Origin of the sequence: Rhizobium aethiopicum (assembly GCF_014197535.1) — a bacterium.
Taxonomy (GTDB): domain Bacteria; phylum Pseudomonadota; class Alphaproteobacteria; order Rhizobiales; family Rhizobiaceae; genus Rhizobium; species Rhizobium aethiopicum_A.
Window position 1 is genome coordinate 114,190 of the sequence record NZ_JACIFV010000007.1, and the last position, 56,365, is coordinate 170,554.

General features: G+C 61.8%; 54 protein-coding genes (2 of these 54 running past the window's edge). 33 read left to right on the top strand and 21 right to left on the bottom strand.

Annotated features, from left to right (window positions below; translation table 11 throughout):
• Window positions 1–85: the start of a hypothetical protein gene (locus GGD53_RS12535; protein ID WP_184456357.1), read on the bottom strand. 368 nt of this gene lie to the left of the window's left edge; the window shows 85 of its 453 coding nt (coding positions 1–85); it begins with the start codon at window positions 83–85; its stop codon lies beyond the left edge, outside the window.
• Between the two features lie 168 nt (window positions 86–253).
• On the opposite strand from GGD53_RS12535, the gene GGD53_RS12540 reads away from it, so the two are divergent.
• Window positions 254–6,553, top strand: a complete 6,300-nt coding sequence (locus tag GGD53_RS12540; protein WP_184456359.1) for a HAMP domain-containing protein — start codon at window positions 254–256, stop codon at window positions 6,551–6,553.
• A gap of 10 nt (window positions 6,554–6,563) precedes the next feature.
• A complete protein-coding gene (locus GGD53_RS12545; RefSeq protein WP_184456361.1) occupies window positions 6,564–8,237 on the top strand; it encodes a response regulator in 1,674 nt (557 codons plus the stop codon).
• A 61-nt stretch (window positions 8,238–8,298) separates the two neighbouring features.
• On the opposite strand, the gene GGD53_RS12550 is transcribed toward GGD53_RS12545, so the two are convergent.
• Entirely contained in the window at window positions 8,299–8,781 is a 483-nt protein-coding gene (locus GGD53_RS12550; RefSeq protein ID WP_184456363.1) for a hypothetical protein, read from the bottom strand.
• A 301-nt stretch (window positions 8,782–9,082) separates the two neighbouring features.
• Between GGD53_RS12550 and treZ the strand changes: the two genes are divergently transcribed.
• The 6 genes from treZ (at window position 9,083) to GGD53_RS12580 (ending at window position 13,850) form a co-directional block, all read left to right on the top strand.
• Window positions 9,083–10,864: a malto-oligosyltrehalose trehalohydrolase gene (treZ, locus tag GGD53_RS12555; RefSeq protein WP_184456365.1), complete on the top strand. Its 1,782-nt coding sequence runs from the start codon at window positions 9,083–9,085 to the stop codon at window positions 10,862–10,864.
• Between the two features lie 13 nt (window positions 10,865–10,877).
• Window positions 10,878–12,806 (top strand): 4-alpha-glucanotransferase, encoded by a 1,929-nt coding sequence (malQ, locus tag GGD53_RS12560; protein ID WP_184456367.1) that lies wholly within the window; start codon window positions 10,878–10,880, stop codon window positions 12,804–12,806.
• Window positions 12,807–12,998: 192 nt separating this feature from the next.
• Complete coding sequence (locus GGD53_RS12565) at window positions 12,999–13,214, top strand: hypothetical protein (protein ID WP_184456369.1); 216 nt, start codon at window positions 12,999–13,001, stop codon at window positions 13,212–13,214.
• Between the two features lie 10 nt (window positions 13,215–13,224).
• Window positions 13,225–13,407 (top strand): hypothetical protein, encoded by a 183-nt coding sequence (locus tag GGD53_RS12570; RefSeq protein WP_184456371.1) that lies wholly within the window; start codon window positions 13,225–13,227, stop codon window positions 13,405–13,407.
• A gap of 9 nt (window positions 13,408–13,416) precedes the next feature.
• Complete coding sequence (locus GGD53_RS12575) at window positions 13,417–13,605, top strand: hypothetical protein (RefSeq protein ID WP_064812628.1); 189 nt, start codon at window positions 13,417–13,419, stop codon at window positions 13,603–13,605.
• Between the two features lie 83 nt (window positions 13,606–13,688).
• Window positions 13,689–13,850 (top strand): hypothetical protein, encoded by a 162-nt coding sequence (locus GGD53_RS12580; protein WP_164517833.1) that lies wholly within the window; start codon window positions 13,689–13,691, stop codon window positions 13,848–13,850.
• Window positions 13,851–13,939: 89 nt separating this feature from the next.
• Here GGD53_RS12580 and GGD53_RS12585 read toward each other — a convergent pair whose 3' ends face one another.
• From GGD53_RS12585 to GGD53_RS12600, 4 genes are all read right to left on the bottom strand, one after another.
• Window positions 13,940–14,173, bottom strand: coding sequence for a hypothetical protein (locus tag GGD53_RS12585; protein WP_184456373.1), 234 nt, complete (start codon window positions 14,171–14,173; stop codon window positions 13,940–13,942).
• A 182-nt stretch (window positions 14,174–14,355) separates the two neighbouring features.
• Window positions 14,356–14,604: a hypothetical protein gene (locus GGD53_RS12590; protein ID WP_184456375.1), complete on the bottom strand. Its 249-nt coding sequence runs from the start codon at window positions 14,602–14,604 to the stop codon at window positions 14,356–14,358.
• Between the two features lie 147 nt (window positions 14,605–14,751).
• Window positions 14,752–15,012, bottom strand: coding sequence for a DUF982 domain-containing protein (locus tag GGD53_RS12595; protein ID WP_184456377.1), 261 nt, complete (start codon window positions 15,010–15,012; stop codon window positions 14,752–14,754).
• 96 nt (window positions 15,013–15,108) lie between these two features.
• The gene (locus GGD53_RS12600) at window positions 15,109–15,258 is read right to left on the bottom strand and encodes a hypothetical protein (RefSeq protein ID WP_184456379.1); all 150 of its coding nucleotides are present in this window, start codon (window positions 15,256–15,258) and stop codon (window positions 15,109–15,111) included.
• 196 nt (window positions 15,259–15,454) lie between these two features.
• Between GGD53_RS12600 and GGD53_RS12605 the strand changes: the two genes are divergently transcribed.
• The 4 genes from GGD53_RS12605 to GGD53_RS12620 all read left to right on the top strand — a co-directional run bounded on the left by GGD53_RS12605 (window position 15,455) and on the right by GGD53_RS12620 (window position 16,982).
• Window positions 15,455–15,862 (top strand): hypothetical protein, encoded by a 408-nt coding sequence (locus GGD53_RS12605; RefSeq protein ID WP_184456381.1) that lies wholly within the window; start codon window positions 15,455–15,457, stop codon window positions 15,860–15,862.
• Between the two features lie 67 nt (window positions 15,863–15,929).
• Window positions 15,930–16,178, top strand: coding sequence for a hypothetical protein (locus tag GGD53_RS12610; protein ID WP_184456383.1), 249 nt, complete (start codon window positions 15,930–15,932; stop codon window positions 16,176–16,178).
• A 207-nt stretch (window positions 16,179–16,385) separates the two neighbouring features.
• Window positions 16,386–16,616: a hypothetical protein gene (locus GGD53_RS12615; protein WP_184456385.1), complete on the top strand. Its 231-nt coding sequence runs from the start codon at window positions 16,386–16,388 to the stop codon at window positions 16,614–16,616.
• Between the two features lie 102 nt (window positions 16,617–16,718).
• Window positions 16,719–16,982, top strand: coding sequence for a hypothetical protein (locus GGD53_RS12620; RefSeq protein ID WP_184456387.1), 264 nt, complete (start codon window positions 16,719–16,721; stop codon window positions 16,980–16,982).
• A gap of 3 nt (window positions 16,983–16,985) precedes the next feature.
• On the opposite strand, the gene GGD53_RS12625 is transcribed toward GGD53_RS12620, so the two are convergent.
• The gene (locus GGD53_RS12625) at window positions 16,986–18,077 is read right to left on the bottom strand and encodes a LacI family DNA-binding transcriptional regulator (protein ID WP_184456389.1); all 1,092 of its coding nucleotides are present in this window, start codon (window positions 18,075–18,077) and stop codon (window positions 16,986–16,988) included.
• Between the two features lie 179 nt (window positions 18,078–18,256).
• On the opposite strand from GGD53_RS12625, the gene GGD53_RS12630 reads away from it, so the two are divergent.
• The 5 genes from GGD53_RS12630 (at window position 18,257) to GGD53_RS12650 (ending at window position 22,865) form a co-directional block, all read left to right on the top strand.
• Window positions 18,257–19,084, top strand: a complete 828-nt coding sequence (locus GGD53_RS12630; RefSeq protein WP_184456391.1) for an ABC transporter substrate-binding protein — start codon at window positions 18,257–18,259, stop codon at window positions 19,082–19,084.
• Between the two features lie 76 nt (window positions 19,085–19,160).
• Window positions 19,161–20,696 (top strand): amino acid ABC transporter permease/ATP-binding protein, encoded by a 1,536-nt coding sequence (locus GGD53_RS32125; RefSeq protein ID WP_184456393.1) that lies wholly within the window; start codon window positions 19,161–19,163, stop codon window positions 20,694–20,696.
• A 63-nt stretch (window positions 20,697–20,759) separates the two neighbouring features.
• Window positions 20,760–21,896, top strand: a complete 1,137-nt coding sequence (locus tag GGD53_RS12640) for an NAD(P)/FAD-dependent oxidoreductase (RefSeq protein ID WP_184456395.1) — start codon at window positions 20,760–20,762, stop codon at window positions 21,894–21,896.
• A gap of 94 nt (window positions 21,897–21,990) precedes the next feature.
• The gene (locus tag GGD53_RS12645; protein ID WP_184456397.1) at window positions 21,991–22,503 is read left to right on the top strand and encodes a hypothetical protein; all 513 of its coding nucleotides are present in this window, start codon (window positions 21,991–21,993) and stop codon (window positions 22,501–22,503) included.
• Between the two features lie 110 nt (window positions 22,504–22,613).
• Window positions 22,614–22,865 carry a hypothetical protein gene (locus GGD53_RS12650; protein ID WP_184456398.1) on the top strand — a complete coding sequence of 84 codons (252 nt, stop codon included), beginning with the start codon at window positions 22,614–22,616 and terminating at the stop codon, window positions 22,863–22,865.
• Window positions 22,866–23,005: 140 nt separating this feature from the next.
• Here GGD53_RS12650 and GGD53_RS12655 read toward each other — a convergent pair whose 3' ends face one another.
• Entirely contained in the window at window positions 23,006–23,734 is a 729-nt protein-coding gene (locus GGD53_RS12655; protein WP_184456400.1) for an endonuclease/exonuclease/phosphatase family protein, read from the bottom strand.
• A gap of 121 nt (window positions 23,735–23,855) precedes the next feature.
• On the opposite strand from GGD53_RS12655, the gene GGD53_RS12660 reads away from it, so the two are divergent.
• Window positions 23,856–24,815 (top strand): lysylphosphatidylglycerol synthase domain-containing protein, encoded by a 960-nt coding sequence (locus tag GGD53_RS12660; RefSeq protein ID WP_184456402.1) that lies wholly within the window; start codon window positions 23,856–23,858, stop codon window positions 24,813–24,815.
• On the opposite strand, the gene GGD53_RS12665 is transcribed toward GGD53_RS12660, so the two are convergent.
• Entirely contained in the window at window positions 24,762–26,264 is a 1,503-nt protein-coding gene (locus GGD53_RS12665) for a phospholipase D-like domain-containing protein (protein WP_184456404.1), read from the bottom strand. The two genes, GGD53_RS12660 and GGD53_RS12665, sit on opposite strands and share 54 nt — an antisense overlap.
• 106 nt (window positions 26,265–26,370) lie before the next feature.
• On the opposite strand from GGD53_RS12665, the gene GGD53_RS12670 reads away from it, so the two are divergent.
• Window positions 26,371–27,621 (top strand): DUF763 domain-containing protein, encoded by a 1,251-nt coding sequence (locus tag GGD53_RS12670; RefSeq protein ID WP_184456406.1) that lies wholly within the window; start codon window positions 26,371–26,373, stop codon window positions 27,619–27,621.
• A gap of 3 nt (window positions 27,622–27,624) precedes the next feature.
• Here GGD53_RS12670 and GGD53_RS12675 read toward each other — a convergent pair whose 3' ends face one another.
• From GGD53_RS12675 to GGD53_RS12725, 11 genes are all read right to left on the bottom strand, one after another.
• Entirely contained in the window at window positions 27,625–28,542 is a 918-nt protein-coding gene (locus GGD53_RS12675) for a DMT family transporter (protein ID WP_184456408.1), read from the bottom strand.
• A 280-nt stretch (window positions 28,543–28,822) separates the two neighbouring features.
• Window positions 28,823–29,098: a hypothetical protein gene (locus GGD53_RS12680; protein ID WP_184456409.1), complete on the bottom strand. Its 276-nt coding sequence runs from the start codon at window positions 29,096–29,098 to the stop codon at window positions 28,823–28,825.
• Between the two features lie 255 nt (window positions 29,099–29,353).
• Window positions 29,354–30,100 carry an ABC transporter ATP-binding protein gene (locus tag GGD53_RS12685; RefSeq protein ID WP_184456411.1) on the bottom strand — a complete coding sequence of 249 codons (747 nt, stop codon included), beginning with the start codon at window positions 30,098–30,100 and terminating at the stop codon, window positions 29,354–29,356.
• The gene (locus GGD53_RS12690) at window positions 30,097–30,951 is read right to left on the bottom strand and encodes an ABC transporter ATP-binding protein (protein WP_184456413.1); all 855 of its coding nucleotides are present in this window, start codon (window positions 30,949–30,951) and stop codon (window positions 30,097–30,099) included. The genes GGD53_RS12685 and GGD53_RS12690 overlap by 4 nt, the downstream gene beginning before the upstream one ends.
• Window positions 30,948–31,883 carry an ABC transporter permease gene (locus tag GGD53_RS12695; protein ID WP_184456415.1) on the bottom strand — a complete coding sequence of 312 codons (936 nt, stop codon included), beginning with the start codon at window positions 31,881–31,883 and terminating at the stop codon, window positions 30,948–30,950. Before GGD53_RS12695 ends, GGD53_RS12690 begins: the two co-directional genes overlap by 4 nt.
• Before the next feature lie 4 nt (window positions 31,884–31,887).
• A complete protein-coding gene (locus tag GGD53_RS12700; RefSeq protein ID WP_184456417.1) occupies window positions 31,888–32,985 on the bottom strand; it encodes an ABC transporter permease subunit in 1,098 nt (365 codons plus the stop codon).
• A gap of 5 nt (window positions 32,986–32,990) precedes the next feature.
• Window positions 32,991–34,577 carry an ABC transporter substrate-binding protein gene (locus tag GGD53_RS12705; protein WP_184456419.1) on the bottom strand — a complete coding sequence of 529 codons (1,587 nt, stop codon included), beginning with the start codon at window positions 34,575–34,577 and terminating at the stop codon, window positions 32,991–32,993.
• Window positions 34,578–34,622: 45 nt separating this feature from the next.
• On the bottom strand, window positions 34,623–35,567 hold the full coding sequence (locus GGD53_RS12710; RefSeq protein WP_184456422.1) for a dihydrodipicolinate synthase family protein: 945 nt from the start codon (window positions 35,565–35,567) through the stop codon (window positions 34,623–34,625).
• A gap of 35 nt (window positions 35,568–35,602) precedes the next feature.
• On the bottom strand, window positions 35,603–36,478 hold the full coding sequence (locus GGD53_RS12715) for an SMP-30/gluconolactonase/LRE family protein (RefSeq protein ID WP_184456424.1): 876 nt from the start codon (window positions 36,476–36,478) through the stop codon (window positions 35,603–35,605).
• On the bottom strand, window positions 36,475–37,305 hold the full coding sequence (locus GGD53_RS12720) for an NAD-dependent epimerase/dehydratase family protein (protein WP_184456426.1): 831 nt from the start codon (window positions 37,303–37,305) through the stop codon (window positions 36,475–36,477). The genes GGD53_RS12715 and GGD53_RS12720 overlap by 4 nt, the downstream gene beginning before the upstream one ends.
• Before the next feature lie 21 nt (window positions 37,306–37,326).
• Window positions 37,327–38,040 (bottom strand): FadR/GntR family transcriptional regulator, encoded by a 714-nt coding sequence (locus GGD53_RS12725; protein WP_085861882.1) that lies wholly within the window; start codon window positions 38,038–38,040, stop codon window positions 37,327–37,329.
• Window positions 38,041–38,391: 351 nt separating this feature from the next.
• Between GGD53_RS12725 and GGD53_RS12730 the strand changes: the two genes are divergently transcribed.
• From GGD53_RS12730 to GGD53_RS12755, 6 genes are all read left to right on the top strand, one after another.
• Window positions 38,392–40,329, top strand: coding sequence for an ABC transporter substrate-binding protein (locus GGD53_RS12730; protein ID WP_184456428.1), 1,938 nt, complete (start codon window positions 38,392–38,394; stop codon window positions 40,327–40,329).
• A 116-nt stretch (window positions 40,330–40,445) separates the two neighbouring features.
• The gene (locus GGD53_RS12735; RefSeq protein WP_064807967.1) at window positions 40,446–41,432 is read left to right on the top strand and encodes an ABC transporter permease; all 987 of its coding nucleotides are present in this window, start codon (window positions 40,446–40,448) and stop codon (window positions 41,430–41,432) included.
• A gap of 9 nt (window positions 41,433–41,441) precedes the next feature.
• Window positions 41,442–42,563 (top strand): ABC transporter permease, encoded by a 1,122-nt coding sequence (locus GGD53_RS12740; protein WP_184456430.1) that lies wholly within the window; start codon window positions 41,442–41,444, stop codon window positions 42,561–42,563.
• A 7-nt stretch (window positions 42,564–42,570) separates the two neighbouring features.
• Entirely contained in the window at window positions 42,571–44,292 is a 1,722-nt protein-coding gene (locus GGD53_RS12745) for an ABC transporter ATP-binding protein (protein WP_184456432.1), read from the top strand.
• A complete protein-coding gene (locus GGD53_RS12750; RefSeq protein ID WP_184456434.1) occupies window positions 44,289–45,506 on the top strand; it encodes a mandelate racemase/muconate lactonizing enzyme family protein in 1,218 nt (405 codons plus the stop codon). The genes GGD53_RS12745 and GGD53_RS12750 overlap by 4 nt, the downstream gene beginning before the upstream one ends.
• Before the next feature lie 12 nt (window positions 45,507–45,518).
• Window positions 45,519–46,706 (top strand): galactarate dehydratase, encoded by a 1,188-nt coding sequence (locus GGD53_RS12755; protein ID WP_184456610.1) that lies wholly within the window; start codon window positions 45,519–45,521, stop codon window positions 46,704–46,706.
• Window positions 46,707–46,821: 115 nt separating this feature from the next.
• Here GGD53_RS12755 and GGD53_RS12760 read toward each other — a convergent pair whose 3' ends face one another.
• Complete coding sequence (locus GGD53_RS12760; RefSeq protein WP_184456436.1) at window positions 46,822–47,745, bottom strand: LysR family transcriptional regulator; 924 nt, start codon at window positions 47,743–47,745, stop codon at window positions 46,822–46,824.
• A 100-nt stretch (window positions 47,746–47,845) separates the two neighbouring features.
• Between GGD53_RS12760 and GGD53_RS12765 the strand changes: the two genes are divergently transcribed.
• The 8 genes from GGD53_RS12765 to GGD53_RS12800 form a co-directional block, all read left to right on the top strand.
• Window positions 47,846–48,871 carry a YeiH family protein gene (locus tag GGD53_RS12765; protein ID WP_184456438.1) on the top strand — a complete coding sequence of 342 codons (1,026 nt, stop codon included), beginning with the start codon at window positions 47,846–47,848 and terminating at the stop codon, window positions 48,869–48,871.
• 100 nt (window positions 48,872–48,971) lie between these two features.
• Complete coding sequence (locus GGD53_RS12770; RefSeq protein WP_184456441.1) at window positions 48,972–50,522, top strand: acyl CoA:acetate/3-ketoacid CoA transferase; 1,551 nt, start codon at window positions 48,972–48,974, stop codon at window positions 50,520–50,522.
• On the top strand, window positions 50,519–51,325 hold the full coding sequence (locus GGD53_RS12775; protein ID WP_184456443.1) for an SDR family NAD(P)-dependent oxidoreductase: 807 nt from the start codon (window positions 50,519–50,521) through the stop codon (window positions 51,323–51,325). Before GGD53_RS12770 ends, GGD53_RS12775 begins: the two co-directional genes overlap by 4 nt.
• Window positions 51,322–52,173: a MaoC/PaaZ C-terminal domain-containing protein gene (locus GGD53_RS12780; protein ID WP_184456445.1), complete on the top strand. Its 852-nt coding sequence runs from the start codon at window positions 51,322–51,324 to the stop codon at window positions 52,171–52,173. Before GGD53_RS12775 ends, GGD53_RS12780 begins: the two co-directional genes overlap by 4 nt.
• The gene (hutC, locus tag GGD53_RS12785) at window positions 52,170–52,937 is read left to right on the top strand and encodes a histidine utilization repressor (protein ID WP_085781647.1); all 768 of its coding nucleotides are present in this window, start codon (window positions 52,170–52,172) and stop codon (window positions 52,935–52,937) included. The genes GGD53_RS12780 and hutC overlap by 4 nt, the downstream gene beginning before the upstream one ends.
• Window positions 52,934–54,439, top strand: coding sequence for an aromatic amino acid lyase (locus GGD53_RS12790; protein WP_184456447.1), 1,506 nt, complete (start codon window positions 52,934–52,936; stop codon window positions 54,437–54,439). Before hutC ends, GGD53_RS12790 begins: the two co-directional genes overlap by 4 nt.
• 68 nt (window positions 54,440–54,507) lie before the next feature.
• Entirely contained in the window at window positions 54,508–55,440 is a 933-nt protein-coding gene (locus GGD53_RS12795; protein ID WP_184456448.1) for a glycine betaine ABC transporter substrate-binding protein, read from the top strand.
• Window positions 55,441–55,558: 118 nt separating this feature from the next.
• Window positions 55,559–56,365 carry the 5' portion of an ornithine cyclodeaminase family protein gene (locus GGD53_RS12800; protein ID WP_184456451.1) on the top strand. It continues 198 nt past the right edge of the window, so only the first 807 of its 1,005 coding nucleotides appear in the window; its start codon is at window positions 55,559–55,561; its stop codon lies off the right edge, out of view.

Below are 56,365 nucleotides of genomic sequence, written 5' to 3' on the forward strand. Positions count from 1 at the left end.
CCTGGCTCTCGACCGATCTTCCGAAGGTGGTCGGGCTGGTCGCATTGTTGACCTCTTCCTTGCCTGTCCTTGAGACGTTCGACATGTCGCTCTCCTTGTCAGGACGGAAACGACGGCCGGCGGGAAACTGTTCCCACGCAAGCAAAGTTTGGCCGTTGACATTGGGTTAGGCCTGTCTCTGCAACCCTGCGGCACAGCCATACCCTTTTTCCAGTCGAGCACTAATTACCCTCTGTCGAACAGGGGGGATTTCGTGAGCACGCAAACCGGTGAATTTTCGCGCGACGACGCTGCGGCCGAGAGCCTCAACGGGCACGACCACAAAAGCATGGCGTTCAACGATGCCAGCGCCCTTTTAGAGGTGCTGGTCGCGGTCAGACGCGGAGATTTTTCCGTGCGCATGCGCTCTGACCTGACCGGCGTTACCGGCAAGGTCGCCGATGCGCTGAACGACATAATCGCCGCCAACCAGCGCATGGCCCAGCAGCTCGAACATGTCGGCCAGGTTGTCGGCCGCGACGGGCGAACGAGCACGCGCGTGCGCTTCGGCCTGTCCGATGGTTCATGGTCGGAAATGGAGGGATCGATCAACGGCCTGATCGACGATCTCCTCTGGCCGACGACGGCGGTCACCCGCACGATTACCGCGATCGCCAAAGGCGATCTGCTGCAGACCGTACCGCTTGACGTCGACGGACGGGCGCTCAAAGGCGAATTCCTGCGCTCGGCCGATATCGTCAACACGATGATCAAGCAGCTCAGCGTCTTCACCTCGGAGGTGACGCGCGTCGCCCGCGAAGTCGGTACCGATGGCAAGCTTGGCGGGCAGGCGCAGGTGCCTGAAGTGACGGGCGTCTGGAAGGACTTGACGGAAAGCGTCAACTCGATGGCGTCGAACCTGACGGCGCAGGTGCGCAATATCGCGGAAGTGACGATCGCCGTTGCCAACGGCGACCTCTCCAAGAAGATCACCGTCGACGTGCGCGGCGAAATCCTGCAGCTGAAGGAGGCGATCAACACCATGGTTGATCAGCTGCGCTCTTTCGCCTCCGAAGTAACGCGCGTCGCCCGCGAAGTCGGCACCGAAGGAAAGCTCGGCGGCCAGGCGCTGGTGCCTGGCGTCGCCGGCACCTGGAAGGACCTGACCGACTCCGTCAATGCCATGTGCGGCAACCTGACCGCCCAGGTCCGCAACATCGCTCAGGTGACAACCGCAGTGGCGCGCGGCGACCTCTCGCGCAAGATCACCGTCGACGTTTCGGGCGAAATCCTCGAACTTAAGGAAACCATCAACACGATGGTGGATCAGCTCAACGGCTTTGCCGGCGAGGTGACGCGCGTGGCACGTGAAGTCGGCACAGAAGGCCGCCTCGGCGGCCAGGCGCAGGTACCGGGTGTGGCCGGCACCTGGAAGGATCTGACCGACAACGTCAATTCGATGGCCTCGAACCTGACGGCGCAGGTGCGCAACATCGCCGAAGTCTCCACAGCCATCGCCAATGGCGACCTGTCGAAGAAGATCACGGTGACGGTTTCGGGCGAAATCCTCGAGCTGAAGGAAACCATCAATACGATGGTCGACCAGCTGAACGCCTTTGCCTCGGAAGTGACGCGCGTTGCCCGCGAAGTGGGCACGGAAGGCCGGCTCGGCGGCCAGGCCAATGTGCGCGGCGTCGCCGGCACCTGGAAGGACCTGACCGAGAACGTCAACTCGATGGGCGGCAACCTGACGGCGCAGGTGCGCAATATCGCCGAAGTCTCCACAGCCATCGCCAATGGCGACCTGTCGAAGAAGATCACCGTCGACGTGAAGGGCGAAATCCTCGAACTCAAGGAAACCATCAACACGATGGTCGATCAGCTGAACGCCTTCGCATCTGAGGTGACGCGTGTGGCGCGCGAGGTCGGCACGGAAGGCCGACTCGGCGGCCAGGCCAATGTGCGCGGTGTTGCCGGCACCTGGAAGGATCTGACCGACAGCGTCAATTCCATGGCCTCCAACCTCACCGGGCAGGTGCGCAACATCGCCGAAGTCGCGACTGCGGTCGCTCAAGGCGACTTGTCCAAGAAGATCACCGTGCCGGTGTCGGGCGAAATCCTGGAGCTGAAGGAGACCATCAATACGATGGTCGATCAGTTGAACGGTTTTGCCGGCGAGGTGACGCGCGTAGCGCGCGAGGTCGGCACGGAAGGCCGGCTCGGCGGCCAGGCGAACGTGCTCGGCGTCGCCGGCACCTGGAAGGACTTGACCGACAGCGTCAACTCCATGGCCGGCAATCTGACGGCGCAGGTGCGCAACATCGCCGAAGTCTCCACCGCGATCGCCAATGGCGACTTGTCGAAGAAGATCACGGTGTCGGTCTCGGGCGAAATCCTCGAGCTGAAGGAAACGCTGAACACCATGGTGGACCAGCTGAACCGCTTCGCCTCGGAAGTGACGCGCGTCGCCCGCGAAGTCGGCACCGAGGGCAAGCTCGGCGGTCAGGCGCAGGTGCCGGGTGTCGCGGGCACCTGGAAGGACCTGACCGAAAACGTCAACTCCATGGCCTCGAACCTGACAGGCCAGGTGCGCAACATCGCCGAAGTCACCACCGCGGTGGCGCGGGGCGACCTCTCGCGCAAGATCACCGTCGACGTGAAGGGCGAAATCCTCGAACTGAAGAACACCATCAACACGATGGTGGACCAGCTCAACGCCTTTGCCGGCGAAGTCACGCGCGTCGCTCGCGAAGTCGGCACTGAAGGCAAGCTCGGCGGCCAGGCGCAGGTCTCGGGCGTTGCCGGCACCTGGAAGGACCTGACCGACAGCGTCAACTCGATGGCCGGCAACCTGACGGCGCAGGTGCGCAATATCGCCGAAGTAGCGACCGCGATCGCCAATGGCGACCTGTCGCGCAAGATCACCGTCGACGTGCGTGGCGAGATCCTGCTCTTGAAGGACACGCTGAATACCATGGTCGACCAGCTTCGCTCCTTCGCCGGCGAAGTGACGCGCGTGGCGCGCGAGGTCGGTACCGACGGCAGGCTCGGCGGCCAAGCCGTCGTTCCCGGTGTCGCCGGCACCTGGAAGGACCTGACCGACAACGTCAACCTGCTTGCCGCGAACCTCACGACCCAGGTCCGCAACATCGCCGAAGTCACGACCGCAGTGGCGCGCGGCGACCTGTCACGCAAGATCACCGTCGACGTGAAAGGCGAAATCCTTGAACTGAAGAACACCATCAACACCATGGTCGATCAGCTCAACGCTTTTGCCGGCGAGGTGACGCGTGTGGCGCGCGAAGTCGGCACCGAAGGCAAGCTCGGCGGACAGGCGCAGGTGCCGGGTGTCGCCGGCACCTGGAAGGATCTGACCGACACCGTCAACGTCATGGCCGCCAACTTGACCGAACAGGTGCGGGGCATCGTCAAGGTGGTGACGGCGGTGGCGAATGGCGACCTCAAGCAGAACCTCACCGTCGCCTCCAAGGGCGAGGTGGCAGCCCTTGCCGAAACCATCAACAACATGACCAATACGCTCGCGACCTTCGCCGACCAGGTGACGACGGTGGCGCGCGAAGTCGGCGTCGAGGGCCGCCTCGGCGGCCAGGCGAATGTTCCCGGTACCGCGGGAACGTGGAAGGATCTGACCGGCAACGTCAACCTGCTTGCCGCGAACCTGACGACGCAGGTGCGCGCCATCGCCGAGGTCGCGACCGCCGTCACCAAGGGCGACCTGACGCGCTCGATCAAGGTCGATGCGCGCGGCGAAGTGGCCGAGCTCAAGGACAACATCAACACGATGATCGACAACCTGCGCCTGACGACGGAGCGCAACACCGAGCAGGACTGGCTGAAGACGAACCTGGCGCGCTTCACCAATATGCTGCAGGGCCAGCGCGATCTGACGCTGGTCGGCAAGATGCTGCTCTCGGAGCTGGCACCGCTGGTCGGCGCCCATCAGGGCGTCATCTACCAGGTGGATGCCGACGAAGAGCAGCCGTTCCTGTCGCTGCTTTCGGTCTATGCGCAAGGCGTGGAAGCGGCGCATCCGCTGCGGCTCGATTTCGGTCAGGGTCTCGTCGGCCAATGCGCGAGCGACGCCCGCCGTATCCTCGTCACCGATCTTCCCGACAATGTCGTTCCGATCAGCTCCGGCGTGTTCACGACGCTGCCGCGAAGCGCGATTGTCCTGCCGGTCCATTTCGAAGGGCAGGTGAAGGCGGTGATCGAGCTTGCCTCCGCCGGCGAATTCACCGAGCTGCAGCTCTCCTTCCTCGACCAGCTGACGACCTCGATCGGCATCGTCCTCAACTCGATCGAAGCGACGATGCAGACCGAAGGACTGCTGAAGCAGTCTCAGCAGCTGGCTGCCGAGCTGCAGACGCAGCAGCGCGAGCTGCAGCAGACCAACGAACAGCTCGGCCAGAAGGCGCAGCAGCTGGAGGAACGCAACGTCGAAGTCGAGGCGAAGAATCAGGAAATCGAGCAGGCCCGCCGGGCGCTGGAGGAAAAGGCGACCGAGCTTGCGCTGACATCAAAATACAAATCCGAATTCCTCGCCAACATGTCGCACGAGTTGCGGACGCCATTGAATTCGATCCTCATCCTTGGTCAGCAGCTCGGCGAAAACCCGGACGGCAACCTGTCGGTCAAGCAGGTCGAGTTCGCAAAGACGATTCACGGCGCGGGAACCGATCTCCTCAACCTCATCAGCGATATTCTCGATCTCTCGAAGATCGAGTCCGGCACGGTCTCGGTCGATGCCGAGGAGATCTTCGTCAGCAATCTGCTGGAGGTGATGGCGCGGCCGTTCCGGCACGAAGCGGAAAACCGCAACCTCTCCTTCGCGATCGAAGTCGGCGACGATGTGACGAAGAGCATCATCACGGACTCGAAGCGGCTGCAGCAGATCCTCAAGAACCTGCTCTCGAACGCCTTCAAGTTCACCGCGCATGGCGGCGTCACGCTTCGCGTTGCATCGGTGACGAGCGGCTGGTCGCCTGACCATCCTTCCCTCCGGCATGCGCCTTCGGTCATCGCCTTCGAAGTCGTCGATACCGGCATCGGCATACCGCCCGAAAAGCAGCGCATCATCTTCGAGGCGTTCCAGCAGGCGGATGCTTCGACCAGCCGCAAATATGGTGGCACCGGCCTCGGGCTGGCGATCAGCCGCGAACTGGCGAATCTGCTCGGCGGCGAGATCCAGCTGCGTAGCACGCCGGGTGTCGGCAGCACCTTCGTGCTTTATCTGCCACTCACCTATGTCGGCGCCGGCGCGGTGGCGCCGAAGTCGGCTCCGGCAGCGGCGAACGTCGTCGAGTTCGCCGAGGCGGCTGCCCGCCGGGCTGAGAAACCGGTCGAACATGTCCAGGACGACCGTCACCGAATCGAGCCCGGCGACTCCGTGCTGCTCGTCGTCGAAGACGATGCGCATTATGCCCGCGTCCTGGTCGATCTCGCCCGCGACAACGGTTTCAAGGTGCTGGTGGCGATGCGCGGCAGCGATGCCCTGACGCTGGCGCAGGAATATAGGCCGTCGGCGATTTCGCTCGATATCTTCCTGCCCGACATGCTCGGCTGGACGGTGCTGAGCCAGCTCAAGCAGAATTCGCAGACGCGACACATTCCGGTGCAGATCATCAGCCTCGACGAGGACCGCCAGCACGGGCTGACCCGCGGCGCCTTCGCCTTCATGAGCAAGCCGACGACGCCGGAAGGCCTCGGCAAGGCGCTGTCGCGGCTGAAGGCCTATGCCGAGCCGCGCCGCAAACAGCTGCTGCTGGTGGAAGACAATGAAGCCGAGCGCCTGAGCGTCACCGCCCTGCTCGGGCACGACGACATCGACATCACCAGCGTCGGCTCCGGATCGGATGCGCTCGCTGTTCTCCGGCAGGGCTCGGCAGATTGCGTCGTGCTCGACCTCACGCTTCCCGATATGTCGGGTTTCGAAGTGCTGGAGCAAATACGTGATGACGACGGCATCGCCGAGGTGCCGGTGGTCGTGTTCACTGGCCGGGAGCTTTCGCCCGAGGAGGACGCTACGCTGCACAGCATGGCTCGCAGCGTCGTGGTGAAGGGCGTGGAGTCGCCCGAACGCCTGCTCGACGAGACGGCGCTGTTCCTGCATCGGGTCGTTGCCGACCTGCCGGCCGCGAAGCAAGCGACGCTGCAGGAGCTGCACAGCTCCGACGAGGATCTGGTCGGCGAGACCGTGCTGCTCGTCGACGACGACGCCCGCAACATCTTCGCGCTGAGCAGCGTTCTCGAACGCCGGGGGATGAGGGTGTTGACGGCGACGACGGGCAGCGAGGCGATCGAGGTCATCAACAACGAGCCCTCGGTGGCGATCGTGCTGATGGACATCATGATGCCCGGAATGGACGGCTACGAGACGATGCAGGTCATCCGCTCCGAGCCCCGCTTCCGGCGGCTGCCGATCCTGGCGCTGACCGCCAAGGCGATGAAGGGCGACCGGGAAAAATGCCTGGAAGCCGGCGCGTCGGACTACCTGGCAAAGCCCGTCAACACCGAGCAGCTTCTATCGGCGCTTCGTATGTGGCTGCACCGCTGAGGACCCGGACATGAACCCCGTCAACATCCTCCTCGTCGACGACCAGCCCGCCAAGCTCCTGAGCTATGAGGTCATTCTCGAAGAGCTCGAGGAAAATCTGATCAAGGCGCAGTCTGCGCGCGAAGCTTTCGAGCATCTCCTGCGAAGCGAGATCGCCGTGATCCTCGTCGACGTCTGCATGCCCGAGCAGGACGGATTCGAGCTCGTCGGCATGATCCGCCAGCACCCGCGCTATCAGAACACGCCGATCATCTTCGTCTCCGCCGTGATGCTGGCCGAACCCGACCGGTTACGCGGCTACGCGGTCGGCGCAGTCGATTACGTCTCCGTCCCGATCGTGCCCGAGGTGCTGAGGGCCAAAGTCAGGGTCTTTGCCGATCTCTACAGAAAGACGCGGGAACTCGAACGTCTAAATGCCGAGCTGGAGGCGAGGGTGCACCAGCGAACCGCCGAACTCGAAACCTCGGCCGCGCAGCTGCGTCAGCTGAATGAGGAGCTGGAGCACCGCATCGATCAAAGGACGCGCGAGCGCGAGGAGGCGCTGGCGCAGCTGTTCGAAGCGCAGAAGCTCGATACGATCGGCCACCTGACGGGTGGCGTGGCGCATGATTTCAACAATCTTCTGATGGCGGTGCTCGGCAGCCTCAGTCTGCTCAAGAAGCGACTTCCCGCCGATGAACGCAGCGAACGCCTGGTGACGAATGCCATCCAGGCCGCCGAGCGCGGGACGGCGCTCACCCAGCGCCTGCTTGCCTTCGCTCGCCGACAGGAGCTGAAGCCGCAGGCGGTCGATTTTCTCCGCCTGTTCGAAAACATCGAGGATCTGCTCGCCAAGGCGGTCGGACCGCGGGTCGAGATCCGAAAGCGCATCCCTGCGGATCTGGAGCCGCTGCTGGTGGACAGCAATCAGCTGGAATTGGCGCTGCTCAACTTGTTCGTCAATGCGCGGGATGCGCTCGAAAGCGGCGGTGCGGTGACGGTCGCCGCGGCGGCGGAGGAGACCCGGCCGGCCGGTCTTGCAGGTGGGAATTACATCAAGATATCGGTGTCGGACGATGGCGAAGGGATGGACGAGGCGACAGTCCTGCGCGCCGCCGAGCCATTCTTCACCACGAAGGGGATAGGCAAAGGCACCGGTCTGGGCCTGTCGATGGTGCACGGCCTGGCGGCGCAATCGGGCGGTTCCATCCAGATTTCGAGTACAAGAGGCAAGGGCACAACCGTCTCGCTCTGGCTGCCCGTCGCGCAGAGCATTGCCAAGGCGCAGCCGGCGGTCGTGCCTGCCGCCGCTGAACCTTCGAAGGCGGTCTCGCGATCGCTCGCCATCCTCGTCGTCGACGACGATGCGCTCGTCAGGACCGGAACCGTGGCAATGCTGGAGGATCTGGGACACCTGCCGCGGGAGGCAGCTTCCGCTACCCAGGCCCTGGAATTCCTCGCCGGCGGACAGGAGTGTGATCTCGTCATCACCGATCATGCCATGCCGGGCATGACGGGCGCCGAGCTCGCGCGCCACCTTCGTTCAGCCTTCCCCAACCTGCCCGTTATCCTCGCCTCCGGCTATGTCGAGCTCGCCGAAGATCAAGGGCTCGGCCGGATGCTCAGGATGGCGAAGCCGTTCACGCAAGAGCAGCTCCAGGCGGCCATGGACGAGGCGCTGAGGGACAAGGTCGCGGCGGCGTGATGATCGAGGCGCGGCGGCTTTGGGAGAGCTGGACTGGTTGGAGCAGGGTCAGTACCATTTCTTAATTGCCTCCCTCCCAGGAGAGGATCAGAAAATACGAAAAGCTGTCAATTTTACTGTCCTTTGGATTGATGGCCAAAGCCGCCTCCTCAAAATTCCTGGCCCCGCCCAGGATATAGACTGTTTTGCATCTTCCGAGAGTATCTACCGACTGATTGCAAAATATTAAGTGTCGATTTTTGATGTCCAATTCTTCATTTATAGTTTTACGAACGTCTGACAATATTTCCTTTGCGTGGATGTCTGGATTTCTAATATACGAAGCGCCGTCAAAATTTAAGCTCTTGGCAATCATCAACGTCCGTTTGTTGCCATCGCATTGCATGACGAGCGATGCGTCTAATGAAGTTTTTCCAAAACCTGGACAGTTAGTGGCGACGGAATCGAGCGACTTTATAGAAAAGCTCTCTGGCAATGCAGGCGTATACAGCCCGACTGCAAGCAAAATTGATACAAAGCTGAAGGCGTGAGGCGCTGCTGTCATCTTTGCATCCACACTCGATTAATCCGCGACATAACGCGCATATCATATTTGGGACTGGTTTGGCGCTGAAATCGCGGCCTTTACATCGCATGAATCACAAGCGCGTTGCAAACGGAAGACGAAAAGCTCGTCTTTCGTCCGCGTGAATCCTTCACGATCAACGAGATGACGTCGCGGCTAAATTCAGACTTGCGCCGCCCGCTGATCAGGTCTCACTCGCTTGCTGCGCTCCACCCCAGGCGAAACTTTTTGCCCTGACAAAAGTTACTCAAACCCATCTCACCTCACCGAAGGCTTTCCTTTGACCAAAACGATGTTCGGCCCCGCGTTCACCGAAGATGGCGTCCTGTTTCGCCTGTGGGCCCCCCTGCATGAAAGCGTTTCGTTGAAAATCGAAGGCTCTGATCCGCGCCCGATGCAAGCGGCTAAAGATGGCTGGCATCAGTGCACGGTCGCGGATGCCGGCCCTGGTACGCAGTATCGCTTCATACTGCCGGACGGTCTTCAAATTCCCGACCCTGCTTCGCGCTTCCAGCCGCAGGATGTGCATGGTCCGAGCGAAGTGGTCGACCTTGCTGCCTATCGCTGGAGCACGCGCGAATGGGCCGGCCGGCCCTGGGAGGAGATGGTCATCTACGAACTGCATATCGGCTGCTTCACACCGCAGGGGACTTTCAAGGCCGCGATCGAGCGTCTCGACCATCTGCGGGAGCTGGGCGTCACGGCGCTGCAGATCATGCCGCTCAGCGACTTCCCGGGCCGCTACAACTGGGGCTATGACGGCGTGCTTCCCTATGCGCCCGATAGCAGTTACGGCCGGGCGGAAGATCTCATGGCGCTGGTGGATGCGGCGCACGAACGTGGCATTTCGGTCTTCCTCGACGCCGTCTACAACCACTTCGGGCCGGACGGGAACTACATCCCCTCCTACGCGCCGCTCTTTACCGATCATCACAGGACGCCTTGGGGCCACGGCATCAATTATGACGGCGACGGCTCTGAGATGATCCGCGAATTCATCATCGAGAACGCCATCTATTGGATCAGCGAGTTCAGGCTCGACGGTTTTCGCTTCGACGCCGTCCACGCCATCAAGGATGACAGTTCTGAGCATCTTCTTCACGCGCTGGCCCGCCGCGTCAGGGCTGCGGCCGGTGATCGGCGTGTTCATCTGATCGTGGAAAACGAGGAGAATGACAGCGACCTTCTGAAACGTGACGCAGACGGCGAGGCGAGGCTGTTCACGGCCCAATGGAACGACGATATCCACCATGTGCTGCATATCACCGCCACGGGTGAAACCTTCGGCTACTATGCCGATTATACCGGTGATGCCGGCGAGCTCGGCCGGGCGCTGACGGAAGGCTTCGTATTTCAGGGCGAGCACATGCCGTATCGCGGCGAAAGCCGAGGCAGGCCGAGCGGCCACTTGCCGCCCACCGCCTTCGTGTCCTTTATCCAGAACCATGACCAGATCGGCAACCGGGCGCTGGGGGACCGGATCATGGCTTCGAGCCCGACGGATGCCGTCAAGGCCGTCACATCAATCTACCTGCTGGCACCTGAGATACCGATGCTGTTCATGGGCGAGGAATGGCGTGCGCGAGAGCCTTTCCCGTTTTTCTGCGATTTTGACGGGGATATGAACGAGAAGGTCAGGAAGGGCAGGCGTGAGGAGCTTTCGCGCCTGCCGGGCTTCGATGTTGACGAGCATCTCGACCCGACGGCGCCGTCGACCTTTGCGGCCGCCAAGCTCGACTGGTCGAAACGCGCCTCATCGGAAATGCTTGAATTCTACAGGACGCTTCTCGACCTCCGACATCGACGGATCGTACCCCTGCTGAAAGGCGCCGGCGGCGGAAACGGGGTCTATCGCTCGGCAGTTGCAACGCTCGCGGTGGATTGGGCCCTGGCCGGTGGCCGGCGCCTTCATCTGGATGCCAATCTCGGCGGCGAGGCGGCGCCGCTTCTCCAGCGGCGCGACGAAAGCGAAATAATCTTCCGCCTCGGCCGCAGCGATGGAGGCCGACTGGCGCCCTGGACGGTGATCTGGAGCATCTCGAAAGGTGAGGGCCTGACATGAAGGCGATCGGACGATGAAATCCGCCGAACTCGACAGGCTCGTCCGGCAATACGGGATCAGCCCGACCAGGCCCAGTCCCGGCGATCGCGAGGTGGCGATTTCCGCCGACACCAAACGCAAGATACTCTCGGCTTTGGAAGTCGAGCTGTCGGGAACCGCACGTCGCGAGACATCTGCACCGCGACGGGAGCAGCAGCCGGAGTGGACGGATAAGACGATCCCTAAGTCATTTCTGCCGGACTTCCTCTTCAAGACACGCATCTGGGGGATTAGCCTGCAGCTTTACGAACTGCGTTCGGCGCGAAACTGGGGCATCGGAGATTGCGAGGATCTGTCCGATGTGGCCGACCTGGCGGGGAAGCTTGGCGCTGATTTCATCGGCCTCAATCCGCTTCACGCACCATTTCTTGCCGATCCCGATCGCTGCAGCCCCTATGAACCTTCAAGCCGTCAGCATCTCAACCCGCTCTATATCGCGGTCGACCGATTGCCAGGTTTTGTCAGTAGTGCCGAACTCGAACGGCAACTGGAGGGGCTTCGCCGAAGCGACCTCGTCGATTATGCCGGAGTTGCGAGGGCCAAGCTTGGAGCTCTGCGGGACCTCTGGCGCGCCTGGCTGCAGGCGGGCGCAACCGATGAAACCTATGAAACCTATGATCCTGTTGATTTCGATGCCTTCGTCACGCGAGGCGGCGACAGCTTGCGGCGCCACGCGCTCTTTGAATGTCTTTCGCTTTCCATGGCGGAACGCGGGGCAGGCGCCGGCTGGCGGGGGTGGCCGGCAGATTTCCGGCGCTCTGACAGTGCCGCCGTCGCTGAATTCGAGCGCAGGCATGCGGACGAGGTCCGCTTCCATATGTGGTTGCAGTGGCTCGCCCACCGGCAGTTGCTGCAGGTAGCGGACCGAGCGCGCGACGCCGGCCTGCGGATCGGGCTTTATCTCGATCTCGCCGTGGGTGAGGCGGTCGACGGATCGGCGACATGGAGCGAGCCGGATGTCTATATTTCGAAAGCGACCATCGGCAGCCCTCCCGATCCGTTCGCCATAGAGGGGCAGGACTGGCATCTTGCCGGATATCTGCCTTCCGCGATCGCTGCGGGAGACGGCTCGCCTTACCGGCGCATGTTAAGCGCCGCCATGCGCTATGCCGGTGCGATCCGTATCGATCACGCCCCGGCGCTCCGGCGCCTCTTTCTGGTGCCGCTCGGCAGCAGGCCGGATGGCGGCGCCTATGTCCGCTACCCCCAGCATCGGCTTCTGCAGATCCTGGCCGAGACGTCCGCGGAGCATCGATGCCTCGTCATCGGTGAAGCGTTGGGAATGATTCCACCGGATTTGCCTGACGAACTGGCGGCGGCGCAGATTCTTTCGTATCGCATTCTCTCCTATGAACAGGACGAGAAAGGCTTCAAGCCGCCGGATGCCTATCCCGTTTTCGGCCTGACCTGCATTTCGACGCACGACCATCAGACGCTTGCCGGCTGGTGGCGCAGCGCCGACATCCAGGATCGCCGCGACCACGGCATCGTGCCGCCCGATCTCACGGCAAAACATCTCCAGCACCGCCAGCGCGAGCGACGAAATCTCAAGGCGGCGCTCCGCGCTGCCGACATCGACGTGCCGGCTCGTCTCAGTGCAAGGGCAAGCCGGGAGACCTTGAGAGAATTGACCGTCAGCGCCTACCGCTTCATCGCCCGTACTCCGTCGCTTCTCGTCGCGGTTCGGCTTGCGGACCTGACCGACGAGAAAAGGCCCACCAATATCCCTGGCACGAGCGACAGCTACCCAAACTGGAAGCCGAAGCTGTCGGTTTCGTTGGAGGGGCTGGCGTCGAACCCTCTGCTGCATCGAATTACGGCGGCGATGCGGGAGGAAAGGCCACGGATTCACGCGGCAAGGGAACGACCAGGGAGCAGGCGGATTTCGAATAGACAGGGATAAGTGGTCGCCGAGATGAAAGCCAAAGACCGCTGGTCGAAGTCGCCGTAGAGACCGAGGAAGGACGGGCGCCGCTGGGCATCATGAACGCCCAGCAGGCATTGTCGTTCCCTGACGATCTCGATGTGACGGTATCGCATCCCGGAACCTCCACGGGCCTGGCGTGTTTGACTCCATAAATGGAAGGAGAAAATCATGGCACATGCCGACCGGAAACATATTGGCGCGGGCGCGAAGGGGAAGGGCGACGGAAGCGGCGCGATGACCAATCTCGACGAGGAAAAGCTTCCCGAGAACACGGTTCTTTCGAACCGCGACAAGACCCGGCATTCCAAAGAGCGCGGCCTCGACGGCAAGACTGTTCAGACCGAGCAATATTCGGATCACAGCGCCAATCGGAATCCTAAATGAGGACAAGGTGATGAGCAGCAGACTACCCCCCATTCCCGCCGACAACGTCAGCAATAAGGGAGCCGGCAAGCCGGTGCGGACCGAGGCAGAGGATTCCGCGATGGCAGGCGGCAGCGAAAACCCTGAAAAGAAGGGTCAACAAGGAAACACCAAAGTCAACACAACCCATCAGGGTTACCAGCAGGACAGGTAGGAGGCATCGATGTCTACCTCGAAGAAGAGCCCGTCGACTATCCGCCAGGGCGGCCCAGGCGCATCCCACGAAAACGCCAAGGCGCCGCTCGAGATACCGAAACCGGCAGCCGAGCCGGATAGACGTACGCGAAGCAAGGTTTCCGGCGGCGGCGGCGAGCATGATCGCCACCACACCCACGACGCAAGAGAGAAGTGAGGGACAGACCTGGCGGTGGAACCTGATGAGCCCAAGGCACGAGGTCCACCGCTTCACATGATCAACATGACGGAAAACAGACCATGACGACCGCATTCATCCTTGTTGCACTGGCTCTCATCGTCATCTACGCCGGCCCGACATTGCTTTACATCTGCGTCGGTTATGCTGACTACATGATCGAACGGCGCCGGCATTTGCTGGCTGTAAAACACGCGGTAAAGCGTCGCAGCGACGAGCTTTAGCTGTCCGGTTGACGGCGGGCCAGGATTTCATTCACGCTTTGGGACGCCGATATCTTCGGCCGCCGCCGATATCTTCGGCCGCCGCAGTGTCACTCGATTTCGTCGGCACGCTGGGTGATCGCGAAGTCCTGAAGGATGCCGGCCTTTTCAGGATCGTTGCCGGCATGTGCAATAAGAGCGTAGAAGGCCGCCCGAACGATCTCTTTCTTGGTGGCCTGCGGATGCGATTTCATCACGGCCCTGATCAGCTGCTTCGGTGTGATATCGGCTCGCGTTTCCTTCAGGATGGCCTCGCCGAGCTCCTTCAGATCCTGTTCTTTCATCCGATTTCCACCGGACCCTTGTGTCCGATTTTCTTGAGATCATGATGAGGCAGAATGCGCTGCTTTACTTCCTAGATCGCCACCGCGACGCCTCTCCTTGGCGGCCGCGGCCGCCCTGGCCCGGGACAGTAGGCCTTTATCTGCGCGTTTGCGCAAGAGAGATTCCAGCTTTCGAACAGACGTTAGTGGATCGACTGCGATGTCGGAGCGTTGATCTTGAGCAGATCCGGAGCGGGAAACATCTCGATCAATCCTGCGGCGAGGTCGTCGACATCGGTCTTGCCGTCATTGAAGAGCTGGATGGCGGCGCTGCACAGGATCTGGCTGTCGTGTTCGCTCACCGAGACGCCGAAATGGCGATACCAGCTCATGACGGCCTTCGACAGGCATCTGAAATCCTGCGATAATATCGGTCTGTAGAAAATCGCCATGAACGCCCGCCACGATTGCCGCTTAATGTCGTCGCCCCTCACTCAATCAAGATAATGCCCGCCCTGTTTGATACCAAGCCGCTTGTTTCCTTGGTGCGTTAGCGCACGGACCAGCTGTTTCGAGAGCCGTGCCGAGCCTTGCTTGCCTCAGGCAAGGACACCCGCGGCAATGGCGGCCTGGATGAAACGTTGGCGCGCCAGTTCGGCGCTTCCGCGTCGGCGAAGCGCATCGACGCAGCGCCGCTTCGCTTCGAAATAACCGCCGCCCCGAACCTTGGACCAGCGATGGTTCAGGACGTCGAGTGCCGCGTCCGGACCTTCTATGCGCTGCTGCTCGCTTTCCGCGGTGCGGATGAAAACCGGATATTGCCAAACCAGGTGGAAATCGACCTCGATGACGTCAGCCATGATATGATCCACTAGGCCATGGCAGGGTTGTTCCTGTTCGAAGAGGAACTCCTGCCTGGTGCCACCGGATTCCGGAACAATGTCCGCCGCCTCTTGTTACTTGCGCGACAGGCGAATGACGAAATAGCCGGAGGATTCGATGAGGCGGAGCGTGGGACTGGGGCTGGTTTTGGCCATCGCGCTGACGGGCTGCACCAGCCCCGGCAGCCACTCATCGGCGGGCTTGGCCCCAATTCCAGGCAGCATCACCTATCACGGGCAACCGCGTACAAAGCTGACGAAATCGCCGGTCGGTTCATCTTTTCCGCACACCTTCACGGATCAATGGGGGCGGCAAGTCGAGGAGATCTACATTATCCGGCCCGACCGGGGTTTGCTTATTGCCGACCGCCATTACCGACCGGTTTTTTCGCTCGATAACGACTAGAGAGGAAACCTGATCATGCCGCGCCGCAAGAACACTGTGGGGACGACGCTCGATACCGAAGGAGCCAAGATCGGCGAACCGGTTCCGAAAGCGATCGTCGATATCAACACCGCCTCTGTCGGGGTCCCCCGTCAGGCCGAGGACGACTTGCGGACAGAATTGAGCGCTCTGCGGCAACAGGTTGATAGGCTACAACAACAGGTCATCAGTGCCGGGCGTTCGGCGAAGAGCGGCGCCGGAAAAGCGGTCCGCGAGACCGAGGATTTGGTGAAGCATTATCCGATTTCGACGTTTGCTCTCATGGCTGCTGTCGCGGGTTTGTTGGTGTTTGTCTCACGTCAACTCTCCCCACCGCGCCACCGTGAGCCGTCGGCCTTACGAGATCTCAGGTATTTTTACGACAGGATGCGCGAGCGGATCTGACTAGATTTAGGATTGCCAGCATTCCGATTCTGCCTAACTCTCTCTGTTGGGCAAGGAGGGAAAATGCATGCTCGACGTCCTTATACGAAGCGCTCTCGATATTGTGCGGCGCGCGGAGCGTTTGATCGAAGCGGCGAGAGGGCTGCTTGACAGGCATGATCTTGGTGAGTCCGAGAGATATGAACTCGATTATGAGATCGAGCGGCTGAGTGACGCGGTTCTTGCGGTGGAGGAGGCCGTCCGGTCGCTCGCGCGCAGGAGCGAACGCTGGCCGCAGGCCGCTCGTGTCCATGCGTTACAGACGACATTGCACTAATTGCGTGACTTTCGCAGGCGCTCGTCGCCTCTGTAAGCACCTGTTTTACAAGAGTTTTTTTAACGCGCAATAGCGTGTCACGCCGATGTCACGCGACCATGGAAGCAATATATGCTTGATTGGGCCGCTCAGCGCTTATGATTTCCGGCCGGATGCACTGAAACAGGGGGACGAGGGACAGGGCGCTGTTATCGTTGGGGCATCGCGATGACTTTGAAAACCTCCGGGCAAATCTCCGAGCCCGACGAATTTATATTTCCGGTTCACACCCGGACGATTGCTGAGATACGCTATGATATTCTCAACCAGGTCATGACGGTCGTCTATCACGACGGCCGCTCGCGCACGACAACCGGTATACAAGGTCCGGCCATGCTGAGGATCCTCGCCCAGCGTCCGCTGGAGCGTTCCCCGTTTCTTTTGCAGACGGTGATCTGATCGAGAGCGCCGGCGCGTTCCGCCGCTAAATCGTCTTGGTGGTGCATCCATTTCGGGGGAGCTGCGTTCATCCTGGGTAGCCAGACCATGAAGGGAACGCCGATGACCTTTCCTCCGCCAAAAGCCGAGGCTCCCGCTCAGCGCTTCGAAGAAGCGAGCGCTGCTGCGCGCGACGCTTTGGAGAAGCTGATCGCCGCCGCCAATGAAGCCGGATGGGGAACCGACGAAATCTCGGTCGCATTCCTCGAGGCGGCGCGGTTTCTAACCGAAGCAAACAGAAAAGATCCCGATCCTGCCGACGACCCGGTGATTAGCGACGTGCCAGGCAAGCGGGAGCAGATTGGCCACGGTGAGCTTTTCGATTAGACGTCAATTCACATCCCGCTTAGGGCCAAGTCCACCAATCCTTGCGACGGAGCTGCGTATCACGAGGCTCGTGCTGACCCGCAGCCGTTCCACGGCAAGGGGGATCTGTTCGATGCGGGCGACGAGCCGCTCGCCAGCGAGTTTGCCCATCTCGTAGACGCGCTGGTCGACGACGGTAATTGGCGGGACGGTAACGCTTGTCCAATCGGCATCCAGGAAAGAAATCATCGAGATATCGTCGGGAATTGAGAGGCCGAGTGATTGCAGCGACTTGAAGACGCGCAGCCCCACCAGGCTATCCGATGCGAGGATCGCCGTTGGCGGGGATGAATTCGAGAGCAGGCGTTTGATCACGGCGTCCGTCTGCGGTTGGTTCGTCGCGCCGAGCCGCACGTAGTGAAGGGGGTTGGGCAAGCCTGCCTCCGTCAGGACGCTCACGAAGCCCTCCACGCGTTCACGCACGGCAGAATTCGATATCCGGGCGATATCGAGTCCGCCATCCTCGACGTCCATGGCCGAAACGTAAGCGAGATGTCGATGTCCTGCCTCGACCATAAACCGGGCGGCGGCGATGGCGGCCTCGCGGTCATCGCCGGTCACGGCGTCGACACCGAGCTCCGGGATACTCCTGTCGAAGAGGACCAGCGGCATGCCGGCGCGGCCGACGTGCCGGAGATGGTCGATGCTGTCGCAGCGGGCGGGCGTCACGATCAAGCCATCGACACGCTTGCCGATCAGGAGGTCGACGGCTGATTTCTCCGCGTCAAGCTTCTCGCCCGAATTGGAAATGATCACGTTGAAGCCGGCGAGCCGAGCCGCATCGCTGATACCACGCACCGCCAGACTGAAGAAGGCGTTTTCGATATCGCCGACGACGATCCCGATGATGCCGGACCGGCCGGTGCTCATGCTGCGCGCAAGTTCGTTCGGCCGGTATTCGAGTGCGGCCGCCGCCGCCATGACCTGATCCTTGATCTTACCGCTGACGACGCCGTAGCCGCCGAGCACGCGGGCGGCCGTCGCTTTCGACACTCGTGCCGCCTTCGCGACGTCGGCGACCGTGACTGGACGTTTCGGAGCAGCGGAATCTTCCATGCCGCAGCACTACAAGAGTTATTGACGGCCGGTCAATTGACAGTTATCAATTATGTGGTGAGACCGGTCTCTTTTTGATAGAGACCGGTATCTCTGCAGATCGTGTTGCCGCGGAAGGGCGGCAAGCGGGTAAACAGATAAGCCGGCAAGAGCATCACCTTTCAGAGCGGAGAACGAGCATGAAGCTTTTTGAGTCACTTTCGGCAGTCATTGCGCCTCTGCAAGCCGCCCTCGCGGCTTGCTTTCTGGCGATAGGAGTGGGTTTCGCAGCAGCGGCCGACAATCCCTACAATCTGATCGAGCCCGGCGTCATCAGCGTCGGCACGATGGGCGATGCCAAGCCCTATACATTTGCGACCGCGGATGGCCAATTCACCGGTTTCGACATCGAACTGTTTCTCAACGTCGTGTCCCGGCTTGGCTTTGCGAAAGACAAGGTGACGTTCACCGGTCAGGAATTTTCGGCGCTCCTGCCATCGGTGGCAAACGAGCGGTTCGACGTTGCCGTCGCCGCGATCGGAACCACCGAAGCCCGCAAGAAGACCGTCGACTTCTCCGACGGCTATCTCGCTGGTTATCTCTCCGTGTTGACGTCGGACGCCGCCATCAAGGACGCGGCCGGGCTGAAGGGCAAGCGGCTCGGCGTCGTGCAGGGAACCTTACAGGAAGTCTACGCCGCCAAGAATTTTGGCGAGACCGACCTCGTGAAATTTCCTGACAACAATTCCGCCGTCGCCGCACTCAACAACGGCACGATCGATGCGCATTTCCTCGACTACGAGGCCGCCAAGCAATATGGCGAGCGCTATCCCGCGCTGAAGGTCGCCGTCAACATCCCGTCCTTCGATGCACCGGCGGGCTTCGTGATCAGGCAGGGAAACGATGCCTTCCGCACGGCGCTGAACGGCGCCCTTCACGACGCGATGCAGGACGGAACCTGGAAGACGCTCTATGAGAAGTGGTTCCCCGGCTCACCGATGCCGGATCAATATCTCCCCAAGAAATGAGGCATCGGGCCGTCCGCAGAGGCGGACGGCCTAGTCTCGGCGGCTGCATGCCCGACAATGCCTCATGGGGATCACGATGAACTGGATAGACAATCTGCGCCGCAGCTTCCTCGATTGGAGCGCGATGGCGGACGTGCTGCCGAGCATGATCAGTGTCGGCCTGAAAAATACTTTGATCCTTGCCGCGGCCTCGACCGTGCTCGGCGTCGTCATCGGCATGGTTCTTGCCGTGATGGGCATCTCTCAGTCTCGCTGGCTGCGGCTGCCGGCGCGGATCTATACCGATATCTTTCGCGGGCTGCCGGCCATCGTCACGATCCTGATCATCGGCCAGGGCTTTGCCAGGATCGGACGGGATATCTTCGGCCCGTCGCCATTCCCGCTCGGCATACTGGCGCTCAGCCTGATTGCCGGCGCCTACATCGGCGAAATTTTTCGCTCGGGCATCCAAAGCGTCGAGCGCGGCCAGATGGAAGCCTGCCGGGCACTCAGCATGAGCTATGGGCAAGGCATGCGCCTGATCGTCATTCCGCAGGGTGTGCGGCGCGTGCTGCCGGCGCTGGTTAATCAGTTCATCGGCAACGTCAAGGATTCGAGCCTTGTTTATTTCCTAGGATTGCTCGCCTCCGAGCGGGAGATTTTCCGTGTCGGCCAAGACCAGGCGGTCGTGACCGGCAACCTGTCGCCACTGCTTCTGGCAGGTGTTTTCTACCTCGTGATCACCGTGCCGCTGACCCACTTCGTCAATTATATCGACGCGAGGCTGCGTCTAGGAAAACAGGGGCGCGGTCTCGGCCCCGCGAGCGGATTAGTTGAGGTGAGCGAGCTTGCTGCTGCAGGCACCTATTCCACCACCACCGCCGCCAGCGAGGACAGCCGGCATTTCCAGGGCGGAGCGCTGCAAATCCGGGATTTGAGCATGGCCTACGGCGAACTCGATGTTCTCAAGGGCGTCGATCTCGATATCGCCGCCGGGACGGTCACTTGCATCATCGGCCCTTCCGGCTCGGGAAAATCAACGCTGCTGCGTTGCATGAACAGGCTCGTCGAGCCGAAGAGTGGCGATATGCTGCTCGACGGCGAGAGCATCCTGGCAATGCGGCCGGAAAAGCTTCGTCGCCGTGTCGGCATGGTATTTCAGCACTTCAATCTGTTTCCCGATCACACCGCTCTCGAAAACGTCATGCTTGCACTGACGAAGATCAAGAAGATGTCGAGGCAGAAGGCGCGGCGCATCGCCGAGGCGCGTCTGGCGGATGTCGGTCTCGCCGCGCGCCGCGACCATCGACCGGCGGGCCTCTCCGGCGGGCAGCAACAAAGGGTGGCGATCGCGCGGGCGCTGGCCATGGATCCGGAGGTCATCCTGTTCGATGAGGTGACGAGCGCGCTTGATCCGGAACTGGTGAAGGGCGTGCTCGACCTGATGGCGACGCTCGGCCGCCAGGGCATGACGATGGCCGTCGTGACGCATGAGATGGGGTTTGCCCGCCGCGTCGCCGACCAGGTGGTCTTCATGGATGAGGGCCGTATCGTCGAAGCCGGCTCACCGCAGCAAATTTTCGACAATCCGCAAAGCGAACGGCTGAAGCGCTTCCTTGCGGAAGTGCTCTGAGGCGCCAGCCGTAAGGCGTGCAAATTCGGTTCGATCAAGCAAGAGCAGGAACAGGTACCCGACATGAATGCTTCCACCAAACCTTCGAAGGTCGTCGTCATCGGCGGCGGGATTTTCGGCGTCTCGACCGCGCTCCATCTGGCCCGGCTTGGGGTTGAAACTCTGCTCATCAATGACGGCCCACTTGCCAACGGGGCTTCCGGCCGGTCGCTTGCCTGGCTGAACTCGGCGCGAAAGCGCTCCGATGCCTATCACCGGCTGCGTCTGGCAGGCATCGACCGCTATCGCACGTTGGCTGCTCGATATCCCAACGCGCCGTGGCTGCGCTTCGACGGCGGTCTGACCTGGGACGCGGACGACGCCAGCAACGAGATCGCCGAAGTCTTCGAATACGAACGTGACCTCGGCTATCACGCACAATGGCTCACCTCGGAGAAGGTCGCTGCGGTGACGCCCGGCGTCGACCCAAGCGCCGTGACGCCGCAAGGCGCAATCTTCAATCCCGGGGAGGGGTGGGTCGATCTTCCATCCCTGATTGGTAGGCTTGCGGAAGAATTCCGTGCGCTGGGCGGCGAGATCATCACAGATGCCGGGCCAGCAGCGGTCGATATCAGAGATGCGCGTGCCCGCTGCGTGATCACGGCGGACGGCACGCGCCGCGACGCCGACGCCGTGCTGCTCGCTGCAGGCAGCAAGGTTCCCACGATCGTAGCGAAGGCCGGCCAGCAGATCGAGGATGCGACGCCCATCGCCCTTCTTGTCAGGACAAAGCCGATCCGCCACCCGTTGAAGGCTGTGCTCAACACGCCGCGCGTCGCCATTCGACCGATGCCCAATGGCGGCTTCGCACTCGATTCCGCCTGGTCGGAGGAAGAGGTGAGCGCCAACCCCGACGGCAGCTACAATATCAGGCAATCGACGCTGCAGGGACTGCTGCGAGAGGCATCGAGAGTCCTCGAAGGCAATCCGGTGCTTGAGATCGAAGATTATGGCGTTGGTCCGAAGCCTATTCCTGGCGATGGCGAGCCTGTTTTCGGCGAGCTGTCATCGGCCCCCGGTTACTTCGTCGCCTTCAGCCATAGCGGCGCCACCCTTGGCCTGATTGCCGGCGAGCTGTTGGCGGATGAGATCGCCACGGGCCGCCGCCACCCGCTGCTTGCGGACTTCCGCCCTGAGCGCTTCAGCACATCGTGCCGGTGACGTCCGCGATATGGGTGGCTGCCCGCCTGATCGGCGCACGGATCATTTAGAGCTATCGTGCGTTCTGCCGCAAGGAACCAACGGGAGACGCATCATGATCAAGGATCAGGCCGCCGCCCTCGGCGCGGAAGATAACCGCGGCGATGCCGCCGCTTCAGGGCCGAATGGAGAAGAGCCGACCATCAATCCGGATCTCGTTCGCCGTGAGGGCTTCGCGAACGAGGCAGAATACCGAGCCTACTTTGCCACATTGAGCAGAGATGTGTCCGCCCAGACCGACGATCATGTCGGCGAACCGGTGCGGACCTCCGGGCAGCACATTCTGGAAAGCCGGCTGCAGGAGTTGAGGTGGGAGCTCGAAATCCTTCGGGCTCGCCTTCATGGGATCAGACGCCAGGCCGCGACGGTTGTAACCGAAAACGTCCGGTGGGCTGATTCCAGCGCCCATGCCCAGCTCGGCGATCAACCGTGGCTGAAGCTCGCCGGCGCGATGGCGAGTGCCTTCGTCATCGCTAGGGGGCTGAGACGGCTGCCTTGGGGAACCGTTGTGACAACGGCGCTGCCGCTTGCCGTCGCTGCGATGAATCGAAAGCTTGCGCGGCGGTGATGGCAGTAGTGGTTCTCTGTGAAATCGCGCGTCGGTTTCTTCACCATGGAAGGGATGCCATCATCTCGCCGAAGTGTTCGTGACATCCTACCGCTCTAACGGAGGCGAACATGGCTGGACATGACGATCGCTACGTCGAGATTACGACGCGTCTTCGCTCGGTGCGGTCGTTCTGCGACTTCCTCTCGCAGGGCGGAACTGTCCGCGTCGCCGTATCGGAGGGCGAACCGTACAAGGATGTTACTGCCGTGCTGCTGGAGCGGAACCGCCGGGAGGCGGAAGCACTCGCCCGCACGCGCAGACATCTTTACCCGGAGCTCGCTGACGAAGAAGTAGCGCCGCCGCTCTACAGCCGTCACTGACGCACCCGCCATCACGACCTTCACCTGCCGCGTGGCAAACATCTGCAGTTCGGGCAGCCATTATCCCTCAAGGGACGAAGTCGAATGTCGTTTTGTGCCGGATGCTTCGGAGTGTGGCCCGCGCGGGCGACGGCGAGTGATCAGGCGAAACTGATTTCGGCAAGGAGAGGCAGGTGGTCGGAGGCGACCTTCGTCAGCCGGGTTTGGAGGACCATTGCGCGTCGGACAACAAGGTCGTCGGTGACGAAGATGTGGTCGAGGCGCATCAGCGGGTAGCGGGAGGGGAAGGTCGCTTTCGGGGCATCCCCGCCGGCAAGCTGCGCATCCCTGAGGGAGCGCGCGACGAGCCGATATGTCGCCGACGAGGGAATGGCGTTGAAATCGCCGCAGAGAACAGTTGGCAACGGAGCTTCCGCGGTTCCGTGCAGCCAGCCGGAATTCAACAGCGTCGTCATCTGTTGGATGCGTTCGCGGCCGCGAAGGCCGAGATGGGTGTTGACGACGAGCAGCTTCCTGTCACCGGCGATGATTTCCACCGAGAGCGCCCCCCTGGTCTCGCCGGCCGAGGGCAGCGGGCCGGCCTTGATCACGCCTGTCGGTAGGGCGGTGATGATCGCATCGCCATACTGTTCTTCGGCGACCGACAAGGCGGGGTGGAAATGCGCCTGCATTTTCAGAAGCGAAGCGATAACGTGTGCCTGATCGATGCCGCCTGTCCGGCGCCTGCCGACGTCGACCTCCTGAAGCGCGATGATGTCGGCCCCCGTCTCGGCAATGACGGAAGCGATGCGGCCGGGATCGAGTTTCCGGTCACTGCCGATGCAGCTATGTACGTTATAGGTCAGGAGTTTGATTGGTCTATCCTGCATGGCCCTGTAAATGCTCGTTCCCCCGAGGAAGCGGATAACCGTTCCTTCTCCGGGGAACACTGAACTCCTTTGATCGTTCCAGAAGACGAGCCTCGCCGCCCTAATGTCGGAATGATGATCGATGAGCCTGAAAAAAACTATCTTGAATGGACTGCTCGTTGCCGGGCTTTGTCTTGCGGTCTTCCTTCTCTACCGCGTGTTCCAGAAGTATAGCCTGGACCAGATCGTCCAATCGGTGCGCAGCATTCCTCTGTCGACCTTCTGCATCGCGCTGCTCTTCGCGGCCGCATCCTATCTCTGCCTCACTTGTTTCGATCTGCTGGCGATCCGTTCGCTCGGCAAATCTCTGCCCTTCCGAAAGATCATGCTCGCCTCGTTCATCAGTCTTTCGCTCGGCCACAATATCGGCTTTGCGGGCCTGAGCAGCGGTGCCTTCCGCTATCGCTATTATTCCAGCTGGGGGCTGACTGCCGAGGATGTAGCGAAGATCGTCCTGTTTTGCGGCGTCACTGTGGGACTCGGGCTCGTCACGCTCGGTGGGCTGGCGCTGACCATCAATCCTGATGATGCAGCACGCCTGCTGCACACCGATGCGGCAAGCACACGCATCTTCGGGCTGCTGGCGCTGATCGTGCCGGCTATCTATTCAGGGCTGGCGTTCTTCATTCGCGGCCGGCTCAAGCTGTGGCGCTGGTCGTTTCAACTGCCACGCTTCTCCATCGCTGTCGCGCAGGTGTGTGTCGGCACGACCAATTTCATGTTGGTGTCCGCCTGCCTGCACCAGATGCTCTCGACCTTCGGCGACGTGGCCTTCTTCAGGTCGGTCACGGCTTACGTCCTCGCCAATTCGGCGATCCTGGCGACGCATGTGCCGGGCGGCCTGGGGGTGCTGGAGGCGACCGTCTCTTATGCCGTGCCGCAAGAGGCATCGATCGGGGCGCTGATTGCGTTCCGATGCGCTTATTTCTTCATCCCGCTGGCGCTCGGCACTGTGCTTCTTCTCATCACCGAGTTTGTCTTCCGCCGGTCACGCGGTGCGGACGAAGCGGCGGAGGAGAGCGCCCAGGCCCAATCGGTGTAGGAGCAGGAAAGGCCGCGCGGGATCAAAGATCGCCGTACCTGTGATCGGCGAAATTCTGCCGGAAAGATCGACGGGAAACTCTCTGAGGCCTGGAGCGTCGTTCAGCGCGTCGATGGCCGCAATTACCGAACCGCTTTGCCCGTAAGCCGCGGCAAAGGTATCGGTGGTCGTTCCCAGATATTCCGCCAGCAGGCGATTGCGCAGATCCGCGATGGCGCGCCGATGTTCGCCGTCACCAGCCTCGAGCAGAAGATCGCATTCCGTATCAAGCCCCTCCGAGCGATTGTTGAGATTGGAGGAGCCGATTCGGATCAGTTCGTCGTCGGCGATTATCAGTTTCGAATGAATGAGCACCTCAATCTCGCCTTCATTCCCCGGCGCAGGTCCTGATACGACCGCATAATACACACGCAGCCGGTTTGCCCGATCGGCGCGTTTGAGGAGGCGGATGACGCGATCGCGATTGGTTCCCATAACGAGCTTTTCGATCAGCCCGTGAGAGCTGCGCGTGCAGATGACGATGACCTCTGGTCCATTCTCCTCCTGCAGCCGTTTGGCAATGGCTTCGGCAACGCGGAAGGAAGCGAGATATTGCGCCTCTATATAGAGTTGGCGCCGGGTGCGGGCTATGATCTCCAACGTTGAAGCAATCCCGTCGCAGATGCCGGTGCGCCAGGTGGTCGCGGGCTCCGTCAGCACGAAGCCAACGGGAATGTCCCGCATGGCAACGGCAAGATCATCCGGCCAGGCGAAGGGCATGTCCTCGGAAAGCGGCTGATGCTTTTCGCCGGTCGCCGCTTCCCAGCGCCGTCTGGCGATATCGCCGATCAGCCGGGCGGCGTCACCAGTGACCATGGCCTGCACGTCATGCAGCGGATCGTAGGGAGTTCCTTCGGGGTCGCGCCGCAGCCTGTCCTTGGCGCGATGGCGCTTGGTATCCCATCGCCTTGCCGTCAGGTCGATGCCGCCGATGAAGGCGACGGTGTCGTCGATGCAGACAAGCTTTTGATGATGACAACCGCGCAGGACACTCTGAAGATCGAAGCGCAGATCGATCCTGGCATTCCTCGGGAAGTTCTTCTTCCGGAGCAGATCGATTGATTTGTCCGAATAGATCGGCCCCAACGTCCAAACAAGAATGCGTATCTCGAGCTCGGGATTTGCCGCAGCCAGAGCATGCAGCAGGTCGGCCAAGGTTTCATCGGACTTTTCGGGCTCCATGCGAATATCGGGATGGAAATCCCATCCAACGATCCAGACGGCACGTCGCGCCTGCCGCAGCGCCCGTGAGACTTCGGCGAAATATTTGTTGCCGTTGATCAGAAAGGCGGCTTTTTCCGCACGTCCCTGGAGCCGCAATGCCGTAGATCCCTCTTTTTCGCCGCTCGGATGTTGCGCTTTTGTTCGGGTCAGGTACGGTTGATCGGACATGGTTTGAAATGCGGTCATGTTTGCCTCGGCGTTTCGACTGAAAGCAAACGCCTGAAATTTCGAGCGGTTCCCGACTAGGACGCTGCTGCCGGGGCGGACTGGCATAGAAGATGTAGGAAAAGAAATGTCACGACGAGCAGGCAGTGCCGACCTTCCCCTTCACGGGGGGCGCGTCCCGCATTGGCTCGGCGACCGGATGACGCGGCTGGGAACGCTGATCACAGAAGCGATCGTTCATCATTACGGCCGCGATGAATTTCTGCGCCGGCTCGCGCATCCTTTCTGGTTCCAGTCCTTCGGCGCGGTCATGGGCATGGATTGGCATTCCTCCGGCATTACGACAAGCGTTCTCGGTGCGTTGAAGCGCGGGCTGAAACCGCGCGCCGGCGAGCTCGGCCTGCATGTCTGCGGCGGCCGAGGCACGCATTCGCGCAAGACACCGCAGGAGCTCGTCTCGATCGGCGAGCGCGTCGGTCTCGATGGGCAGGGGCTGGCGACGACGAGCCGGCTGATCGCCAAGGTTGACAGCGCCGCGTTGCAGGACGGCTTTGATCTATATCTGCACGGCTTCATCGTCGCCGATGACGGACACTGGGTGGTAGTGCAGCAAGGCATGAATGGCGACAGGCGGCAGGCCCGGCGTTATCACTGGCTCTCCGAAGGGCTCGAAAGTTTCGTCGACTCGCCGCATGCGGCAATTGAAGGCAGAAGTCAGGGCGAAATTGTCAATCTCGCCGATAAACGCGCCGAGCGCTCACGGCGTGGTCAGCTCGACCTCTTGGCAACGCTCGGCCCCGACAGGATCATTCGTGAGGCTGCCGCGCTGATGCGTGCGGAGGAGCCGGCGCCCGAACCCGCCGATCAGCCGATGCTGCCGCATTTGATCATGCCCGCCCATCACGACGTGCGCGAGAGCGATGTTCACATGCGGCGCCTGCATGGAAATCTGGCGGCTGCGGCCGACCGCGGGCCGGTGGACTTTCAGGAGCTGCTCCTCGTTCCCGGTGTCGGCGCCCGGACGGTGAAGGCGCTGGCGATGGTGGCGGAAGTGGTACACGGTGCGCCCTGCCGTTTTTCCGACCCGGCGCGCTTCTCCATCGCCCACGGCGGCAAGGATCGTCATCCCTTCCCGGTGCCGCTCAGGGTCTATGACGAGACGATCGGCGTGATGAAATCGGCGGTGCTGAAGGGCAAGCTCGGGCGCGAGGAAGAACTGCAGGCGCTCAAGCGCCTGGACGAGCAATCCCGGCAGATGGAACGCTATGTTACGGGTCCCGATCTCAAGGAGATCATCGCCGGCGAATTCCGCCAATCCGCCGATTTCGGCGGCCGCAGCGTCTTCGGCTGGGAGCCGCCGCCGGCCGCGGACGATTAATTCTCAGTGCCCATCCGGCGGGACGGCTTCGGCCGGAATCGTTTCCTTCAAATTCTTCCGGTGGAAGATGAAGAGACCGGCAAAGACGATGATTGCGGCACCGATGATGATCTGCGCATCGGGAATGTCATTGAAGAAGATGTAGCCCAGTACGATCGCCCAGAGCAGCAGCGTATATTGCAGCGGCGCCAGCAGCGACGCTGGGGCGAGCTTCAGCGACCGGGTGATCAGCAGATGGGCGCAGGTGGCGACGATGCCGAGCAACAGCATGCCGGCCCAATCGATCGATGTCGCCGGCTGCCAGTGGCCGATGCTGAGCAGGATCCCGGTGGCAAGGGCGGCGACCGTCTGCCATGTCACCAGCGTCGTGTCGCTGGTCGAGCGCAGATAGCGGCTCATCACCAGTGACAGCGCGAAGCAAAGGCTGCCGGCAAGGCCGAAGAGTGAGGGAAGCGACAGCATTGCCGTCGACGGACGCAACGCGATAACGACGCCGGCAAAACCGACCAGAACGGCGAGCCAACGGCGCCAGCCGATCTTTTCCCCGAGAAAGACATGCGAGAGCGCCGCAATGTAAATCGGCCCGGCCATGTAGAAGGTCATGACATCGGCGAGCGGCAGATAGGCGACGGCGGCGTAGAACAGGGCGACATCCCCGGTCGCCATGACGACCCGCATGAACTGCAAGCCCTTCTGCTCGACGCGGAAGAGCGCCATCGGTCCCTGCCGCAGGATCATCGGCCCGAGCAGGATGAAAGCGCCGACCGAACGGATCACCAACACCTGGCCGACGGCAAAGCTCGTCACCAGCCACTTGCCCATCGCATCGTTCAGCGCAAACAGCAGATCGCCGAGCAGCATCAGCACGACGCCCGTCATGATCAGGTTTCCGGCATTGGCGACGGCCGTGTTGGTTTTCATCTTTCGAATCCTCGCAAAAACGGCCGCGCGTGCGCGGCCGAGTGCGGCTTCGGCTTTAACACGGCCGATGTCAAGCATTCGATGATGCTGAAATGCATTCCGACTGCTTCGGGTTAAAGCTGAGTGATCTGAGAGGCAAGGATCGCGCATAGGCCCGTCGCGTGTTCGGGTTGCGGATCTGGGCGGTGAAAAATTCCAGGAAGTGGTACGCCGTGCGATCGCCGGCGCCGGGAATCAGTGCTGGCAGGGGTGTTTCGACATTAATGATGGTTAGGTTCTTTCATTGGAAGGGCTCGCGCATCGTGGACGGAATTGCATCAAAGCCTGCGGCGATTGAGCCGAAGAAGCGATGCATGCCGTCCAGCAGGCCAAAGGTATAAGGCCTATAGAGTGCGTCGAACTTCGGAATTGCAATCAGGCTCACCGGCGGCAGCGATGTGCCGTTGGAAATAGCAGTCAACACACTGACCATGCGCACGCGGTCAAACCCACGGAAATCCTTTGGCGCCATCGCATTACGAAAGGCGGCGCAATGTCCCGTAGCGAGATCGCCCAAGAGGCTGCATCCTCCGCTAGGTAGGTCGGCGCCGATGGCATGAAGCCTGCCATGCCGGCATCAGTCCACCAGTCATCAGGAATTTCGAATTCGGCTGGAAAATATGAAAGAAAAACCGCATTCGACGGCGGCAGCCTCAATTCACGATGGAAGACATTATCATGAATTGAATCACGGCGACAACGGCGCGCGGAGCCGTTGTCATAAATTCGAGAGCAGGGAGCCAAAACGCCAAACACGCGGAAGCCACCATTCTTATGATGCCCGACCATACATCCTGCTCGCCCGCAGCAGGCGCTGCGAATAGGGGTGCTCGACGGCCCCCTTTCGCAAGGCTTCGATCTTAACCTCTTCGACGATCTCACCCGCTTCCATGATGGCGACGCGGCTGCACATGTGGGAGACGACGGCGAGGTCGTGGCTGACGAGGAGATAGGTGAGGCCGCGCTCCTTGCGCAGGTCCTGCAGCAGATTGAGGATTTCGGCCTGCACCGAGACGTCGAGCGCCGACGTCGGTTCGTCGAGAAGCAGGACATCGGGGTTCAGCATCAGGGTCCGGGCGATCGCCACGCGCTGCCGCTGGCCGCCGGAGAGCTGATGCGGAAACCGGTAGCTCAGCGCTGGGTCGAGGCCGACGGATCTCAGCACGGCGTTCACATCGACAGAATTCCTATCCAGACCCTGGTTGCGCAACGGCTCCTGCAGCTGCGACCGGATGGTCTTGCGCGGATGGAGCGATCCGTATGGATCCTGGAACACCATCTGCACCCGGCGGAAGAACGGTCGGCCGCGCCGCCGGTCCAGCGTCTCGCCGTTGAGCGCGATCTGCCCGTCGTAATTGGCGTTGAGGCCGGAGAGCGCCCGAAGGACGGTAGATTTGCCGCAGCCGGATTCACCGACGAGGCCGAAGGCCGTGCCGCTCTCGACGGCGAGATTGACGTCTCTGACCACAGGCCTTTGCCCGTGTCCGAAGCGGATGGTGAGATTGTCGATCCTGATCATCGCGACGGCTCCACTGCAATATCGTCAAGCCAGGCGGGATCACGCTTCAGGATCGGCAGCCGCGCCGGTGGATCCTCGATCTTCGGCAGGGAGGCCAGCAGCCCTTGGGTGTAAGGGTGCCTGGCCTTGTCGAGATCACGCGCCTCGAGCACTTCCACGACGCGGCCGGCATACATGATGAGGACGCGGTCGCAGAAATTGCGAATGAGGTTGAGGTCGTGGCTGATGAAGATCAGGCCGAGATTGCGGCGTAGGACCAGCTCGTCGAGCAGAGCCAGGATCTCGAGCCGCACCGTCACGTCGAGCGCCGATGTCGGCTCATCGGCGATCAGCACTTCGGGTTCGGCAATCAGCATCATGGCAATCATCACGCGCTGGCCCATCCCGCCCGAAATTTCGTGCGGATAGAGACGGGCGACGCGCTCGGGATCGCGGATCTGGACGGCTTCGAGCATTTCGAGCGCCTGGGCGTGAGCTTTTCTGACGCTCGCCTTAGGATGGTGGAGGCTATAGGTCTCGGCGATCTGTTCGCCGACCCGCATGACGGGGTTTAGCGAATATTTCGGGTCCTGCAGGATGAGCCCGATCCGTCTCCCTCGGATCGTCATCATCGTTTTCTCGTCCGCCTTCAGCAGATCGAGTTCGCCAAAGCGCATTCGATCGGCGCTGACCTCAGCCGTCGGCGGCAGGAGTTTCATGATGGCGCGGCCGACGGTGGACTTGCCCGATCCGGATTCGCCGACGATCCCGAGTTTTTCCTGTCCGAGCGTGAAGCTCACGCCGCGCACCGCGCGCATGTGGCCGCCGCCATAGGCGATTTCGAGGTTGCGAATATCAATCAGCTCGGTCATTCCGCCCCCCTGGGATCGAGGACGTCGCGAAGCGCATCGCCGACGAGATTGAAAGCGAGGCTGACGAGCGCGATGGCCATGCCGGGCGCGGCGATCACCCAGGGGCTGTCGAGCATGAATTCGCGCCCGCTTGCGGCCATCGAGCCCCATTCCGGCCACGGCGGCTGTGCGCCGAGGCCGAGAAAGCCGAGGCCGGCGGCGGTGATGATGATGCCGGCCATGTTGAGGGTGACGCGGACGATCACCGAGGGAATGCACATCGGCAGGATGTGGCGGGTGATGATCGAGATTGAGGTCGCGCCCTGCAAGCGTACGGCGGCGATGTAATCCGCCTTGCGCAGGCTGAGCGTCTCGGCGCGCGCCAGCCGCGCGATCGGCGGCCAGGCCGTCAGCGAAATCGCAATGATCGCATTTGTGATGCCGGGGCCGAGGGCGGCGGCAAAGCCGAGCGCCAGCACCAGCCCGGGGAAGGAGAGGAAGATATCGGTGATGCGCATCAGGATCTCGTCGACGATGCCGACGAAATAGCCGGAGAAGGTGCCGATCAACAGGCCGAGCGGTGCGACGATGATCGTCACGAGCATGATGATGTAGAGCGTCGTGCGCGCGCCGTAGATCACCCGGGAAAAGACGTCGCGGCCGAAATTGTCGGTGCCGAGCCAATGCTCGGCCGAAGGCGGCGCGAGCCGCCCGGCCATATCCTGGACGATCGGATCGTAGCTCGTCAGCAGGGGGGCTGCGGTCGCCACCACGATCAGGAGCACGATGACGATGAGGCCCGCCAGCCCCAGCGGATGCAGGCTGAACTTCTGCCAGCCCTGATGGAGCTGCTGCGCCGACGAATGGAACCAGCCCTGCGGCTCCGGCGCCAGCAGCCATCCGCGAAAGCCATCGGCATTACTGCTGTCTGCGTCTTCGGTGGAGATCGTCATGGCGTCACCGTGTTCTCGGATCAAGGATACGATAGAGGACGTCGGACAGGATGTTGATCGTCAGGAAGACGGCGCCGATCGTCAGCACCGAGCCCATCACGACGTTCATGTCGTTCATCTGCAGTCCGCGGGTGAGGTACTGGCCGAGCCCCGGCCAGCCGAAAACCGTCTCGATCAGCACCGCGCCTTCGAGCAGCCCGCCGAAGGTCAGCGCCAGGATCGTCAGCAGCTGCACGCGGATATTCCCGAAGGCATGGCGCCAGACGACCTTGCGGGTGCCGAGCCCCTTTGCCCTCGCGGTGACGATGTATTCCTGGCTCAGCTGTTCCAGCATAAAGCTTCGCGACATGCGGCTGATATAGGCGACGGAGTAATAGCCGAGGATCGCCGCCGGCAGGATGATGTGGCCGAGCGCGTTGTAAAATACGTCCCATTGGCCCTGGATCGCCGCGTCGATCAGCAGGAAGCCGGTCATCGGTGTGACGAGGCCCTCGTAGAAGACGTCGACCCGGCCCGATGCGCCGACGAGCTTCAGCTTCGCATAGAAGACGAAGAGCGCCATCAGACCGGTCCAGAAGATCGGAATGGAATGGCCGGCAAGGGCAACGATGCGGGCGATGTGGTCGATCACGGTTCCGCGCCTGACGGCGGCGGTGATGCCGAGCGGGATGCCGATGATCGCGCCGATGATCATGGCGATGATGGCAAGCTCGATAGTCGCCGGAAAGATCGTCATCAGGTCGGTCAGGATCGGCTGGCCCGTCGTCGCCGACATGCCGAGGTCACCTGTGGCGATCTTCCCGACATAGGAGAGAAACTGCATCCATATCGGCTGGCCGAGCCCCAGCTCGTTATAGACCCGATCGTAAACCTCCTTGCTGACCTCCGCCCCGGTGATCGATAGCACCGGGTCGGCGGGCAGCAGGCGGCCCATCGAGAAGGTGAGGAAGAGCAGGCCGAGCAGCGTCGTGACGACTGCCACCACCCGCCCCGCCAGGCGCCGCAGCAGGCTGATCAGAGGGTGCGGGGCCGCCTCGGCGAACCCGCCCTCCGCCAAGCGGCGGCTCGCCTCCTGCTTCGATAGCAGATCGGCGCTCGCCACGGGCTCTACTCCTTGGTCACATCATGCCAGCGCGTCGACCATGTCGTGTGCCCGTGATAGCCCTTCACGTTAGCGCGCACGACATAAGGGTCGGTGCGCTGGAAGAAGATGACGAGCGGGGAGGCCATGCCGGCATAGATGCCGTCCATCTTTTTGAAGATGTCGGTGCGTTTGCCCGTGTCGCGCTCCTTCATCGACTGATCGATGAGCGTGTTGAGCTCGTCCACCTTCATGCCGGTACGCCAGAGATAATAGCTGCCGAGACGTGCCTCGTCGCTATTGTCGGGGTTGAAGGCGTATTGGGTGGCGACGGCGAAGGGATCGGGCAGACGGGCGCCGGAATTGCCGAGCAGCACCTCGAATTTGCGCTCGCGGAAGGCGGGCGTGAATTCGCCGGGCACGAGGTCGAGATTGAACCCGGCGGCCCGTGCGCTCGCCTGCAGCGCTTCCGCGAAGGGCAGGGTTGGTGCCCCCGACGGATTGAGCACTTTCTTCAGGCCATTGGGATATCCGGCCTCCGCGAGCAGCTGCTTGGCCTTGGCGGGATCGTAGTCATAGCGGACACCAGCCTCTTCGGGAGCACCGATCATCCCGCGCGGAATCATAGACTGCCAGGGAAAACCGGTATAGCGCATGATGTTGCCGGAGATCGCCTTCCAGTCGAAGGCGTGCTGGAAGGCCTCGCGAACCTTCGGCTTCTGCAGGTCGGGATCTTTCTGGTTGAGGGCGATATAATAGAAGCCGAGACCCGGAACGTTCTCGATGACCATATCCTTGTTGGTGGAGAGTGCATCGAGATCGCCGCTCGCCACATACTGGCCGACATCGACGTCGCCGGCCTCCAGCTGAAGCCTGAGATTGCCGGATTCAGGAATGTGGCGGGCGACGACGCGCGCCATGGCGGGTTTGCCGCCCCAGTATTTCGGCTGCGCGTTGAAGATCGCCACGTCGTTCGGCCGCCATTGCGCCAGAGTGAACGGGCCGCTGCCGGCGGAATTGGCCGAGAGCCAGGCGCCGCCGAAATCGCCGTTCGCCTCGTGCGACAGCACCGTCTTTTTGTCGACGATGCCGATCGAGGAGCCTGCCAGCGAATAGAGCACCAGATCGGTATTGACCGCCTGCGGCAGCTCGATCTCCAGCGTGTGTTCGTCCTTGGCGCGGACGAGCTTTTCGACGTTATCGGCCGTGAAGCCCCAGAGCGCGACGTCGGTGGAGCCGACCTGGCCCATCTTGATGACGCGCTGGATCGACCAGGCCGCATCCTCGGCGGTCACCTTGTTGCCGCTCTGGAAGACCGCGTCGTCGCGAAGGGTCAGCGTGATGACCTTACCATCAGGTGAGACCTCCCATTTCGTCGCAAGCATCGGCTTCAGCGTCTTGAGGTCATCAGGCGACAGCTGCACGAGATTGTCATAGAGGTTCGAGATCAGCTCGGAGACCGTACGGGCGTTGTTCTGAGCCGGATCGAGCGTCCGGATACCTGTCAGATTCGTGCCGATGACAAGCATGTTGGGTGGCGATGCCGCCAGGCTAGGCTGCGCCGCCATCAGGGCGCCTGTCATTGCGATCGTCGTCAGTAGCTGTTTCAGCATCTCAAGACCTGCCAATCCTGTTGTTTGCGGATTAAAGTTTCGAACTCAGCCGGCCGCCTTCACGTCCTGCCGGTCCGTTTGGATGGCGCCCTCGGCCTCCCAGCCTCGAAGCAGCCGATGCAGCTCGTCGCGATCCTGCGCGTCGAGCCGCGATAATCCCGGCACGCGCACCGGGCCGACATCGAGGCCGGAATAGGTGACGGCCTCTTTCACGACGGTGACGTTCGCGCCGTTGCGGAATTTGGTGCGCATCCGCTCGAAGGGTTCGAGCTTGTTGACGATCGCTCTGGCCGCGGCGAAATCGACTTTTTCAAGCGCTTCGTGGACGGCAAGCGAAAGTTTCGGCGCGACGTTGACGAGGCCCGAGGTGAAGCCGCGCGCGCCGGCTGCGGTGAATGTCGGCGCCCAGCTCTCCGCCAGGCCGCAGACGAACAGCGCGCCATTCGGATCGGCCGCGGGGATCGCCCGCGACAGCAGCATCAGATCAGTGGTGGCGAACTTGATGCCGGCAATATTGCCGTGATTGGCCAGGCGGACGATCTCGGCGACGCTGAAGCCTTCCGCCCTGACATAGGCGACGAGCGGCAGGGCGGATGCATCGGCGAGATTGCAGAAATAATCGATCTGGGCCGATGGTGCCGCGAAAGGATCGACGGGCTGATGCGACATGACCGCGGAGGCGCCGATCGCGGCCGCATCCCTGGCCATGCCGATCGCCTCGCGCAGCGACCGGCCGATCGCCGCCGTCACCGGCGTGCGGCCGTCGACTCCGGATACCGCCGCCTCGTGGACGATTCGGATCTCCTGCGGCGTCAAGGCATAGAATTCCCCGGTGTTGCCAGCGGCGACGATGTTGTGAATGCCGGCCACGGCCACCCGCGCATAGACCTTCGCGGTAATCCGGGGCTCGACTTCACCTCCGGCGTCATAAGCCGTGACGGGAACGCCCGACACGCCCCTAAGCGCCTTGCGCATGATCGCGATGCTCATTTTTCTCCCCCGTTCGCCTTTCTTCCAGTTGATCGTCAGCCGAAACGGAAGGGCGGCAGCCCCTCCGCATTCGCATCGAAGGCAATGACCGTGCCCGCCTCGAAACGTCCGGTGCGGTCGCTCGACAGGCTCGTGACGTAGAGGGTTCTGAGGTCAGGTCCTCCGAAGCACGGCATTGTCGGTGCTGCGACCGGCAGAATGTAGATTTCGACGATTTCGCCGTCGGCCGATATTCTGTTCAGGCGACCGGCGGAAACGCCGGCGCTCCAGTAGAATCCATTGCGATCGGTCGCCGCCCCGTCCGGCCGCCCTTGTTCCTCCGTGAAACTGCGAAGGCGGCGTCCTTCGCCGAGCTCACCCGTTGCGGGATCGAAATCGAAGGCCTGCAGAAAGCACTGCCGGCTGTCGGAGTGATACATCCGCCGGCCGTCCGGCGACCAGGCAAGGCCGTTGGAACTTGTCAGCCCCGTTGTCACCGTCCTCGTGCTGCCATCGGCGCCGACACGGAAGAGCGCCGCGTCATTCATCTGCGGCTTGGCCTCGCTGATCGAGCCGACCCAGAAATGCCCATCCGGGCCGACCTTGCCGTCGTTGAGGCGGCCATTGATGTCGCGCCCGACCGGATCACAAAGAAATTCGATATCGCCTGAGACGGGATCAAAGAGATGGACGCCCGTCTGCAGGGCAACGATGATCCTGTTGTCGCGGCAGAGCCCGAGGCTGCCGACCGCAGCCGGCATGTCGAAACGATCGACCTTGCCTTGCGGGGAAACCCGCAGAATTGCCGGCGCCAGGATGTCGACAAGCCAGAGAGCGCCGGTTTCCTCGTCCCATACCGGCGATTCACCGACCGTCAGCGGTTGCTGCAGCACGGAACGGATCTTCGGTTCAATGATGCGCGGCGCCGTCACGAGACCGTCTCCAGATCTTTGACCAGGCCCTCGGCATCGCGTATGCGGATGTTGCCGTCGTGATTGAATTCGCAGAAACCGCCGCCCTGGAACGCGCGGGCGACCCGCCCCTCCGCTCCGTCCTCGATACGGGCGTGATCACGCGGCCGATCCTGCGGCTGGTAGCCAAGCCGCGTCGCCAGATCGTTGTCCCACCATGTCGTGTCGGTGTCGGAAACACCGTAAACAACCGTTGCGGCGATCTGCGGATGGGTAAGGCCGATCCGCACCAGTTGCGCCAAATCCCGGGCGCTGATCCAGATCGCGATCGTGCGCTCGCTGTTGGGGTAGGTGCCGGCATTGCCGATGCGGATGGAAAGGGAGCGGATGCCCGATGTGTCGTAATAAAGCCCCGCCACCAGCTCGCCCCAGCATTTGGAAAGTCCGTAGGGACTGTCCGGTCGCATGGGATCGAGCGGCGAGATGACCTCGCCGCGGGGATAAAAGCCGGTCGCATGGTTGCTTGAGGCGTAGACGACCCGCTCGACCTTGTTGATCCGGGCGGCCTCGTAGAGGTTGTAGGTGCCGAGCACATTCGCCTGCAATATCGCGTTGATATCAACGCCGCCCGCAAGACCGGCGAGATGAACGACACCGTCGATGCCGCTCAGCGCAGCCGTCGTCTCGTCGAGCTTTGACAGATCGGCGCCAACGAAGCCTTCATTCTCGGCCAGATCCGCAGGCTCGTGAATATCGACCAGGCGGAGATGCTCAACATGCTGCCGGAGAAACGGGCGCAGCAGCGTCCCGACACGTCCGGCGGCACCCGTCATGGCAATCCGTCTCATCGTCCTTCCTCCCATTGTCGCTCAAACCCCCTGAAACATGCGGGCGCGCGCATTCAGTATGTGTGTCTTCATCGCATCATGCGCTTCGGCTTCCCGCCGCGCGAAGATCGCCTCCACGATGACCGCATGCTCGTCCTGAACGCTGCGGATCTGCTCCGGAGTCCGTTTCAGGCTCAGGCTTCGCGTTACGGAATGGCCGATGGCGAAATGCGGCTTGAACCATTCGCGCACGGTGATGTGAAACTGATTGCCTGTCGCCATCGCGATCGCGTCGTGCAGGGCCTGGTCTTCGTCGGCGCCGAGTTCGCCGTTCCTCAGACATTGTTCGATCGCAAGAAGCGCCTCCGTGATCCGCTCCTTGTCCGCCGGCTGCCAGTTTCGCGCTGCAAGCTCCGCAGCTTCGGCCTCGAGACCGGCGCGGAATTCGAAGAACCGCTGGACATCGGCAAGTGAGCCGACCGGAACCATTTTCAGCATCGACGAATCCGGCCGCTGCCGGACATAGGAACCGGAGCCCTTGCGGGAAACGACGAGGCCGTCGGCTCTCAGACGTTCGAGCGCTTCGCGCACAACGGGCCTCGATGCGCCAAAATCGGCGGCAAGCCTGGTCTCCGACGGCAGCCGCTCGTTGACTGGAAAATTGCCGTCCGCGATCATCCCCACGATCTTCTCGTAGATGATGTCGCTGAAGCGCGTTGCGCCCCGGTTCGAAACGGCATCGACTGCAAACGTCATTATCGCTCTTTTCTCCCCCGCCAAGTGGCGAATCCGCCCCGTCGGCTCTTCGCCCGGCGAGCAGAAGCCGGATATGCCTTCTCGACCGTGCGCCGGGATGGCGCCGCGCCGTCACCGGCCGCGATGCGGCCCGTATACAGCTTCTGACAGGTCTGTCTTCTTTCCCTATCCAAGGCAGGATTGCCAATGGCTTGGCGTTGTGTCTGATACGGCATGGCTATCCAATCTGTAATTATCTGTCAACTCTTGTAATCATTTGAGAACGTGTCTATGGTTTCGTTCCGGCGCCGAGGAGGGCGCAAAACGGCAGGTCGGAAGCCCGCCTGTGCCGGCATAAAAGGGGAGGAATCAATGCCCAATGAAATTCTGTCTCGCGGTGTCACCCGCCGCGCCGTTCTCGGCGGCATGGCTGGTGCTGCAGCACTGTCCATCGCCGGTCGTGCCTTCGCCGCCGGCGGCGAAGCACCTGCGCTGGCGCAACTGGTCAAAGACGGCAAACTGCCGCCGCTGGCCGAGCGCCTGCCGAAGAAGCCGATGGTGGTAACGCCGTTCGAGAAGGTCGGCACCTATGGCGGCACGTTGCGCCGCGGTCTGCGCGGTTCATCCGACCATAACGGCATTCTGCGCATGGTCGGCAACCAGAGCCTTGTGCGCTGGAACCTGGAATTCACCGCCGTGCAGCCGAACCTCGCCGAGCGCTGGGAAGTCAGCGACGACGCGACGCAATTCACCTTCCATCTGATCGAAGGCGTGCGCTGGTCAGACGGCCACCCGTTCACGGCCGACGACGTCGTTTTTGCGATCGAAGACTGCGTGAAGAACACCGAGCTTTACAGCGCGACGCCGGCGCAGCTTGCCGTTGCCGGCAAGCCGGTCACCGTCGAGAAGATCGACGATTATACGGTGAAATTCACCTTCGCGGCGGCCAACGCGCTTTATCTCGAAAATCTCGCCACGCCGCTCGGCCAACATCCGACGCTCTTCCCGAAGCATTACTGCAGCCAGTTCCTGCCGAAATACAATCCCAACATCGAGGCCGATGCGAAGAAGGCGGGTGTCACCAGCTGGACGGAGCTCTTCCGCAGCCGCTGCGGCGACATCGAAATTCCGACGCGCTGGGGCAATGTCGACAAGCCGACACTCGATCCCTGGGTCGTCAAGGAGCCTTATGTCGGCGGCGCCACGCGTGTCGTCATGACCCGGAATCCCTATTTCTGGCAGGTCGATACATCTGGCAACCAGCTTCCCTACATCGATGAGATCAACTTCGGCATTTCGCAGGACGTCGAGTCGCTGATGCTGAACGTCATCTCCGGAAAGATCGACATTCAGGAACGGCACATCAGCGTGCTGGCCAACAAGCCGACGCTCTCCCAGAACATGCAGAAGGGCGATTATCGCCTGTTGACGCTCGTGCCTTCCTCCTCCCAACAGTGCCAGATCTACTTCAACATCACCCACAAAGATCCCGCCATGCGCAAGATGTTTGCGGACAAGTCGTTCCGGCAGGCGCTCTCGATCGGCATCAATCGCCCGGAACTCATCGACATCGTCTATTTCGGGCAGAGCGAGCCTTATCAGGCCGGGCCGCGTCCGACCCATCCCTGGTATCACGAGAAATATGCGCGTCAATTCACCGAATACGACGCCGACAAGGCAGGCGCGATGCTTGATCAGGCCGGCTACAAGAAGGGGCCTGACGGCTTTCGCCTGCGGCCCGACGGTCAGAAGGTGTTCTTCTCGGTCGACGTCATTCCGACGCTTTATCCCGATCTCGTCGATGCCCTGGAACTGGTCAAGACGCATTGGTCGCAGATCGGCATCGACATGAAGGTCAATACGATCGAGCGGGCGCTCTATTATACCCGCGGCGACGACAATGCTCATGATGCGCAGGTGTGGCCGGGGCCGGGCGGTCTCGATCCGATGCTCGACCCGCGCGATTTCTTCGCCTTCCATCCGCAGGGGTCGCGTTACGCCATTCCGTGGACGCTCTGGTATACGTCCAACGGCGCGCGCGGCGAGGAGCCGCCGGAAAGCCAGAAGAAGCGCATGAAGCTGTTCGACGAAGCGCGTTCGACGGCCGATCTCGACAAGCGCGGCGCGGTCATGAAGCAGATCTTCGATATCGCTGCGGAGGAATTCGAGACCGTCGGACTTTGCCTCGCGGTCGGAGGCTTCGGCATCATCCGCAATAATCTGCGCAATGTTCCCGAGAAGCAGCCGGATAGCTGGTCGTGGCCCAATCCGGGACCTGCGATGCCGCAGCAGTTCACCTTCACGAGCTGATTTTGATCGAGCGCCGTACCGACGGTACGGCGCTTTCTTCGGTTCGCCTTCCGATGCCTTGCCGGCGATGAGAGCCGGTTAGGCCCGGAGGGCGGTACTCAATGCAAGAGGCGCCCATGCTGGTCTTTATCGCCAAACGCTTGCTGTGGATGATTCCATCGCTCTTTGCCGTCAGCTTCCTCGCTTTCGTGCTGATCCAGCTGCCGCCGGGCGACTATGTCACGACCTATATTGCGACGCTGGCGGCCTCCAACGAAATCGTCGATCAGAATACCGCGGCACAATTGCGCGAACGCTTCGGACTCGATGACCCGATGCTCATCCAATATTTCAAATGGATCTGGGGCATCCTCTCGCGCGGCGACTTCGGCATTTCCTTCGAATGGCAGCAGCCGGTGTCGGATCTGATCTGGGAGCGTATGGCGCTGACCCTCGTCCTGGCTCTCTCGACATTGATCGCCACCTGGGCAATCGCGCTGCCGATCGGTGTCTTTTCCGCCGTGCGCAAATACTCGATCGGCGACTATTTCTTCACCGCCTTCACCTTTTTCGGTCTGGCCGTTCCGTCCTTCCTGCTGGCGCTGGTGCTGATGTATATCGCGGCGGTCGAATTCGGCCAGGACGTCGGGGGATTGTTTTCGCCGCAGTATGAGAATGCGCCCTGGAGCTTTGCCAAGATGGGCGATCTCTTCTCGCATCTCTGGCTTCCCGTCATCATCCTTGCCGTCTCCTCGACGGCGAGCCTCATCCGCGTCATGCGCGCAAACATGCTCGACGAGCTGCCGAAGCCTTACGTGACGACGGCACGGGCAAAGGGGCTCTCGGAATTCCGCCTGCTGATGAAATATCCGATGATGATCGCGCTCAATCCGTTCATCTCGACGATTGCCTGGCTACTGCCCAATCTCATCTCCGGCTCGGTCGTCGTCGCCATCGTCCTCAACCTGCCGACGGCAGCCCCATTGCTGCTGCAGGCGCTGATGGCTCAGGACATGTATCTGGCAGGCGCCTTCGTTCTGCTCATCTGCGCGCTGACGCTGATAGGCTCTCTGATCAGCGACATCCTGCTTGCGCTGGTCGATCCCCGCATCCGGTTGGAATAGGAGCCCGATATGGCCGACATCGCCGTCACAAACATTCAGCCGGACCGCGCCGCCGTCGCATCGCAGTGGCAGCTGATCTGGTGGGCTTTCCGCCGCCACAAGCTGGCCATGGTGGCGCTCGTCGTCACCGTGATGATGTACATCGTTGCCCTGGTTCCGGGCTTCTTCGCCATCAACGATCCGAACCTGCAAAATGCGCGGGCGACCTTTCATCCGCCGCAGCAGTTGCACCTGATCGATACTGAGAACGGATTTTCCTTCGGTCCGCACTATTATCCGATGAAGCTGACCCGCGATCCGGAAACGCTTGCCGCCATCTTCAAGGAAGACACGACGAAGCGCGTCGACGTCCAGTTCTTCGGGCGCGGCTATGAATATTCCGTGTTCGGCCTGTTCAACACCAACATCCATCTGATCGCCTCGCCCGACAAGACGACGCCGCTGCTTCTCTTCGGCGCCGACCGGCTTGGGCGCGATGTCTTCAGCCGGACGGTGCAGGGTTCGCAGGTTTCGCTGTCGATCGGCCTGGTCGGCGTCTTCCTGTCATTGATGCTCGGCATCGTGATCGGCGGCATCTCCGGATATTACGGCGGCCGCATCGATTTTTTCATGCAGCGGGTAATCGACTTCGTGCTGTCGCTGCCGACAATCCCGATCTGGCTCGCCATGGCTGCCGCCCTGCCGCAGGATTGGCCGGCGACGCTGCAATATATGATGATTACGATCATCCTGTCGCTGACCGGCTGGGCCCAGCTTGCCCGGGTCGTTCGTGGTCGTTTCCTGTCGTTGCGCACCGAGGAATTCGTCGCCGCCGCCAGGCTGGATGGCGTTCGCGAAGGCCGCATCATCTTTCGCCACATGCTGCCGAGCTTCGCCAGCCACATCATCGCGTCGATCACGCTTGCTGTGCCGGCGATGATCCTTGCCGAAACCTCGCTTTCCTTCCTTGGGCTCGGGCTGCAGCCGCCGACCATTTCCTGGGGCGTGCTGTTGCGCGAGGCACAGAACATTCGCTCGATCGCCACGGCGCCCTGGCTCTTCCTGCCGGGCTGCGCGGTCGTGGTCGCCGTCATGGCGCTCAATCTCCTCGGCGACGGTCTGCGCGACGCAGCCGACCCCTACAACAAATGAGGCCGGCATGACCGACATCGTTTCCATTGCCGGCAGGCCGCTGCTCGAGGTGAAGAACCTCACCGTCGAATTCCCGCTGCGCACCGGCGTCTTTCGCGCCGTCAGCGACCTGTCCTTTACAATCGCGCCGGGCAAGACGCTCTGCGTGGTCGGTGAAAGCGGATCCGGAAAGTCGGTGACGGCGCGCTCGATCCTGCAGATTGTCGACGCGCCCGGCCGCATTGCCGGCGGTTCGATCACATTGAACCACCCGAAGGGCGGCTCGATCGACCTGACCAGCCTCAATCCGCGCGGACGCCAGATCCGGGCGATCCGCGGCCGCGATATCGCGATGATCTTCCAGGAGCCGATGTCGTCGCTGTCGCCCATCCACACCGTCGGCAACCAGATCATCGAGGCGCTTCGCCTTCACACCAGGATGAGCAAGGCGGAAGCGCGCGCCGAAGCCATATCGCTGCTCAAACAGGTTGAAATTCCCGCGCCGGAAAAGGCGCTGGATCGATATGCCTTCCAATATTCCGGCGGCATGCGCCAGCGCGCGATGATCGCCATGGCGCTCGCCTGCAAGCCGCAGCTGCTGATCGCCGACGAGCCGACCACGGCGCTCGACGTGACGACACAGGCCGAAATTCTCGACCTGATCGCCCGGCTGCAGAAGGCCAACGGCATGGCCGTTCTCTTCATTACGCATGATATGGGCGTCGTGGCGCAGATCGCTGACGATGTGCTTGTGATGCACAATGGCGTCGCCAAGGAATATGCGCCGGTCGAGCAGATCTTTCACGCCCCGAAAGACGACTATACCCGCATGTTGATCGGTTCGGTGCTGAAGCTGGAGCAGAAGGCCGAGATTCGCCTGGCGCGCGCGCCGCTGGACAGGACGGCGGCGCCGATCCTGGAATTGCGTAATCTTTCGATGGACTTCGGCGAGGTAAAAGCACTCGACGACGTCTCCATTTCGCTTTTGCCGGGCGAAACTCTTGGCATCGTCGGCGAAAGCGGATCCGGCAAGACGACGATGGGCCGCTCGATCATGCGGCTGCTCGATCCAACCGCCGGTGAAATCCTCTATCGCCGGGCTGATGGCGGCATCATCGACCTGGCAACGGCAAAAGGCCAGACGCTTGCCGCCGCGCGCCGCGAATTGCGCATGGTGTTCCAGGATCCCTTCGGCTCCCTCAATCCACGCATGACCGTCTCCCAGATCATCGGCGAGCCGCTGCTGGTCAACGGCATCGCCAAGGGGAGGGCACTGGATGAGCGCGTCTGCCATCTGATGGAGCAGGTCGGCCTTGATCCCAGGGCGCGCGAACGTTATCCGCACGCCTTCTCCGGCGGCCAGCGCCAGCGCATCGGCATCGCCCGCGCCATCACCCTCAATCCGCGCGTCATCGTCGCCGATGAGGCGACGTCGGCGCTCGACGTCTCCGTACGCTCGCAGGTGCTCGATCTCCTGATGCGCCTGCAGGACGAACTCGGGCTCGCCTATATCTTCATCAGCCACGACATCGGTGTCATCCGCTACATGTGCGACCGCGTCGGCGTCATGTATAAGGGCCAGCTCGTCGAAATCGGCGAGGCGGAGAAGGTCTGCCGCACGCCCGAACATGCTTACACGCAAGCGCTGATATCGGCCATTCCGCGCCCCGATCCACGTGACCGCGACCGTTCGCGGCGCTTCCGCTATGTCGCTCCCGACACTCTGAAGAACGGGAGCGGTCAGCGATGAAGATCACCGGCATCAGAACGTTTCTCATGCACGCCGGTCAGCCAGACCCTTCGAAAGGGGCTTCGGATGAGCGGTCGGGAGACGGTGCATCCACGCAGCTGCGCGGCACGAGGAATTGGCTGTTTTTGAAGATCGATACCGATGAAGGCATCACCGGCATCGGCGAATGCTCCGGCTGGCCGCGCGTGATCGAGACGGCGATCCATGATCTGGCGCCGCTCCTGATCGGCGAAGATCCGGCCCATATCGAACGCCTGTGGCAGAAGTTGCATATCGCAATGATGGGTCACGGCATGCTCGGCACTGTCGGAGGCGGCGCGATGACCGGCATCGACATGGCGCTCTGGGACATCAAGGGCAAGGCGCTCGGCGTGCCGGTCTGGATGTTGCTCGGCGGCAAGGTGCGCGACAGGATCCCGATCTATTCGCATGCCAATACGCCCGAACGTGCGCTTGCGATCAAGCAGCGCGGCATAACGGCGATCAAGTGCGGTGGCGTGGTCGATCCGGTTCGCAAGGTCGCAGCGCTGCGCGAGGCGGTCGGCGACGATATGGACATCGCCATCGACCTGCACGGGCCGCCATGGCTGACCCCGGCGGACGCCTGCCGGCTGGTGCGGGCGCTCGAACCCTATGAACTGATGTGGGTGGAAGATCCGATCGCGCCCGACAATCTCGAAGGCTACAAGCGCATTCGCGACGCCGCTCATGTGCCGCTTGCCGCCGGCGAACGCTCGGCAACGATCTTTGGCGAGCGCGAGCTCATCGAACGAGAGCTGGTCGATGTCATTCAGCCCGATACCGGCCGGGCCGGCGGCATCACTCAGATGAAGAAGATCGCGGCCATGGCCGAAGCCCATCACATCCAGATTGCACTGCATTCGGGTTCGCTCGGACCGGTGGCGGAATATGCGGCCCTGCGTCTGCTTGCGGCCATTCCGAACGCGCTCATCCTTGAGCGGCTGGACGACGACTGGGACGGCCGCCGCCGGACGATCGTGCCGCATCCCGAGCAGGTCGACGGGCTGATCGCCGTTCCCGATGCCCCCGGGCTCGGCTGCGATATCGACGAGGAATTCGTCGCCCGCTTTCCGAGCGGCGGCAACGTCTCCGTTCCCGTGCCGGAGGCCGCCGGTTCCTACAATCCCGGAACCTACAACGAGCATCTCTACGTGCAGACGCGCGTGGCGCGCCGCAGTTATTTCAATCTCTAGAAGGACAGAATGATGAAGATCGACCGCATGCGGGTGTTCATGACCCGCGACAAGGACCGTCCCCGCGTGATCGTCGCACTCGACACGGACGACGGACTGACGGGCTGGGGCGAATGCTACAATCACGGCCCCGACAAGGCGCTGCCGCCGCTGCTCGACTATCTCTATGGCTTCCTCTCCGGCCAGGATCCGACACGCGTCGATTATCTCGTCAACCTGCTGATCCAGCAGAGCCGCTTCCCGCCGGGCGCACTCGGCCTTGCCGCGATTTCGGCGCTCGACCATTGCCTGTGGGATCTGGCGGCCAAAGCAGCGAATCTTCCCGTATACAAGCTGCTGGGTGGCGAGGTGCGCGACCGCATCAAGGTCTATGCCGGGGTGTATACCGCCCCCGACGCGCCCGCTGCCCGCGACGAGTTTGATCGCCTGAAAGAGGAATGGGGCTTCACGGCCTTCAAACTCAGCCCCTGGCGTATCGACATGCATTCCCATCGTTGGGGCAATGTCGTGAAAGCCTCGGCCGATTATTTCCGCTCACTTCGCGAGACGGTCAATGACGAATACGAGATCGCCTTCGATGCTCATGCCAAGATTTTCGAACCGATCGCCGCAAGGCAACTCGGCAATGCACTGGCGCCCTATGATCCGCTGTTCTACGAAGAGCCGCTGCGTCCGGAGAATATCGAGGCCTGGGGCGATCTGAAACAGGGGCTCAACTGCGTGCTGGCCACCGGCGAGTCGCTTTATAACAGGAACGAATTCCTGCGGCTGCTGCAGGTCAAGGGCGCCGATCTGATTCAGCCCGACATCTGCGTCGTCGGCGGCATCGGCGAAATGCGCCGCATCGCCACGCTTGCCGAAGCCTATTTCGTCGGTGTCGCTCCGCACAACCCGATGGGACCGCTGGCGACGGCGGTCAATGTGCATTTTTCGGCCGCGGCCCAGAACTTCCGCATCCTCGAATACCGGCTGCCAAAGGGCCAGGCCTATGTCTACGGCGGCCTCGATATCGAGAAGCGGCAGGGGGAAACGCGCTATGTGGTCGATCCCTATCTGCCGAAAGACGGCTATCTCGAACTGCGCCCCGACCGGCCCGGCTGGGGCGTCGAGATGGACGAGAAGGCAATGGAGGAGGAAGGCTATATCCACTGGCAGCGGCGTGTGCCGAAGCGGCCGGATGGTTCTTACGCCTTCGCTTAGAGACGCCGCTCGAAAGAACCGGGACAGGCCGCTGCCGCACAGCAGCAGCCTTTTCCTTAGTTGTCAGGCGACACCGACCTTATGCCTGATCATGGCATCTCCAACATCTCGCATGTTAGAGGACCCAGTCATCCCGATTTTGGACTTCGGCAGCTCTGTCCTCGCGGCAAATCGTTTCCAGCGCCAACGAGGCACGGCTGGAGTGTCTTTGTTTGTGCCGCAGGATTGCGAACTGGCGGGACGGCAAGGGAAAACGCGCCTTTACCAACAGACCTTGCATCAAGAGCGGCGCGGCCACTGCTCCGGAAACGACCGTTGCGCAGAGGCCTTCTCTTGCTGCCGATATGACGGCTTCGTTCGATGGCAGCTCAAGCGCGACAGTCAGATCTCCGGAGCCAATGCCAAGATTGGAAATCGCCGCCTCGAAAGCCGACCGGGTTCCGGACCCCTTTTCCCGCATGACCCATTTTGTGCCCGAAACCAGCTCCGCCGGGGCGATTGGTTTGCCACGCGCCCAGGGATGGCGCGGACCGACAACGACAAGGAGTTCGTCCTTGGCAAGCGGCTGAACATTCAGTGCCGGCTCATCAACGCTGCCTTCGACGAAACCGACTTCCGCCAATCCATCGAGAACCGCTTTTGCCGCCGTGGTCGTATTGCCGATCACCAGCTTCAGGTCGATGCCCGGATAGCGGGTCTTGAGACGCATCAGCATCGCGGGTAGCCAATAGCTTGCGATCGTCTGACTGGCAAAAACAACGAGCTCACCCTTTTGCAGGCCGCCGAGATCGGACAAGACGAGCGCTGCGGCTCTTGCGCGCGCGAGTGTGGCTCTTGCCTCCCCCAAAAACACCCGCCCTTCATATGTCAGCTCTATGCGCCGTCCGACACGGTGAAAAAGCTGGACCCCATAGGAGGCCTCGAGATTGCGGATGGCCGAACTGACGGCTGATGGCGTGAGGCCGATCGCCGAGGCGCCGTTGGTCAGGTGCTCGCGTTCGGCAACCGCGACGAAAATGGAGAGCTGTTCGAAGGTCATGACGCGATCGTTCGACTTCACCGAATGAACTATATAAAACTATTCAATGGAAGGCGACAATCGAATATGGGACAGTGAAGCATTCCGCAAGGTCTTGCCCATGCTCGTTTCCGTCTCACGTTCCCCGTCGCTTGCTGCTGTCCTGCCGGGACTTTTCTTTTGCGCGGCAGTCGCGATCATTGCGCAGTTGGTCGAGCGGTTGCAGCTGATGATGTTCGGCGCGCACTGGATCGAGAGCCTCGTGCCGGCCATTCTAATCGGCATTGCCGTGCGCTCCTCGATCCGTCTTCCGCAGACTTTCACTCCAGGCATTCACTTCGCCGCCAAGACGCTGCTCGAGATTGCCGTCGTGTTGCTGGGCGCCTCGCTCAGCACGGCTGCCATCCGGCAGGCCGGATTGCCGCTTGTCGGCGGAATTGCCGTCCTGGTTGCTCTGTCCCTGGCCGGCAGCTTTCTGCTCGGGCGGCTGCTGGGGCTGTCGACCGGCCTAGCGACCTTGGTTGCCTGCGGCAACTCGATCTGCGGCAATTCAGCGATTGCCGCTGCAGCCCCTGTCATCGGCGCGAAACCGGAGGATATCGCTGCCTCGATAGCCTTTACCGCGCTGCTCGGCGTTGGTGCCGTGCTGGCGCTGCCGCTTCTGCATCTGGTCCTGGGGCTCAGCACCGTACAATATGGCGTTTTCGCAGGGCTGACAGCCTATGCCGTGCCGCAGGTGTTGGCAGCCACAGCCTCTGCCGGAGCCGTCAGCACCCAGGTAGGCACGCTCGTCAAGCTGATCCGCGTGATGATGCTCGGACCGGTCATTCTTGTGCTCGGCGCAGTTCATCGCCGCCCTCCCGGTGGCTCCGCAGTCAATCTCCGCCATCTTCTGCCATGGTTCATCCTCGGTTTTGCAGCCATGGCGGCGCTTCGCTCCTTTGACGCAATCCCGGCGCCGCTGCTGGCCGGGATGTCGGCTCTCTCCGCTGCCTTCACCGTCACCGCCATGGCCGCGCTAGGTCTCTCCGTCGATGTGAGATCCATCACCCGTGCCGGCGGCCGGGTCCTTGCAGCGGCGGCGCTGTCACTGCTGGCTCTGGCGGCTCTTGGGTTTTGCTTGATGGGGCTGCTTGACATCGGCTGATCGAGGCGATCTGCCCAAAATACCGGCAAAGATTCCGGTTGCCTTCCAAACGATCGGCCGTTAGCCTGTATATACAGGTCGGTTGGAAACAAAGATCGTCATGCGGGTCATCTCTTCACAGCAGGCTGCGGATCTCCTCGAAGACGGGATGACGGTCGCTGCTTCGGGTTTTGGAGGATTCTGCCACCCCGAGGCCATCACGGCTGCGGTGGAGGAGCGTTTCGTCGCCTCTGGAAAACCCCGCAATCTCACGCTCTTGTTTGCTGCCAGCACGGGCGATCGTCAGACGCGCGGCATGGGGCATTTTGGCTATGAAGGGCTCGTCGCCTGCGTGATCGCCGGGGGTTGGCGAGGAACGCCGCGCCTTGGCAGGCTGGCGATCGAGGAAAAGATCGAAGCGCATTGCTGGCCGCAAGGCGTTATCGCCCAGCTCTATCGAGCGATTGCCGCCGGTCAGCCTGGGGTGATCACCCATATCGGGCTCGGTTCTTTCATGGATCCGCTGCATGGCGGCGGCCGCATGAATGCGACGACGCCGCGCGCGCTTGTCGAGCGTGTGTCGTTGCGCGGCAAGGAATGGCTGCTTTATCCCTCGATGCCGCTCGACTGCGTGCTTTTGCGCGGTACGACGGCCGACGAAGACGGCAACATCAGCCTAGAGGACGAAGCCTTTCCCCTCGACGTGCTTGCCATGGCACAAGCAGGCCGAAATTCCGGCGGTATCGTCATCGTGCAGGTCAAGCGGATTGCCGAGCGCGGCTCGCTGCCGCCGGGCGATGTTCGCATCCCGGCGGCGCTGGTCGATTATGTTGTCATCTGCGAAAATCCGGCCCAGCACGGCGTCAATTTCGCCGAGAAGGACAATATCGCCTATACCGGGCGCGTCCGGATGGCGGCGAGCCGTCTGCAGCCGGCGCCGCTGTCGGCCGATAAGATTATTCAGCGCCGCGCCTTCCTGGAGCTGGCGCCGCTCCATCGCCCGACGATCAACCTCGGCATTGGCATTGCCGCCGGGATCGGCCGTATCGCCAGCGAAGAGGGATTTGACGATTATACGGTGACGATCGAATCCGGCGTCATCGGTGGCGTGCCGGCCGAGGAACTATCCTTCGGCGCTGCCGTCAATCCGACCGCGATCGTCCCACAGGCTTCGCAGTTCGACTTTTACGACGGCGGCGGCCTCGATATTGCCTTTCTCGGCATGGCCGAGGTGGATAGGTACGGTGCGGTCAATGTCAGCCGCTTCAACAATTCCATCGTTGGGGTCGGTGGCTTCACCAATATCTCGCAGACGGCGGGGCGTGTTGTCTATCTCGGCGCGTTTTCGGCTGGCGGCGCGGAAATTGCGGTTGCCGACGGCAGGCTCGACATCATCCGGGACGGCAGAGTTTGCAAGATCGTCGACCATGTCGACCAGATCAGTTCGAGCCCGGCCTTTGCGCCGGAAGGGCAGACACAGCTCGTCGTCACCGAGCGGGCGGTCTTTCGGGTGATCGACGGCTGCCTGACGCTGACGGAGTTTGCCCCCGGCATCGATCTCGCCGCCCACGTTCTCGACCGCCTGCCGAAGGGCGTCGCGGTGTCGGACCAGCTGAAACAGATGGATGCGCGCCTGTTTTCCACCCACGCAATGAAGGACTCTGCCCCATGAAAATCGATGGAGCCGTCATCATCGTCACGGGCTCGGCAACAGGCGTCGGGGCCGCATGCGTGAAGCAGTTCGCCGAGGGCGGTGCCCGGGTGGTGGTCAATTACAGCCGCAGCAAGAAAGAGGCCGATGAAACGGCCGATATCTGCCGCAGCCTGGGCGCGCAGGTCGAGATCGTCCAGGCCGACGTTGCCGACGATGCGGCCTGCCGCCGGATGGTTGCGACGGCCGTTAAACGGTGGGGGCGGCTCGACGCCCTGGTGAACAATGCCGCAACGACGGTCAAATCGGATCCTTTCGATCTAGAGACATTGTCGGCAGAGGATTTTCAGAGTGTTTTCGGGGTCAATGTCATCGGCGCCTATCAGATGTGCCGGGCGGCGGTGCCTGCCATGCGTGACAGCGGCGGCGGTGCGATCGTCAATGTCTCATCCAACGTTGCCTTTACCGGCGGCGGCAGTTCGCTTGCCTATACGGCCTCCAAGGGCGCGCTCAATGCGCTGACCCTGGCGCTGGCGCGCACCTGCGGTCCCGATATCCGGGTGAACGCGGTTTGCCCCGGCATCATCGATACGCGCTGGATGCGCGATACGCTCGGGCCGGATGCCTATGGCGCCATTGCCAAGCGATTTTCGGAAACGGCGCCACTCGGCCGGGTCGCAACACCGGAAGACGTTGCCGGCGCCATTGTCTGGCTTGTTCAGGGGGCAGACTTCGTCACTGGCGAATTGCTTTCCGTCGACGGCGGCATCCGCCTGTCCGGTGGCATTCGCAAACCCGTGGCATCCGGCGGAGCCGCATCGTGACGCTGTCAGCCCAATCCATTCTCGATTTCCCGGTGCCGCAAGCGACGCATGTGGTCACCGCAAGGGATGCCATCCTCTACGCCCTGTCGGTCGGCTACGGCACCAACCCGCTCGACGAAAACGCGTTGAACTACGTCTACGAACGGGATCTGGTCACTGCGCCGACGCTTGCCAATATCGTGGCACATCCGGGCCCGTGGATGCAGCAGACGGGTGTCGACTGGGCGCGTCTGGTGCATTCCGAACATCGACTGGCGATCCACCGGCCAGTCCCTCTCGATGTGCCGCTGATCTCCCGGTCGCGCGTCTTGTCGGTGGTCGATCGCGGCGTTGAGAAAGGCATGTTCGTCAGCTTCGAGCGCATGATCGCAACCGTGGACAGTGACGAGCCGATCGCGACGATCGTGCAGACGAACGCCTGCCGCGGCGACGGTGGATGCGGTTCGGCCGGATTAGCGCCTGAACCTCTGTCCAAAGTCCCGGACAGAGAGCCGGACGTCGAATTCAATGTCGACATCCCTGGTAACGCCGCGCTGCTTTATCGCCTGAACGGCGATCGCAATCCGCTGCATGTCGACCCACGGGCAGCGGGCAGCAGCGGCTTCGATCGGCCGATCCTGCATGGGCTATGCAGCTTCGGTTATGCGGGCTACGCCATCATCGCCGCGATCGATCCAGGGATGGCTACCGGTTTAAGCGCGATCGCGGCGCGGTTCAGCGCACCGATCTTTCCCGGAGAAACGATCACCCTGCAGATGTGGCGCAACGACGCTGAAATTCGCTTCCGGGGGATCGTTGCTTCCCGGGGCGTGACCATCCTCGACAATGGCATGGCGAGGCTGTCATGACGAAAGCGGTTAAGCCGGCCGCCAGCGAGGCGCGCCAATATATCAGGATCAAGGAGCAGATCCTGGCCGAGATCGCCGAGGGCAAGCTGCAGCCGGGAGACCGGGTATCTTCCGAAAGCGAACTGGTGGCGGCATTCGGCGTCAGCCGCATGACGGCGAACCGGGCGCTGCGGGAGTTGATGTTCGAGGGTGTCCTCAAGCGATCCGCCGGCATCGGAACCTTCGTGTCGCCAAAACACCTTGACGTCGATCTGCTTCAAATCCGCAACATAGCCGACGAAATACTGGAGCGGGGTCACACGCACAAGGCGGCGGTTGTCCAGGCCGGTTTGATGAAGGCGGATGCCAACGTTGCCGACGCGCTCGAACTGACCCTCGGCGCTGAGGTGATGCATTCGCTGATCGTGCACCTGGAAAACGACCAGCCCATTCAGGTCGAGGAGCGCTACGTCAATCCGCTGGTCGCTCCAGACTATCTGTCGACCGATTTCAGCAGCATGACGCCGAACGAATATCTGACGAAGGTGGCGCCGATAACGGCGTTCGAACATATCGTCCAGGCCGTCAAACCGGACACGACGATCCGCAAATATCTTGGCCTGAAGAATGATCATCCTTGCCTGCGCGTCTTTCGAAGGACCTGGTCGGGCGAGGCCGTCGTGACCTGCGCGCTGTTATACTATCCCGGCGCGCAATATCGGCTGGAAGCGCGGTCCACCAAGGGTCCTTCGAAGCCCGTCGCCATTCTCGGAGAGAAGCAGTGAGCGCCACCCATTCTCCATCGATCACCTTCAGCGCGTCGCCGCCGACGATCGAGGACATCGCGGCAATTGCCCGTCGTCACGCCAGGATCGAAATCTCCGCCGAGGTCGAGGCCCGGATTATGGCGGCGCGCGCCGTCGTCGATCGCTATACGGAAAGGGATCTGCCGGTTTACGGCCTGACGACGGGACTGGGAGCGGGGGTCGATACACGACTTGCAACGGAAGATCTGGTGGCGTTTCAGATGCGTGTGCCGCAAGCCCGCGCGGTCGGCGTCGGAAAGCCGCTTGCCCAGGAATCCGTGCGGGCGATGATGGCCGTCAGGGCTGTCGGCATGGCGGCGGGCGGTTCCGGCGTTTCGCTGAACGTGTTCCGTGGTCTGATCGCTGCCATCAATGCAGGTGTCCATCCTGTCGTCCCGTCATTGGGCTCGATCGGTGCGGCGGATTTGGCTCCGCTTGCCCATATGAGCCGGGCGCTTCTCGGCTTCGGCGAGATCGAGCTTGGCGGCGAAGTGCTGCCGGCCGGCATCGCCCTGGAAAGGGCCGGCCTGAGACCTCTCGAATTGGCGCCGAAGGACGGGCATGCGCTTGTCGTGGCCAACAGCCTCTCCATCGGCCTCGCCTGCCTGGCGCTTGAGGATATCGAGCGGCTTTTCGATTGGTCTCTGAAGGCGATTGCCGTTGCTTTCGAAGCGTTCAGGGCCAATGTCAGCGTCTTCGACGACCGCGCTCTGGCTGCGAGACCGGCCTTCGGGCAGCGCCGCGTCGCCGCTCAGCTGATGGAGTTGCTTTCGGGAAGCTCCTTGCTCGCCGCCGATGCCGCAAGACGTCTCCAGGATCCATTGAGCTACCGCTGCACGCCGCAGGTCTGGGGTGCGTTGAGGCATGCGATCGATGAGGCAAGGCAGGCGACGGAGATAGATCTCGTCAGCTCCAGCGACAATCCTGTCGTCATCGCCTCAGAGGGCGTCATTCTTGCACACGGCAATTTCGACATGACCGCTTTTGTACTCGCCTGGGAAAGGCTGGGGCAGGCAATGGCGCATTGTGCGGCAGGCACCGCCTATCGGATCATGAAGATCATGTCGCCTGGCATGTCCGACCTTCCACGCTTCCTGACCCCGATGGGCCAGAGCCGGACCGGTTTTGCCACGGTGCAAAAGACCGTCTCGGCCATGGAAGCCGAAATCCGTCATCTCGCCATGCCGGTTTCGCTCTCGCCCCTTCCGGTCGCCGATGGGGTCGAAGATCAGGCGTCGATGGCCCCGGGCGTTTTGGCAAAGACCCAGGCGATCGTCGAGCGCCTGCGTTATCTCGTAGCCATCGAACTGATCGCCTCGGCACAGGCCCTCGAGCTGCGCGGCGTCGCAGGCGAATTGGGCAGGGGATCGGCCGAGGCCTATGCTTTCGTCCGCAGCCATGTCCCGGCGCTTGAAGAGGATCGCGCGCAGGGGCCGGATTTTGCGACGATCGCCGCATTGATCGGGCTTGGCCCGCAATAAGCCCGGTTCGCCACTGCCCCACCAAGAAGGGCAGGGCCGACCGGTCATGCCGACGGTTATTCTGGGGAATGCCGCCGGTTCGTTCATTGAAAAGTCAACAAGAGGGAATGATTATGAAAAATTGGACAAAGGGCATATTTGCAGCCGGCATCATGGCAGCCGTCATGTTCCAGTCTGCATCCGCAGAGACCATCAAGGTCGGCAGCAAGAATTTCACCGAGCAGTTCATCCTCGCTGAAATGTATTCAGCCGTTCTGGAAAACGCCGGCTTCACGGTCGAGCGCAAGATCAATCTCGGCGGCACGCTGATTGCGCATCAGGCATTGGTGGCCGGCGAGATCGATCTCTATCCGGAATATACCGGGACGGCGCTCGCGTCTGTCGTCAAGGGCGAGATGTCGACCGATGCCGACAAGGTCTACACCCAGGTCAAGGACTTCTACGCCAAGCAATTCAACCTCACATGGCTGAAGCCGAGCGGCATCAACAACGGCTATGTCATCGTCGTCCGGCAGGAAACGGCGCAGGCGCACAATCTGAAGAGCCTGTCGGATCTCGCCAAGGTCTCCAAGACACTGGTCTTCGGCGGCGGTGCTGAATTTCCGGATCGCGCCGACGGCCTGCCCGGCCTGAAGCGCGTCTACGACGCCGAGTTCAAGGAGTTCAAGCAGTTCGCCAAGCTTGGTCTTCGTTACGACGCGCTGGAACAAAAGGACATCGACGTTGCCAACGGTGCAGCGACCGACTGGCAGATCGGCTCGAAGAACCTCGTGCCACTGGCAGACGACAAAGGTCTGTTTCCGCCCTATTACGTGGCGCCCGTTGTCCGCCAGGACGTGCTCAAGGCCAACCCGAAGGTTGCCGAACTGCTGGAAGCGGTTGGCTCCCATCTCGACAATGAGAAAATGCGGGTCCTCAATGCCAAGGTCGAGACTGATCACGAGGAAGCCAAGGACGTGGCGGTCGACTTCTTGAAGGAAAACGGCCTGCTGCTGAAATGATTGTCATGCCCCCGTGGCCGGATATCCATCCGGCCGCGGTCTGGCGCGGCGATCCTTTCAAGGGTTTGTTCGAAAATCCGTCCGGTCGGCAGCGGGCAGGAATGTGGAGAAGCGAGAAATGCAGGAAATCTGGATCGATTATCTCAACGCCCTCGATGCCAAGGCGCTGGCGCTGACCAATGGCGAGATTCTCGATGCGGTGTCGAAGGCGCTGGATGCGCAGGGCAGGGGTGAAACCGTCATCGAGCCGCGGGTTCATCTTGTGCCGGAGAGCTCCGACAAAGGCCATTTCAATGTGCTTCGCGGCTATGTCAAAGCGCTGAATTATGCCGGCGTCAAAGTCGTCGGCGACTTCGTCGACAACTACAAGGTGGACCTGCCTTCGGAGCTTGCGGTCCTCAACCTGTTCGACCCGAATACGGGTGTGCCGAAGGCCATCATCGACGCGACTGCCATCACCGACATGCGCACCGGCGCCGTCACCGCTCTTGGCGCAAAATATCTCGCTCGCAACGACAGCAAGGTGCTCGGCCATATCGGTGCGCGCGGAACCTCTTACTGGAATGTCCGACTTCTCGACCATCTCTTCGACTTCGAGGAAATCCGCGTGCATTCGCGCCGCCCGGAAAGCCGCAATGCCTTCGCCAAGCGTCTTGAGGCGGATCTCGGCAAGAAGATCGTCGTTACCGACAATTGGGAGGATTGCCTCAAGGACGCCGACATCATGGTCGAGGCCAGCCGCCTGCCGGCACCGGCGCCGCTGTTCAAGACCGAATGGGTCAAGAAGGGAGCCTTCGTTGTGCCCTATGGCACGATGAGCGCACTCGAATTCGATCTCACCGACATCATGGACAAGGTCGTCGTCGACGATTGGGGACAATGCGGCCCCGGCAAGCCTTTTGGGGCGCTTCGCCGTCACGTCGAT

What these genes read in the sequence shown, in the direction of transcription:
- GGD53_RS12575 (WP_064812628.1), top strand. Translation starts at nt 13,417, where the DNA reads ATGTCTACCTCGAAGAAGAGCCCGTCGACTATCCGCCAGGGCGGCCCA.
- GGD53_RS12660 (WP_184456402.1), top strand. Translation starts at nt 23,856, where the DNA reads ATGAGCCTGAAAAAAACTATCTTGAATGGACTGCTCGTTGCCGGGCTT.
- GGD53_RS12695 (WP_184456415.1), bottom strand. Translation starts at nt 31,883, where the DNA reads ATGACGATCTCCACCGAAGACGCAGACAGCAGTAATGCCGATGGCTTT.
- GGD53_RS12675 (WP_184456408.1), bottom strand. Translation starts at nt 28,542, where the DNA reads ATGAAAACCAACACGGCCGTCGCCAATGCCGGAAACCTGATCATGACG.
- GGD53_RS12795 (WP_184456448.1), top strand. Translation starts at nt 54,508, where the DNA reads ATGCCGCCGGTTCGTTCATTGAAAAGTCAACAAGAGGGAATGATTATG.
- GGD53_RS12545 (WP_184456361.1), top strand. Translation starts at nt 6,564, where the DNA reads ATGAACCCCGTCAACATCCTCCTCGTCGACGACCAGCCCGCCAAGCTC.
- GGD53_RS12630 (WP_184456391.1), top strand. Translation starts at nt 18,257, where the DNA reads ATGAAGCTTTTTGAGTCACTTTCGGCAGTCATTGCGCCTCTGCAAGCC.
- GGD53_RS12750 (WP_184456434.1), top strand. Translation starts at nt 44,289, where the DNA reads ATGAAGATCACCGGCATCAGAACGTTTCTCATGCACGCCGGTCAGCCA.
- GGD53_RS12620 (WP_184456387.1), top strand. Translation starts at nt 16,719, where the DNA reads ATGACCTTTCCTCCGCCAAAAGCCGAGGCTCCCGCTCAGCGCTTCGAA.
- GGD53_RS12730 (WP_184456428.1), top strand. Translation starts at nt 38,392, where the DNA reads ATGCCCAATGAAATTCTGTCTCGCGGTGTCACCCGCCGCGCCGTTCTC.
- GGD53_RS12565 (WP_184456369.1), top strand. Translation starts at nt 12,999, where the DNA reads ATGGCACATGCCGACCGGAAACATATTGGCGCGGGCGCGAAGGGGAAG.
- GGD53_RS12720 (WP_184456426.1), bottom strand. Translation starts at nt 37,305, where the DNA reads ATGAGACGGATTGCCATGACGGGTGCCGCCGGACGTGTCGGGACGCTG.
- GGD53_RS12775 (WP_184456443.1), top strand. Translation starts at nt 50,519, where the DNA reads ATGAAAATCGATGGAGCCGTCATCATCGTCACGGGCTCGGCAACAGGC.
- GGD53_RS12645 (WP_184456397.1), top strand. Translation starts at nt 21,991, where the DNA reads ATGATCAAGGATCAGGCCGCCGCCCTCGGCGCGGAAGATAACCGCGGC.
- GGD53_RS12760 (WP_184456436.1), bottom strand. Translation starts at nt 47,745, where the DNA reads ATGACCTTCGAACAGCTCTCCATTTTCGTCGCGGTTGCCGAACGCGAG.
- hutC (WP_085781647.1), top strand. Translation starts at nt 52,170, where the DNA reads ATGACGAAAGCGGTTAAGCCGGCCGCCAGCGAGGCGCGCCAATATATC.
- GGD53_RS12745 (WP_184456432.1), top strand. Translation starts at nt 42,571, where the DNA reads ATGACCGACATCGTTTCCATTGCCGGCAGGCCGCTGCTCGAGGTGAAG.
- GGD53_RS12685 (WP_184456411.1), bottom strand. Translation starts at nt 30,100, where the DNA reads ATGATCAGGATCGACAATCTCACCATCCGCTTCGGACACGGGCAAAGG.
- GGD53_RS12600 (WP_184456379.1), bottom strand. Translation starts at nt 15,258, where the DNA reads ATGCTGCCTGGAATTGGGGCCAAGCCCGCCGATGAGTGGCTGCCGGGG.
- malQ (WP_184456367.1), top strand. Translation starts at nt 10,878, where the DNA reads ATGAAATCCGCCGAACTCGACAGGCTCGTCCGGCAATACGGGATCAGC.
- GGD53_RS12735 (WP_064807967.1), top strand. Translation starts at nt 40,446, where the DNA reads ATGCTGGTCTTTATCGCCAAACGCTTGCTGTGGATGATTCCATCGCTC.
- GGD53_RS12550 (WP_184456363.1), bottom strand. Translation starts at nt 8,781, where the DNA reads ATGACAGCAGCGCCTCACGCCTTCAGCTTTGTATCAATTTTGCTTGCA.
- GGD53_RS12690 (WP_184456413.1), bottom strand. Translation starts at nt 30,951, where the DNA reads ATGACCGAGCTGATTGATATTCGCAACCTCGAAATCGCCTATGGCGGC.
- GGD53_RS12665 (WP_184456404.1), bottom strand. Translation starts at nt 26,264, where the DNA reads ATGACCGCATTTCAAACCATGTCCGATCAACCGTACCTGACCCGAACA.
- GGD53_RS12650 (WP_184456398.1), top strand. Translation starts at nt 22,614, where the DNA reads ATGGCTGGACATGACGATCGCTACGTCGAGATTACGACGCGTCTTCGC.
- GGD53_RS12610 (WP_184456383.1), top strand. Translation starts at nt 15,930, where the DNA reads ATGCTCGACGTCCTTATACGAAGCGCTCTCGATATTGTGCGGCGCGCG.
- GGD53_RS12710 (WP_184456422.1), bottom strand. Translation starts at nt 35,567, where the DNA reads ATGAGCATCGCGATCATGCGCAAGGCGCTTAGGGGCGTGTCGGGCGTT.
- GGD53_RS12640 (WP_184456395.1), top strand. Translation starts at nt 20,760, where the DNA reads ATGAATGCTTCCACCAAACCTTCGAAGGTCGTCGTCATCGGCGGCGGG.
- GGD53_RS12585 (WP_184456373.1), bottom strand. Translation starts at nt 14,173, where the DNA reads ATGAAAGAACAGGATCTGAAGGAGCTCGGCGAGGCCATCCTGAAGGAA.
- GGD53_RS32125 (WP_184456393.1), top strand. Translation starts at nt 19,161, where the DNA reads ATGAACTGGATAGACAATCTGCGCCGCAGCTTCCTCGATTGGAGCGCG.
- GGD53_RS12670 (WP_184456406.1), top strand. Translation starts at nt 26,371, where the DNA reads ATGTCACGACGAGCAGGCAGTGCCGACCTTCCCCTTCACGGGGGGCGC.
- GGD53_RS12570 (WP_184456371.1), top strand. Translation starts at nt 13,225, where the DNA reads ATGAGCAGCAGACTACCCCCCATTCCCGCCGACAACGTCAGCAATAAG.
- GGD53_RS12755 (WP_184456610.1), top strand. Translation starts at nt 45,519, where the DNA reads ATGAAGATCGACCGCATGCGGGTGTTCATGACCCGCGACAAGGACCGT.
- GGD53_RS12625 (WP_184456389.1), bottom strand. Translation starts at nt 18,077, where the DNA reads ATGGAAGATTCCGCTGCTCCGAAACGTCCAGTCACGGTCGCCGACGTC.
- GGD53_RS12580 (WP_164517833.1), top strand. Translation starts at nt 13,689, where the DNA reads ATGACGACCGCATTCATCCTTGTTGCACTGGCTCTCATCGTCATCTAC.
- GGD53_RS12615 (WP_184456385.1), top strand. Translation starts at nt 16,386, where the DNA reads ATGACTTTGAAAACCTCCGGGCAAATCTCCGAGCCCGACGAATTTATA.
- GGD53_RS12725 (WP_085861882.1), bottom strand. Translation starts at nt 38,040, where the DNA reads ATGACGTTTGCAGTCGATGCCGTTTCGAACCGGGGCGCAACGCGCTTC.
- GGD53_RS12770 (WP_184456441.1), top strand. Translation starts at nt 48,972, where the DNA reads ATGCGGGTCATCTCTTCACAGCAGGCTGCGGATCTCCTCGAAGACGGG.
- GGD53_RS12655 (WP_184456400.1), bottom strand. Translation starts at nt 23,734, where the DNA reads ATGCAGGATAGACCAATCAAACTCCTGACCTATAACGTACATAGCTGC.
- GGD53_RS12705 (WP_184456419.1), bottom strand. Translation starts at nt 34,577, where the DNA reads ATGCTGAAACAGCTACTGACGACGATCGCAATGACAGGCGCCCTGATG.
- GGD53_RS12605 (WP_184456381.1), top strand. Translation starts at nt 15,455, where the DNA reads ATGCCGCGCCGCAAGAACACTGTGGGGACGACGCTCGATACCGAAGGA.
- GGD53_RS12595 (WP_184456377.1), bottom strand. Translation starts at nt 15,012, where the DNA reads ATGGCTGACGTCATCGAGGTCGATTTCCACCTGGTTTGGCAATATCCG.
- GGD53_RS12590 (WP_184456375.1), bottom strand. Translation starts at nt 14,604, where the DNA reads ATGGCGATTTTCTACAGACCGATATTATCGCAGGATTTCAGATGCCTG.
- GGD53_RS12765 (WP_184456438.1), top strand. Translation starts at nt 47,846, where the DNA reads ATGCTCGTTTCCGTCTCACGTTCCCCGTCGCTTGCTGCTGTCCTGCCG.
- GGD53_RS12740 (WP_184456430.1), top strand. Translation starts at nt 41,442, where the DNA reads ATGGCCGACATCGCCGTCACAAACATTCAGCCGGACCGCGCCGCCGTC.